We start from the raw sequence: 51,252 nt of genomic DNA on the forward strand, positions 1-51,252 counted from the left end.
GGCCTCGCGGCCGGGATGGCCCTGGGCTTCGCCGGTTACTTCGGCGGCTTCTGGGCATTTCTGCTGGTTCTGGTCCTGGGGACGGCGGGGCTGATCGTCGGCCTCGTCGTGCAGGGCGACCTCGACGTCCGCGGACGGAGGCAGCGGTGAGGACCCGGCCCGGTTCCCCGCCTCCCGGCGAAGGGCCCGGCCCAGTCCCGGCGTGCCGCCCTCGATGCCCTCTGCGAAGGCCCACTCCGAACCGCCCATCGGTCCACCGGCTTCCCTGACATGCCCACCGAGACCCGACTACAGGTCGCCCGCCACAAACCACACCGCGCGGAGTAAGGAGGAGGCCGACCATTCCCGTGTCCACCCCCTTGCGGTCTTTCGCAGTTCACAGGGGAACCGACACTGCTCCTCAAGGGCGAGGTCATGATCATCCTGGGCATCGTTCTGCTCGTCGTCGGCTTCGTCACCGGGATATCCATCCTGTGGGTCCTCGGCGCGATGGGACACGCCGTCGCCGGTCGACGTCACTCCTGGTGATCGGGGTCAGGTCCGGCGGGCGGCCATGCAGGCCGCAGTCGGCCGGCGCACGTCGTAGACCCAGCCGAGGTGTTCGAGGAGGCGGATGAACGCGACGGAGAAGTCGATCCGACCGCGGTCGACGCCGTGCCGGGCGCAGGTGGGGTCGGCGTGGTAGAGGTTGTGTCAGCTCTCGCCGAACGAGAGCAGGGCCAGCGACCACAGGTTGGTGGCCCGGTCGTGGCGACGGGATGGGAGCAATGGCCCGGGTGGATCGGGCGGCGGTCGCACGCTGCTCTGGTCGGTCAGGCTGCGTCGGGAGTTCGTGTGCACAGTTTCTTCGTGAGGAGCCATCCGAGCGTCCACCGTGGCCACGGCGATGACGGGCAGTGAGCGGCAGGGCAGTGGAGGGGGCACGGGCCGGTCGGAGGGGTTCGGGGAGGAGCTTCTGGGGGCTCTGCTGGACCAGGGACACGAGTTGCCGCCGCATCTGCTCGGTCCGCTCGTTGCGCAGCAGGTGGACAGGCTCGGTAGCCGCGAGACCTCGGTTTTCTTGCAGGACTACGGTCAGGTGTGGCTCGTGCCCCTGCCGGGCGACGGGCTGACGGCCGGGGATCCGCAGCCGATCGACGGCTCCGATGCCGGTCGTGCCTTCCAGGTGGCGCGTCGTCTCGAGGTGCCTCAGGCCGATGGTGTACGGGTCTACTCGCCTCTGCTGGACGGCGGCGACCAGGTGGGCGTCCTGGCCGTCACTCTGGACGGGATCGACGACGATGACCGGCGGCTGCTGCGAAGGATCGCCGCTCTGGTGGCCGACATGCTGGTGACCAAGCACGGGTACACCGATCTGTTCTTCCAGGTCCGGCGCAGAGAACCGGTGAGTGTGGCGGCGGAAATCCAATGGTCACTGCTGCCACCGCTGGCCATGTCCACGCCTCGGGTCATGTTGGCCGGAATGCTGGAGCCCGCCTATGACGTGGCCGGCGACAGCTTCGACTACGCCCTCAACGGTGACGTGCTGCATGTGGCCATGGTCGACGCGATGGGGCACGGCCTGGACGCCGCCACGATGGCCACGGTGGCCATCGGCGCCTACCGGCATGCCCGGCGGATCAGCGTCGGCCTGTCGGAGATCTATGCGTTCATGGACCGGGCCATCGCCGGGCAGTTCGGCCCCGACCACTTCGTGACCGCTCAGATGATGCGGCTCGACACAATGACGGGCCGTGTCCAGTGGGTCAACGCGGGACATCCCGCCCCCCTACTGATCCGCGGACACCGTGTTGTCCGGCGGCTCCGCGGCCCGACGACGCTCCCTGTCGGCTTCGGCGGTCACGAGCCCCGGATCAATGAACTGACCCTCGCCCCCGGAGACCGGATCATGTGCTTCACCGACGGGTTGATCGAGGAGCACGATGCCGGTGGTGAGGAATTTGGTGAGGAACAGCTCATCGGCTGGGTGGACCGCATCGAACGTACGGCGTATGAAATCCGGGCCGTGGCCCGTTCCCTCTCCCACACACTCAAACGGGCACGGGGCGGGAGCACGATGGACGACGCGACGCTCCTGCTCATCGAGTGGCGCGGCGCCGACTGATCGGACTCACGGCCGGCACCTGTCGCGCGCGCACTCCATGCATCGGCTGATGATGGGAGTACGGCCGAACACGCGGAGTTGATGATGACGGGGTGGCGTGTCAGAGACTACTCCCAGGACGATCTCGAAGCGGTGATCCGCGTCGATGCGGAGAGCAGCACGGCCGAAGAGCCGCCTCTCTTCCCGCTCTCGGACGCCGTGGCGGCCCTTCAAGCCCTCCACCCTGCGGTGGTGGCCACAGCGGACGAGGTGGTGGTCGGCGCCGCGGTGAGCAGAGTGGAGGGCGACCGGGCATGGATCCTGCGCATCTGCATGGCACCTGCCTGGCGGCACCGGGGGCTGGGCAGCGACCTGATCACCGCCCTGGAGCACCGGCTCTTCGCCGGTGGCGTCCGCGCGGTGCACGCGGTCCTGCCCGAGGGCGAGACCGGTGCCGCCGCTCTGCACAACTGCGGCTTCGGCGCCCGCTCGGGCATGGTCGTCTTCGAGAAGCGCGGGCCGGTGACTCCTCAGGAGGTCAGCATGCTCTCCTCGCTCGGGGCGGAGCTGCCGCCCGGGGGACTGTGGCAGAAGGTCGCGGGCATGCACAGGGAGAAGCAGCTCATCGAGCGCCGCCTGGTCCTGCCACTGGCCCATCCCGAACTGGCCGCCCAGCACGGTGTGGAACTGCCGCGAGCGGTGATGCTGTTCGGTCCGCCCGGGACCGGCAAGAGTACGTTCGCGCACGCGATCGCCGGCCGCCTGGGCTGGCCCTTTCTCGAACTGTTCCCCGCACGTCTGGCTGCCGAGTACGGTCTGGCGAGCGGGCTGAGCCGGCGCTTCGACGAGATCGCCCAGCTCGACCACGTCCTGGTCTTCATCGACGAGGTCGAGGAGGTCGCCGGTGAACGCAGTGGTGCGGACGCGACCGCGGTCGGCGTCGTCAACGAGCTGCTCAAGGCGATCGTCCGGTTCCGAACCCAGGACGGGCGGCTGCTCGTCTGCGCCACGAACAACGTGACCACCCTCGACCCGGCCTTCCTGCGGCACGGTCGCTTCGACTACGTGCTGCCCATCGGCCCTCCCGACCACAGCGCCAGGACCGCACTGTGGAGGAGCTACCTGGCCCGAGCGGGCGCCCAGGCCGACAGCGCGGCACTCTCGTCCGCCAGCGAGGGGTTCACCCCCGCCGACATCGCCCACGTGGCACGTACTGTCTCCCAGGCCCAGTTCGAGCGCACCTTCGACACCGGAGCCCGGACCCTGCCCACCACGGACGACTACCTGGCCACGATCCGCGACACCCAGCCCACGGTCAGCAGCGCCACGGCTCAGGAGTTCGCCGAGCAGACCGAGAAGTTCGCCCGTATCTAGCGTCCCGACTTCCGGAGATCCGGTCTGCGACGGAGGTGTCAGTTCGGCGGAGACGGCGTGTCGATGAGGATCTGTTCGGCCCCGGTGACGTTGTCGGCCCGGACGGCCCTGGCCATCGCGGCGCGTGCCGCGTCAGGCATCGTGTCCGGCGGTACTACCAGCAGGGAGAAATGGTCCCGGTCGCCTCGGGTGATGAGGACGGTGTCGTCACCGACCGGGAAGGAGTCGATGTGCACGACTCGGCCGTCGATCACCAGCCGTGTCGGCAGTTCGTCCCAGGCGCTGGCGTCCAGACCGACGCGGGTGACGGGTCCGAGATGCTCGGTCAACGCGGTGATCAGCGAAGGCAGCTCGGCACCGATGTCCCGGGACCGCGGCCACCAGGCACCGTCCAGGATTCCCTCACGCGCGTGTGTCGTCTCCAGTCTCAGCAGAGCCGTCCCGGGGCTCACCGGCTGGTGGACGGCGTCCGGCAGCAACCTGGGAGTGTCGGAGGTGTCGGAGTCGGTCATGGTGTCCGCCCGTCCTTCGTATGCCGGTCGCACGCCCTGCGGCCGCACGGTCTCTACGGACGCGGCTCAGTCACGCTCTTTCTCTTCTGTCTCCATCTGCCGGATCCCCTGGTGCGTCAACGTGATCCTTGCGGGCGTGTCACCCCTCCCCCAGTCGACGACGACCCAGCCTTTGCCCGCCAGGTACGTACAGGCAGCGGCCAGATCCTGCTCAGGGATGCCGAGATCGGTGCGGAGCTTCGCCCCGTCGACGCCCAGGAGACGATTGCCCTCGGCGGCTTGGTACAGAGCCCGCATGATCTTCTCGCGGTACGTCTTCCGCTCACGCAGTATCCCCATGACATGCCGTCCTCTACGGCCCCCGGTCGGGCCGAAGTCGATGTCATCCGCGGTCGCTGTCGCGGTGGGGCGTGCCAGGGCGGTCGCGTCCACCGTCGGCCGGCGGTGCCTCCGGGTCCGGCGGCCGATCCCCGGCAGAGCATCGCTGTAGTGGAAGGCAGCGATCCGTCCGTCGTGCTGAGCGTTGAGCCGGTGGATCAGAGCGACTCCGATGGCGATCAGAACGAGCAGTGCGGCCACGGCGATGACAGTCATGGTCCTCTCACCTCCGTTGACCGGCGGGCGAACGCCCTGTCGAGCCGATGGGCCGGGGCAGGGACGACGGCGGACCTGCCCCGCCGTCGGTCTCCCACGCTTCTTCCCTGCTTCGGGTATCGATCCTGTCTGCTGCTTCCTCCCGGCCCGGGGCATCGATGCCGTCACCGGCCATCAGCCGTGCGGCGGCATCCACACCGGTTTCCGGCGGAACCACCAGCACGTCCCGGCGGCCACTGGTGGAAAAAAGGGTCATCCGGTGCGGGTCCTGCTCCTCGGTGGACCAGCCCACACGCACGGTGCGCCCGGCGCCGGACACCCAACTCGGGATGACGGGCCAGTGGTCCGGGTTCACCGTGACACCTGTGATGCGGCCCCAGAGGTCGCCCAGTGCGGCTGTCAAGTCCGGCAGCTCACGGGTGAGGGCACGGGAGCGAGGCCACCACATGCCGTCCAGCCCGCCCGGCGCAGGCGTCAGGCACAGGCGAGCGGGCAGCGACGGTGCGCGCCTGCTCGATGCCGTACGGTCGATGATCACGGTCATGGCGCGAACCTGCCCCCGGGCTCGTGGGGCGGCCCGGCGTTGTCAATCACCAGAAACGGCACCCACAGCGGAGCCGGTGCGCGAAGAACTCCCGGTGTCTTCACACTACTCCGCTTGCTGGCCCGAAAAGCCGTGGATGACCAGGTACTTTCCTGCCTCGGGACCTGGCCCCCGGCGCCCAGTGGCGAGCCGGGACAAAGCCAGTCCTTGCGCTCAGGCACGCCCTTGAGAGCGGTTAACCGGGGGTAACGGAGGTGCGCTCCGGCCCCGAGCGGTCCGGCATCAGCCACGTCTGCCCCCGGACGGGACAGCAGTCCGCACACAGTCCGCAGGACATCCGTTCAAGACCGTCGCACCCCATCGCCAGCAATCGGCAAAAGGCCAGGTCAGCGACCCACAGGGAAGATCCCTGCAGGCCCCCGACCCGGCCCGTTACTAGGAGACCAAGAAGGCCTGACCCACCGGTCAAACTGTGCCGACCCGCGATGTCTCCTTCCATCGTCAGGTCCCCGCCCGCACCCGGCCCGCAGACCGCCACCACCCCGGCGCCCCTGACGGCCGGGTGCGGTCGTCCTCGGCGCCGGTGGACAGAGGCCGGGACCGTCCCCCGGCACGGCAGGCGCCGGTTCATCGGTAGCCTGCTTCACCATGACGCGCGTGTGGATCCTGCCGACGTTGCTTGTGCTCAGCGGCTCAGTCGTCGCGACAGGGCTGACTCTCAGGGGAAGCCCCGGCAGGGCCGTGGCACTCCTCCTGCTGTTCGTGCTGCTCGCAGGCGTGAACTCGCCGCTGATCTTCCCGAGGTCGATCGGTGCGCTCGAGGCGCAACGCCGCAGCGAGGCCGACGGTCGGCCGGTCGTCTTCTGGCGGCCGGGCTGCGTCTACTGTCTGCGCCTGCGCATCCGGTTGGGCCGGGGCGCCCGTCGGCTGCACTGGGTCGACATCTGGCGCGACCCCGTCGGCGCGGCGACCGTGAGGGCTGCCAACGACGGCAACGAGACCGTGCCCACGGTCGTCGTGGCGGGCCGGCCTCACGTCAACCCCGATCCTGAATGGGTACGGGAACAGCTCGCGCGTTCCGCGTGATCGAGAGTCGTGCCCGCCCGACCGAGGTCAGCCTGGGCCCGCTTCCGGTGCGGAGGCCGTGCTTCCGGTGTGCTCGGGCCGGGGGGAATCGGCGGGTTCGCGGCCGGGGTTCCTGTCGCAGTCCGGGTTGCCGCATGCTCCCGGAACCCAGGTCGGGACCCAGGCGCCCAGCGTCTTGTGCCGCCGGACGACCATCTCCACCGGCTGTCCGCAGGAGGGACAGACCGGTTCGTCGCTGCCCATAACCCCCAGGGTAGGCCCGACTCCGGTTCAACGCTTCCTGCTGTACGTGCGCACCAGCACCCCGTTCTTGAACGTACGCACCGACTCGAGGGCGAACTCCGCCACCGAGAAGCCCGCGCCGAACATCGGCGTGCCGGTGCCCTGCACGATCGGGTACGTCTTGATGACCAGCTCGTCGATCTCGTCGAGCAGCTCACCGGCGAGCACGGAACCGCCGCACAGGTAGATGCCGAGCCCGCCGTCCTCGGCCTTCAGCCCCCGGACCCGGCCCACCAGATCGTCGGCGATGATCTCGACGTTCGGGTCGGGCGACTCCTTCAGCGTGCGCGAGGCGACGTACTCGCGCAGGTGGGCGTACGGGCTGGTGATGCCCTCCTTCAGGGCGAGGTCGTAGCTTGCGCGACCCTGGACGATCGTGTCGAACCGCTGGTTCGGCAGGTCGTCGATGCCGAGCGGGCGGCGGCCGTGGGTGGGGAGGGTCTCCGGGCATTCCGCCTTGACGAACGCGAAGAACTCCTCGTCGACGAAGCGCGTCATCGCCGACGCGTCGCCCTCCGGGTCCCCGATGAAGCCGTCGATGGAACAGGCGATGAAGTAGGTGAGCTTTCGCAACGCGGTCTCTTTCCGTAGGCTGCCTTGCCCATGAACCACTCCAGTTGTAGTACTCCACTTGGAGTGGTTGCAAGGGGTTAACCGACGCGGGTCGGGCGTCGAGGCAAGTGAGGAAAGGGGCTCCACATGGTCGCCAACCCTGAACGCCGCACGGCCCTGGTCGATGCCGGGGTCGAGGTGCTCGCCCGCGAGGGGGCCCGGGGGCTGACGTTCCGCGCGGTGGACGCGCAGGCCGGGGTGCCGGCGGGCACCGCCTCCAACTACTTCGGCGGACGGGACGACCTGCTGCGCCAGATCGACTCCCGGCTGCGCATACGGCTCGCGCCCGACCCCGCGGTCGTCGCCGAGCTGCTGACCCGGCCGCGGGACCGCTCGCTCATCGCCGCGTTCATGCACGACCTGATGGCGCGTGCCACCGGTGACCGCACGGGCTGGCTGGCCCTGCTGGAGATGCGGCTGGAGGCCACCCGGCGCCCCGAGCTGCTCGCCTCCTCCACCGCCTCGGTCCGTGGCGACCTCGTGGAGGGCATGGAGTTCCAGCGGGCCGCCCGGCTCCCGGGCGGCGACGAGACGGTGGCGGTGCTGTACCTGGCCATGCTCGGGCTGATCCTGGAGCACCTGACGCTGCCGGGCGTCCTGGACGGCGTACTGCCCGGGGTGAGCGTGCCGGACGGGCTCGTGGACCGGATCGTGGCGACGATCGTGCCGGAGACGGCGGAGGAACAAGTTGAGGAACGGACTCAGGAATAACGCGCGCCGGACGGTTCTGCGGGCTCCCGGCCGGGGAGTGTCGCGGAAGGGGCGGGCGGGGCCTCTCCCGTCCCGCGTTCGGCTCCCGCGGGCCACACGATCTCCACGGGGACCCCCCGGGCTCGGGCGTACGTCACCAGATGGGCGGTGGCGTCACGGCCGTTGGACGGGGAGCCGTCCCAGACCGCCAGGAGCAGGCCGCTGGTGGCGATCATCCGCTCGTCCGCGCCGACGCAGGAATCCCGGTGGTTCGGGTCGTACGACAGGAGCCGCGCCTGATCGGCGAGGTTCAGCAGTTCACCGGTGGCCATCCGGTCGCGCCGGGGCGGCATGGTGGGGACGCCGTTGTGCGTGGGGACGACCACGACCAGGCGGCGGCCCGACGCACTCGCCGCCCGGCCGAACGCCAGCGGTGCTCCCGCTCCGCAGCGCACCATGACCGGCCCCGGCTCGGCGTGCCGTTCCAGTTGCTCCAACCGCTCCTGGAACGCGGACTCCACCAGCGCGAGTGTGTTCGGGGTCAGATCGGCATGCCCGACCGCCGCGATCTCCCTGTCCGCCGCCCCACCGCCCGGCACCTGGTCGCCTGTCGCCCCGTTGTCGCGCGCCGTTGTGCTCATCTCGCCCCTGACAGTCCTCGCCGACCGGTCCTCGCGAGGGCCAGTGAAGCGGGGACACACGCCGGCAGCCAGGGCCGAACGTCCCGGATGTGACAGAAAACCGGCCCGAGCGGGCGTGGGCGGACTCAGCCGGGCCCGCTCGGGCGCGGGCGGGGCGCCGACCGGTCACAGGGTGCGGGGTTCGCGCCACATCGGCCACATGTGGGGGCCGTCCGGGAGCGGCAGAGGCTCGCCGGCCGGGGCGAACCCGAGACGTTCGTACAGCAGGCGGCTGCGGACACTGCTCGCCTCCAGATAGGCGGGCAGCCCCTCGCGGTCGCAGCGGTCGAGGACCGAACCGATGAGCGCGGTGCCGAGCCCTTCACCTTGACGGCCGGGCGCCACGCCGATCATCCACAGGTACTCGTGGGCCCGTCCGGTGGGGTGGACGCCCGCCGTCAGCCGGCCGATCATCTCCACCCGCTCGTTCTCCGGGTCGACGGCCTGGCGCACCTGCGCCGGACCCTCGTCGTCCGCCGGGTCCCCGGCGCCATCGTCGTCCGCCGGCATCGACATCCACAGCGCGCACGCCGCGCCGTCCTCCGTGACGTCGATGCGTCCCTCGGCGAGCACGAGATCGGTGAAGGCTCTCATCAGCCTGTGGTGTGTCGTACGGCGGTACTCCGTGCCCGGGAAGACCCAGCCACTGACCGGGTCGTCCTGGAACGCCTCGTCCAGGAGCCGGACCAGCAGCTCCCGGTCCCCGTCCCCAGCCGTCCGGATCGCCACACCCATGTCCGCCCCTCCCTCTCAACCCTCTTCTGCTGTACGGGGGTTGACCCTATCGGGACGACGATTCCCGACGGGAGGGCGACTACGGCCGCCCGCCGGAAGCCCTCTGCCCTGCCGCGACAGGGGCAGGGCAGAGGGCATCGCAAGGCCCCGCACACCGTGGGGAAGCGCGGGGCACCGCGACCGGGCCGCCCCGCCTAGGTGGTGCGCCGTGTCACGAACTCGGCGAGGGCCAGCAGTCCGCCCGCCGCCTCCGGGTCCGGCACCGCGCGGGCGAGTTCCTGCATCGCCCGGGCCATGCGGTCGGCAGCCTGGGCCTGCGCCCAGTCACGGCCGCCCGCCCGTTCCACGGTCAGGGCGATGCGCTCCAGGTCCTCCTCCGCATGCGGGGCCGCATACAGCGCGGCGAGTTCGGACGCCGCCGGGGTGCCGGAGGTGAGCGCGGCGACCACCGGCAGGGACTTCTTGCGGGCGGCCAGATCCGCGCCGGCGGGCTTTCCGGTGCGGTGCGGATCTCCCCATATGCCGATCACGTCGTCGATCAGCTGGAAGGCCAGCCCCGCCTCACGACCGAACGCGTCCAGTGCCGCCACGTCCGCCGCCCCGGCGTCCGCGTACAGCGCGCCGAGCGCGCAGGCGCAGCCGAGCAGCGCGCCCGTTTTCGCCTCGGCCATGGACAGCGTCTCGTCGAGGGTGACCTCGTCGGGAGCGCGCCCTTCCATGGCCGTGTCCACCTGCTGCCCCGCGCACAGTTCCACGACGCAGTCCGCGAGCCGGGCCACCGCGGCCGGGGCCGACGGGTGCGCGTCCTGTGCGAGCAGCCGCAGGGCGAGGGCGTGGAGGGCGTCCCCTGCGAGGATCGCGTCGGCATCGCCGAACACGGTCCATGCGGTGGGCCGGTGGCGCCGGGTGGTGTCCCGGTCCATCACGTCGTCGTGCAGCAACGTGAAGTTGTGCACCAGTTCCACCGCGGCGGCTGCCCGGACAGCCGTCGCCCGTGCCGCGGGGCCGCCGAGGGCGGAGGCCGCGGCGAGGACCAGTGCGGGGCGGATCGCCTTGCCGGAACCGCCGGTGGCAGGGGTCCCGTCCGCGTGCTCCCAGCCGAAGTGGTAGCGGGCGATCCGGCGCAGCGGGCCGGGCAGCGAGCCGATGACGGCCCGCAGCACCGGGTCGACCTCGGCCCGCGCCCGCTCCAGCAGAACCGTCGCCTCGTGATTCTCGGCGGGGCGGTGCTCGTCCTCCGTCTCCGTGGTGGCCTCGGTCATGGACTGCGTCATGAACTCACCTCTGGACCCGTCTCGGAGGATGAGCGGAGGTGGCGCTTCCGCTGACGTCGCGCGCGTACCCCCAGGGTGTACCCGCCCGGGTGGGCGGGTACGCGGCGTGCGAGCCGAGAGATCCCGGAAGGTCACCGCCAGCGGCCGATCGCGACGTTCTCCAGGACGCCGAGTGCGTCCGGCACCAGGACCGCGGCCGAGTAGTAGGTCGTGACCAGGTACTTGATGATGGCCTGTTCGTTGACGCCCATGAACCGCACGGAGAGGCTCGGCTCGATCTCGTCGGGGATGCCGGAGGCTCGCAGGCCGATGACGCCCTGGTCCTCCTCACCGGTGCGCAGGGCGATGATGGAGGTCGTACGCTCCTCGGTGACCGGGATCTTGTTGCACGGGAAGATGGGCACGCCCCGCCAGGTGGGGATGCGGTTGCCGGCCATGTCGACGGTCTCCGGGACCAGTCCCCGCTTGTTGAGTTCGCGGCCGATGGCGGAGATCGCGCGCGGATGGGCGAGGAGCAGCTTGGTGCCGCGCCGCCTGCTGAGCAGTTCGTCCAGGTCGTCGGGGGCGGGTACGCCGTCGTGCGGCTGGATCCGCTGGTCGTACTCGCAGTTGTGCAGCAGGCCGAAGCCGCGGTTGTTGACGAGTTCGTGCTCCTGGCGCTCCTTCAATGCCTCGACGGTCAGCCTGATCTGCTGCTCCGTCTGGTTCATGGGCTGGTTGTAGAGGTCGGCCACGCGTGAGTGGATGCGCAGCACGGTCTGGGCGACGCTCAGTTCGTACTCACGGGGCCTGGCCTCGTAGTCGACGAAGGTGTGCGGAATGTCGGGTTCGCCACTGTGGTCGGCCGCGAGGTCGATCTCCTGCTCGCCGTACTTGTTGGTGTGCCGGCTGGGGACCGAGCGCTGCTGCTGGAGGTGTTCACTCAGTGTCTCGGCCCGCTCGGCGACCTGCTGGACGGCGTCACGCGGCAAAACGAGCACAGTGCAGGCGGTCAGGGTGCGGGCGGTGTATTCCCAGATGGCGTCCTCGTCCAGCAGCGCCTGGTCGCCGAAGTAGGTGCCGTCGGCGAGGACTCCGAGGGATTCTTCGTCGCCGTAGGGGCCGGTGCCGACCTTCTCGACCCTGCCGTGCGCCAGCAGGAACACCTCGTCGGCCGGGCTGCCGAACGAGGCGATCACCTGTCCGGCCTCGATCTCCCGCTGCCGGCAGCGGGCGGCCAGCTCCGAGAGCACCTCCTCGTCCTCGTACGACCGCAGGGCCGGCAGTTCGCCCAGCTCGGCCGGGATGACCTCGACGCGGTCACCGGTCTTCACGAACGTCACGCGCCCGTCGCCGACGGCGTATGTCAGCCGCCGGTTCACCCGGTACGTACCGCCCTGCACGTCCACCCAGGGCAGCATGCGCAGCAGCCAGCGCGAGCTGATCTCCTGCATCTGCGGTACGGACTTGGTGGTGGTGGCCAGATTCCGCGCCGCGGCCGTGCCGAGGCTCTGCTGCTGCCGGGTCTGCTCGGTGCGGACCTCTTCGCCTACCGACATAAAGAATTGCCCTCCCAGTTGTGACCGGCACCCATCCGTGCCGGGTGCCGGTCTCCGCGACAAAGCCTTCCTCACGGAACGCGCCCGCGGTATTACCCGAATGAGCGGGAATGGATGTTCAACTGTGTGGGCATTCATGGGGATTTCGTTCAGCGGCGTCCCCGCGGCCGAACATTGTCCGGATCGGCTCGTACAGGGACCGAACGATTGGTTGCGTTCGCTCCGTCCAGGTACAAGCACCGGTACGAGACGGCTGCGATCGGCAGCCGTCGCGCTGCGAGAAGGAGGCGCGGCCCATGGCCCCACCCATGTCCGCGAGCGCGTTCCTGAGCGCTCTGAAGGCGGAGGGCCTCACGGTCGTCGAGGTCGGCGACTGGCGCGATCACAACCGCAACCACAAGGGCCCCTGGGGGCCGGTGCACGGCGTGATGATCCACCACACGGTCACCCAGGGCAGCGCCCGGACCGTGGACCTGTGCCGCAAGGGCTACTCGGGCCTGCCGGGACCTCTGTGCCACGGTGTCATCACCAAGGACGGCAGGGTTCACCTCGTCGGCTACGGCCGCGCCAACCACGCCGGCCTGGGCGACGACGACGTCCTGCGCGCGGTGATCGCGGAGAAGGGGCTGCCCGCGGACAACGAGCAGAACACCGACGGCAACCGGCACTTCTACGGCTTCGAGTGCGAGAACCTGGGCGACGGGAAGGATCCCTGGCCCCCGGCGCAGTTGGAGGCCATCGAGAGAGCCGCCGCCGCGGTCTGCCGCCGCCACGGCTGGAACGAGCGGTCGGTGATCGGGCACCTGGAGTGGCAGCCCGGAAAGGTGGACCCGCGCGGGTTCACGATGGCGTCGATGCGGAAACGGATCCGCGACCGGCTCAAGTGACGCGCGCGGGCACACGCGCGTGCGGAAGGAGAAGGACCGGGACCGGGCCGGCGACAATCCGTCGGAAGCCGTCGCCCGGCCGCCCGGGGGTGCGGCACACCCGTTTCCAGCGTGGTGGGTCTCCCCAGGGCGTCCCAGGTAAAGGCCCCGCCATGCAGTACGTCGCCCCCGTAGCCATCGGTGTTCTCTACGCACTGCTGATGCCCTTCGTCCGCGAGCCGCACCGGCGGCGCCCGAACGCCGTCATGCCCGCCGGTGCGGACGCCACCCGCCTCAGCGGGGGCGGCCTGGACGGCTGGGAGTTCACCTTCACCGCGCCGATCGCCCCCATCGCCTTCCGCGGCCTGGATTCGTGGACGTTCGCCGGCATCGGCCGGCTGCCGCACACCGGGTGGGACGTCGTCCACCACCTCGAGGGCAATCCCATCATCCCGTTCGCGCACACCCCGTCGCCGGGCTGCGCGATCTGCGACCCGGTGATCGCCCTGTGGTGTCTTGGGGGAGGCCCGTCCCTGATCGGCCTCGTCCGCCGTCGACGGCGCGGGCACCGCCCCGACACCGTGGAATCCCCGCCCGCCGAACCCGCCTGGCACCCCGGTACCGGGACGCCGGTCCCGAGCGGCAGTTCGGACTGACGGCATACATCGGCTGAGTGTTCGCCCGAAGCCCGGTCGGCAACGGCGGAATCCAGCCATGCTCACTCCCCCGACCCGACCCGCCCGGCGCCCCGGTGCCCCCTCAGGGCGACAATGCCCCCGTGACCAGCACGGACACCCCCGATCCCGACACCGGCCCGACGCCAGGCACCCGCCCCGGCCCCGATCCCACGACCTCCGCCGCCCTGGCCTCCACCACCGCGGCCTCCACCGTCCTGACCTCCGCGCCCTTCGTCACCCCCGCCGGTCACGGAGGTCTCGCGGGTCTGCGCCCCCGGCTGCCCTCGCCGGTGCAGGACGTCATGGACGAACGGTTCGAGCGGCGCGGTGTCCGGCTGGTACTGAAGCGGGACGATCTGATCCACCCGGAGCTGATCGGAAACAAGTGGCGCAAACTCGCGCCGAATCTGTCGGCGGCGGCCGGACGGACGGTGCTCACCTTCGGCGGCGCCTACTCCAACCACCTGCGGGCCACCGCCGCCGCCGGACGGCTGCTGGGGCTGCCCACGGTCGGCGTGGTGCGCGGCCAGGAACTCGCCGGCCGCCCCCTCAACGCCTCGCTGGCCCGGTGCGTGGCCGACGGTATGCGGCTGCACTTCGTCGACCGGATGACCTACCGCGGCAAGACCGCGCCGGCGACCCTCGCGGCCGTGCTGCGCGAGGCGGGCGCCGAGGGCGCTTACGTCGTCCCCGAGGGCGGCAGCAACGCCCTCGCCGTGCGCGGCTGCCAGGTGCTCGGGGAGGAGCTGGCCGGGCGGGCGGACGTGGTCGCGGTGGCGTGCGGCACCGGCGGGACGCTCGCCGGGCTGGTCTCCGGGCTCGGCCCGGGCGGGCGCGCGCTGGGCGTTCCGGTGCTCAAGGGCGGCTTCCTGGCCGCCGAGATACGGGGACTGCAGGCCGAGGCGTTCGGCGGTCCACGCGGCGACTGGAACCTGGACGACCGCTTCCACTTCGGCGGCTACGCCCGGACCACCCCGGAAATCGACGCGTTCGCCGCGGACTTCGAGCACCGTCACGGCGTGCCCGTCGAACGTGTCTATGTCGCCAAGTTGCTTTACGCCCTTGCCGCTCTGGTGGAGGAAAACGCGTTCCCGCGCGGGAGCACGGTCGCGGCCGTCGTCACCGGGCGTCCTTTCCCGTGAGCGGGCGGGCTGTGGGCAAGGGCTTCCGGACGCCTCCCGACGCACCCCCGAGAGGACTCCGGTACCGGAAGGTTCGACCGTCTGACGTCTGGGTACGTCAATCCGGCGCGCGCTCTTCCCATTCGGGCCCGCAGACCCCTAGCCACGGAAAGTATCCATAGTTTTACTATGAGTGACAGCGTGGGGTCGGGGTCCCGGGGACAGGACCATCCGGAGCGCGGTAGCGTCACCGCTGAACCACATATCGCGTCATCCGGGGGCGACCCCGATCCTGAACGCTTGTACCACCTTGGAGGTGAGGGTGTCCCAGATCGCAGGCGAGCCCGCGACCCAGGACTTCGTGGAAGTCCGGCTGCCGGCCGCGGGTGCCTACCTGTCGGTGCTGCGTACGGCCACCGCCGGCCTCGCGGCCCGTTTGGACTTCACCCTCGACGAGATCGAGGACCTGCGCATCGCGGTCGACGAGGCCTGCGCGATCCTGCTTCAGCAGGCCGTGCCGGGCTCGGTGCTCAGTTGTGTCTTCCGCCTCGTCGACGACTCGCTCGAGGTCACCGTCTCGGCGCCCACCACGGACGGCCACGCCCCTTCGCGTGACACCTTCGCGTGGACCGTGCTGTCCGCTCTCGCGGGCAAGGTCTCCTCCGCCGTGGACGAGGACAAAACCGTTTCGATCAGCCTCTACAAACAGCGCGGCGCGGGACCCGGGCCGGCGTGAGGAACGAGGACGGGCCGGTGCGGGACGAAGAACGCGGCACACGCGAGCTGCCGGCCGAGCGGATTCCGGTCGGCGTCGACGGCATCGACGCCATCCCGGAACAGGCCCGGCCGCATCCGGAGGACGACTCCGCGGTGGCCGGCGCTCCGGACGGTGGTCGGCACGACGCCGCCGCGCGGAGCATGCCTGAGGCCGGTCGGCCCGGTGTCTCCCCCGGCCACGGGGGAGGCCGGGTGCGTGCGGAGCCGTCGGCGGGGGACGAGGCGAGCGCTCGGGGAAGGGCGACGGGCGGGACGATGAACGAGCACGAGCGACACGCCGGGAGCGAGGTGCCGCAGACGCAGGGCACGCCGGGCACGCGGGGCGCCCGGCGCACACCGGAAACCCCGGGCACGCACGGCGCACAGCGCGACCCGCAGGACCGCAGCGGGGCGCGTGCCTTGTTCCTCGAGCTGCGCACGCTGCAGGACGGCACTCCGGAGTACGCGGAGCTGCGCAACCGGCTGGTCCGCATGCATCTGCCGCTCGTCGAGCATCTCGCGCGCCGTTTCCGCAACCGCGGGGAACCGCTGGACGACCTGACGCAGGTCGCCACCATCGGCCTGATCAAGTCGGTCGACCGCTTCGACCCGGACCGTGGCGTGGAGTTCTCGACGTACGCGACCCCGACGGTCGTCGGCGAGATCAAGCGGCACTTCCGCGACAAGGGCTGGGCGGTGCGCGTCCCTCGCAGGCTGCAGGAGCTGCGGCTGGCGCTGACGACGGCGACGGCCGAGCTCTCGCAGCAGCACGGCCGCTCCCCCACGGTCCACGAACTCGCCGAGAAGCTGGCGATCTCGGAGGAGGAGGTCCTGGAGGGTCTGGAGTCCGCCAACGCGTACTCCACGCTGTCCCTGGACGTTCCCGACACCGACGACGAGTCCCCGGCGGTCGCGGACACCCTGGGCGCGGAGGACGAGGCGCTGGAGGGCGTGGAGTACCGCGAGTCGCTGAAGCCGCTGCTCGAGGACCTGCCTCCGCGCGAGAAGCGGATTCTGCTGCTGCGTTTCTTCGGCAACATGACCCAGTCGCAGATCGCCCAGGAGGTGGGCATCTCTCAGATGCACGTCTCCCGGCTGTTGGCCCGCACGCTGGCCCAGTTGCGGGAGAAGTTGCTCGTGGAGGAGTGAGTCCCGAAAGGCGGCCCGGACCGTGAACCGCGCCCCGGGCCGTGGGGCGCTACTTCTCGGCGTTCCCGGGCCCCCGGATGCCGAGGGCCCGGGTCGTCTCGGGGTTCAGCAGCAGTACCAGGGCCGTGACGGCCACCACCGCGAGCACGATCCCCGCCGGGATGGCCACGCTGTCGGACTGCAGCAGGTTGTAGGCCACCGGCAGGGCCAGGAGCTGGGTGATGACGGCCGGGCCGCGGCTCCAGCCGCGGCGGCCGAGCAGCCCGCGTGCCGCGAGCAGCGGCAGCAGGGCGAGGATCGCGAGCGTCACTCCGCCGGTGACGGCCTGCTGCCGGTCGTCCGGCTGTCCCGTGAGCCCGAGGACCAGCATCCAGACCCCGCCGACCAGCAGAGCCAGCCCTTCCAGGGCGGCGAGCCCCGCGGCGTACGTCAGGCGGCGCGGGCGGGGGCCGGCGGGGGCCGGGGCGGTGGTGGGGGTCTGCTCGCTGCTCACCCTTGAAGGGTAGCCCTCGCCCCGCTCGCCCCCGTGCCGAGGTTCACGCCCCCTCCTCCACCCGTGCCACCCCTGGCTCCGTCCCCCCTTTCCCCCCGGCCCTGTCCCGATTCGTCCCGGACCCGCCCCTGATCACGCCCCTGGGTCCACCCTCGCCCCCGCTCCCGACCTCACCTCGGCCTGGGCCCGGTACCACCCAGTAGGTACCCTGCAACGCATGCGTGCACTTCTCGTGGTCAATCCGGCGGCAACCACTACGAGTGCGCGCACGCGTGATGTACTGATCCACGCCCTCGCCAGCGAGATGAAGCTGGAGGCGGTCACCACCGAGTACCGCGGCCACGCGCGCGACCTGGGCCGGCAGGCGGCGGAGAGCGACGACATCGACCTGCTGGTGGCCCTCGGCGGCGACGGCACGGTCAACGAGGTCGTCAACGGCCTGCTGCACGCCGGCCCCGACCCAGAGCACCTGCCCGGCCTCGCCGTGGTCCCCGGCGGCTCCACCAACGTCTTCGCCCGCGCCTTGGACCTGCCCAACCACCCCGTGGAGGCCACCGGTGCCCTGCTGGACGCCCTGCGCAAGGGCCGCGAACGCACCGTCGGCCTGGGCCTGACATCGGGCACACCGGGAACGGACGACGAGGGCGTGCCACCCCGCTGGTTCACCTTCAACGCGGGGCTGGGCTTCGACGCCGGCGTGGTCGGCCGGGTGGAGCAGCACCGGGAGCGCGGCAAGAAGTCCACTCACGCGCTGTACATGCGTCAGGTCGTGCGTCAGCTGATCGGTGAACCGCACCGCCGGCACGGTGTGATAACGCTCGAGCAGCCGGGCGAGGACCCGGTCAGGGATCTGGCGCTCTCCATAGTCTCGAACGCCTCCCCGTGGACGTTTCTCGGCAATCGCCCGATCTACGCGTCACCTAAGGCCTCGTTCGATACCGGCCTCGACATCTTCGGTCTGAAGCGGCTGTCCGCCTCCGCCCTTGCCCGGTATGGCACCCAGTTGCTCACTTCGTCCCCCGAGCGCGGGCCTCGGGGCAGGCATGTGACCGCGGGGCACGATCTGACCCAGTTCACCTTGCATTCGAAGGTGCCACTGCCCCTCCAGATGGACGGCGACCACCTCGGACTGCGAACCAGCGTGACGTTCACAGGCGTTCGCCGTGCACTGCGTGTGATTGTGTGAGCGGAAAACGCTAAAGTCCTTTCACTCGAACGTTTAGACCAGGGTCCACCCCATGGAAGTACGGCTGTGACCTAGTCGACACCGATGAATCAAAAAAAACTTTCCGGAAGGGGTTGTATCCGCCGCCGAGGTTTGCGAGTCTCTACATGGCGATCGGGACGGCCCGCAACACCGGCCTCCACAGATCACCGGAATCCCTCTTCAAACTCAAGGACCACGCCAGGGAACCTGGCGTTCGGCCCTTCACTTGTTGGGGGATTCGTGAAAGCGTTCACATTCACAAGCTACATGTAGTTCATACCAAGGAGAGGTAGCAGCCATGGACTGGCGTCACAACGCCGTTTGCCGCGAGGAAGACCCCGAGCTCTTCTTCCCCATCGGCAACACCGGTCCTGCGCTGCTGCAGATCGAGGAAGCCAAGGCCGTCTGCCGTCGCTGCCCGGTGATCGAGAGCTGCCTTCAGTGGGCACTCGAGTCCGGTCAGGACTCCGGCGTCTGGGGTGGTCTCAGCGAGGACGAGCGCCGCGCAATGAAGCGCCGCGCCGCCCGCAACCGGGCCCGTCAGGCCTCCGCCTGACAACCCACCCCTGCTGACAGCCTGAGCTTGGCGGCGCGTACAGCGCGTACGCATCTCCCGCCCCCGAGCCGCAGCACGCAGTTCCCCGGTGCTCCCCCGAGTTCTCGGCTCATCTTGAGCCGGAGGGGAACCCATCAGTCAAGCAAGAGCCCCGGACGGGTACCCGTCCGGGGCTCTTCGCTGCTCGCCGACCGCACGGGCCCACGTCACCAGCCCACGCCCGCAGCCCAACGCCACCGGTCCAGGCCATTGGCGCACGTCACTCGTCGTCACTCACCGTCACTTGTCCACGGCCACCGGCACGTCCAGGATCACCCGCGTCCCCCCGTCCGGGGCCGGGACCATGTCGAAAGTGCCGCCCAACTCGCCCTCGACCAGGGTCCGTACGATGTGCAGTCCCAGGTTGCCGCCGGTGTGCGGGTCGAAGTCCTCGGGCAGGCCGACGCCGTCGTCCTGGACGGTGACCAGCAGGCGGGCCTCCTTGGTGGTGCCGCCGCGGACCGCGGCCACCTCGACCGTGCCGGTGTCGCCCTCGCGGAAACCGTGCTCCAGGGCGTTCTGCAGAACCTCCGTCAGCACCATCGACAGCGGGGTGGCGACCTCCGCGTCGAGTATGCCGAAGCGGCCGGTGCGCCGGCCGGTGACCTTGCCCGGCGAGATCTCGGCGACCATCGCCAGGACACGGTCGGCGATCTCGTCGAACTCCACCCGCTCGTCCAGGTTCTGGGAGAGCGTCTCGTGCACGATCGCGATGGAACCGACCCGGCGCACCGCCTCCTCCAGCGCCGCGCGTCCGCGCTCGGAGCCGATCCGCCGGGCCTGGAGGCGCAACAGCGCCGCCACCGTCTGGAGGTTGTTCTTCACCCGGTGGTGTATCTCCCGGATGGTCGCGTCCTTGGTAATCAACTCCCTTTCACGACGGCGAAGTTCGGTGACGTCCCGGAGCAGGACCAGCGAACCGATGCGGGTCCCCTTCGGCTTGAGCGGGATCGCCCGGAACTGGATCACCCCGCCGGGCGCCTCGATCTCGAACTCGCGCGGCGCCCAGCCGCTGGCGACCTTCGCCAGTGCCTCGTCCACCGGTCCGCGGGAAGGCGCCAGTTCGGCGGTGGTCCGACCGAGGTGGTGGCCGACCAGGTCGGACGCCAGACCCATCCGGTGGTAGGCGGACAGTGCGTTCGGGGAGGCGTACTGGACGACCCCCTCGGCGTCGAGCCGGATCAGCCCGTCCCCCACACGGGGCAACGCGTCCATGTCGAGCTGCTGGTTCGCGATCGGGAAGGTGCCGGCCGCGATCATCTGGGCGAGGTCGGAGGCACTCTGGAGGTAGGTGAGCTCCAGCCGGCTGGGAGTGCGCACGGTGAGCAGGTTGGTGTTGCGCGCGATGACCCCGAGCACGCGGCCCTCCCGCCGTACGGGGATGGACTCGACGCGGACCGGGACCTCCTCGCGCCACTCCGGGTCGCCCTCGCGCACGATCCGCCCCTCGTCCAGGGCCGCGTCCAGCATGGGGCGGCGGCCGCGCGGGACGAGATGGCCGACCATGTCGTCCTGGTACGAGGTCGGGCCGGTGTTGGGCCGCATCTGGGCGACGGAGACATAGCGGGTGCCGTCGCGGGTGGGGACCCACAGGACCAGGTCGGCGAAGGAGAGGTCGGAGAGCAGTTGCCACTCCGAGACCAGCAGATGGAGCCACTCGAGATCGGAGGCGTCGAGAGCGGTGTGCTGGCGTACGAGTTCGTTCATGGAGGGCACGTCAGCGAGCGTACTCGGGACGTCGCGCCCTCTCCCGGGAGCACCCGCGGGCCGCGGCGCCTGAGAGGGACCCTCAGCCCTCCCGGCACCGCAGCCCGGAGCGACATCGGCCGCGGGGTGTGCGGCCCCGTTCGGCCGAGGGACGAGGATCCGGGGCAGTCAGGGCAGAGAGCTCCGGGTCCTCGGTCCGCCTTCCTGTGCGGGGAAGGCAGGCTTGCGTGCGCTGCACTGTTACGCATTGTGGACTAGACCACTACCCGTGTCCATGTGTCGGAGACTGTTCGTTGTTGTCTTTTCTCGTGCTCACGCGATCGCATACTCACGCCGCCATCGGGACAACGGTCGAGCGGGACAACGGTCAAGCGGACCTACGGGCGTCCGGCATTCACCCTATCCCGCAGGCGTGCGCCAGGGAACGGAATTCCATGGTCATTTCGGTCGGCGGGCCGCGACCGTCCCGCGCTGGGATGCTGGGGAAAGGCCGGGGCGGACTCCCGTGGGAAATGCCGCCGCCCTCCGCCCGGGAACGGGGCCCGCTCTGTTAGATTTAAGATTGGTCTAAACCACACGGCTGCCCCGCTCCGCTCCAGGATCGGTCCCAGCCGAGTCCCCTCCCAGAACGGCAGGCTCAGCGTGGAAGTTGTCATCGTTCCGGATGCCAAGGCCGGCGGCGCACTCATCGCCGGGGCCATGGCAGATCTCCTGCGGCGCACCTCCGACGCCCTGCTCGGCGTGGCCACCGGCTCGACGCCCCTGCCCGTCTACGAGGCACTGGCGGCCCAGGTGCGCTCCGGCGCCGTGGACACCTCCCGGGCGAGGATCGCCCAGCTCGACGAGTATGTGGGGCTCCCCGCCGATCACCCCGAATCCTACCGGTCGGTGCTCCGGCGCGAGGTCCTGGAGCCGCTCGGCATCGGCACGGACGCCTTCATGGGCCCCGACGGCACGGCCGAGGACGTACAGGCCGCGTGCGAGACGTACGACAGGGCGCTGGCCGAGGCCGGCGGCGTCGACCTGCAACTGCTCGGCATCGGGACGGACGGGCACATCGGGTTCAACGAGCCGTGCTCCTCGCTCGCCTCGCGCACCCGGATCAAGACGCTGACCGAGCAGACCCGGGTGGACAACGCGCGCTTCTTCGACGACGACATCGACCAGGTCCCGTACCACGTCATCACCCAGGGCATCGGTACCATCCTGGAAGCCCGCCACCTGATCCTGCTCGCCACCGGCGAGGGCAAGGCGGACGCGGTCGCCGCGACCGTCGAGGGCCCGGTGGCCGCGGTATGCCCGGCGTCCGCGCTGCAGCTGCACCCGCACGCCACGGTCGTCGTCGACGAGGCCGCCGCGACCAAGCTCAAGTTCGCGGACTACTTCCGGCGCACCTACGCCAACAAGCCGGACTGGCAGGGGATCTGACCGGAAGCCCTCGGGCTCCCCCGCCCCGCGCCACAGCCCGTGGCCGCCGCACCCCCCGGGCGGCCACGGTGGACTAGACCAGCCCCCGGCTCGGCGGTATACAGAGGGGATCACGGAGCGTACGGGGAACCTCCCCGGCCGCGACCGTGCCACGATGTGGGCCGGAGCCGACGGGGTATCGGCCGTGCGGCACTCGGAGCCGGGAAGGCAGAGCATGAGCACCGACGTCAGCGGTACGGAGAACGAGGGTGGGGCTACGGTCCGTACGGCGCGCGTGCCCAAGTACTACCGCTTGAAGAAGCACCTGCTCGACATGACGGAGACGGCTCCTCCCGGTACGCCGGTCCCGCCCGAGCGCACCCTGGCGGCGGAGTTCGACACCTCGCGCACCACCGTGCGCCAGGCGCTCCAGGAGCTGGTGGTCGAGGGGCGTCTGGAGCGCATCCAGGGCAAGGGCACCTTCGTCGCCAAGCCCAAGGTCTCGCAGGCGCTGCAACTCACCTCGTACACCGAGGACATGCGTGCGCAGGGTCTGGAGCCCACCTCGCAACTGCTGGACGTCGGCTACATCACCGCCGACGACGGGCTCGCCGCACTGCTCGACATCACCCCCGGCGGGCGGGTGCTGCGCATCGAGCGGCTGCGCATGGCGAACGGCGAGCCGATGGCCATCGAGACCACCCACCTCAGCGCGAAGCGCTTCCCGGCGCTGCGCCGCAGCCTGGTCAAGTACACCTCCCTCTACACCGCACTCGCCGAGGTGTACGACGTCCATCTGGCGGAGGCCGAGGAGACCATCGAGACCTCCCTGGCCACCCCGCGCGAGGCCGGCCTGCTCGGCACCGATGTGGGGCTGCCGATGCTGATGCTCTCCCGGCACTCGCTGGACCGGGACGGGCAGCCGGTGGAATGGGTGCGCTCGGTGTACCGGGGCGACCGGTACAAGTTCGTGGCCCGGTTGAAGCGCCCGCAGGACTGATTCCGAAGCGGGATCCCACGACCGGAGCTCACAGCCGGACCCCGCAGCCCGGACCCCGCAGCCCGGAGCGGCCGAAGAGGCGGTGCCGAGCCGTGGGCGGAACAGCACAAGCCGGACGGTTGACGGAAAATTCACCGCCGTTGAGTCAGCCTTCCGTGGAGTTTAAGTACGCAATCCCCACGAGGGGTTCCGCCCCGCTCCGACGCTGACCTAGATTTCCTGCGCATTGCGCAGTGCAGGAGATCAGCGAGGGGACGGAGTCGTTCGATGTCGCAAGCCCCAGATTCCAGCAGAGGTCCGGTGGTGACGCCCGCGCGCGTCGTCATCGGCGTCTGTCTTCTAGCACCGTTCGTGGCCCTGTTACGGGTCGACTCGTACGCGAGGACCGACCCCGCCTTCATCGGCATCCCGTTCTTCTACTGGTACCAGATGCTGTGGGTGCTGATCTCCACCGCCCTGACGGTGATCGCGTACAAGCTGTGGCAGCGTGACCAGCGTGCCCGCGCGGCGGCGAAGGGCGGTGCCGAGCGATGAACGACGGCGTGAACGGCGTGGCACTCGCCGTCTTCATCTTCTTCTTCGTCCTCGTCACGGCGATGGGTTTCCTGGCCGCCCGCTGGCGCAAGGCGACGAACGAGCACAGCCTCGACGAATGGGGCCTGGGCGGACGGTCGTTCGGTACCTGGGTCACCTGGTTCCTGCTCGGCGGCGACCTGTACACGGCGTACACCTTCGTGGCCGTACCGGCGGCGATCTACGCGGCGGGCGCGGCGGGCTTCTTCGCCGTGCCGTACACCATCCTCGTCTACCCGCTGATCTTCACCTTCCTGCCGCGGCTGTGGTCGGTGTCGCACAAGCACGGCTATGTGACGACCTCCGACTTCGTGCGCGGCCGGTTCGGCTCGAAGGGGCTGTCGCTGGCGGTGGCGGTCACCGGCATCCTGGCCACGATGCCGTACATCGCACTCCAACTGGTCGGCATCCAGGCCGTGCTGGACGTGATGGGCGTCGGTGGCGGCGAGAACACCAACTGGTTCGTCAAGGACCTGCCGCTGCTGATCGCCTTCGGTGTGCTGGCGGCGTACACGTACTCGTCGGGTCTGCGGGCCCCCGCGCTGATCGCGTTCGTGAAGGACACGCTGATCTACCTCGTGATCGCGGTGGCGATCATCTACATCCCGATCAAGCTGGGCGGCTTCGACGACATCTTCGCCAGGGCGAGCGAGGCGTACAGCGGGACCAACCCGGCCACGGGCGCGCCGCGCGGTTCGCTGGTGCCGGGCGAGGCGGGACAATGGACTTACGCCACGCTGGCGTTGGGCTCGGCGCTCGCGCTGTTCATGTATCCGCACTCGATCACCGCGACGCTGTCCTCGCGCAGCCGTGAGGTGATCCGCCGCAACACCACGATGCTGCCGCTGTACTCGCTGATGCTGGGCCTGCTGGCGCTGCTCGGCTTCATGGCGATCGCGGCCGGGGTCGAGGTCAGCAACGGGCAGCTGGCGATCCCGCAGTTGTTCGAGAACATGTTCCCGGCCTGGTTCGCCGGCGTGGCCTTCGCCGCCATCGGCATCGGGGCGCTGGTGCCGGCGGCGATCATGTCGATCGCCGCCGCGAACCTGTTCACCCGCAACATCTACAAGGACTTCATCAAACCGGACGCGACACCCGCGCAGGAGACCAAGGTCTCCAAGGTGGTCTCGCTGCTCGTGAAGGTGGGTGCGCTGGTCTTCGTCCTCACCATGGACAAGACGGTCGCCATCAACTTCCAGCTGTTGGGCGGCATCTGGATCCTGCAGACCTTCCCCGCCCTGGTGGGCGGCCTGTTCACCCGCTGGTTCCACCGCTGGGCGCTGCTCGCGGGCTGGGCGGTCGGCATGGTCTACGGCACGGTCGCGGCGTACGGGGTGGCCTCGCCGACGCAGAAGCACTTCGGCGGCTCGTCCAAGGTGATCCCGGGTATCGGCGAGATCGGCTACATCGGCCTCACCGCCTTCGTGGTCAATGTCCTGGTCACGATCGCCCTGACCTTCGTCCTGAGGGCCGTCAAGGCGCCCGAGGGCATCGACGAGACCCGGCCGCAGGACTACACGGCGGACGCGGGCGATCCGGGCGTCAGCACCGAGCTGCCCCTGGACACGGCTGACACGGCCGCCGACGGCAAGCGCTGACGCGGTACGCGGGTACGACAACGGGCCGCGGATGTCTCCGGCGGCCCGTTGTCGTACCCGTGGGGCGCACTCGCCCCACAGACATCGTCACCCGGCCGGTGGAGCCGTACGAGTTCGAGGAACTCGGTGAACTCACCGCGCAGGCCTGTCTGCGCGACGGGCTGCTCGACTTCGGGGAGAGCGACGCGTACCTCGGTGAGCTCAGGGACGTCGCCGGGCGGGCCGCGGCCGCCGAGGCACCGGTCGCCGTGGAGGGGACCGGAGCGTGTCCCGGGACGTCGGAGGCGGGCGGCGCGGGAAGGGTGCTGGACGGGGTGACGTTCGTACCGCGCGGCGGGCCGATGGCCGATATGGCCGGGCCCGGCGAGGCGGAGATCCGGATGCTCGCGGTTGCCCGCACAGCCCGGCGCCGGGGTGTCGGGGTGTCGGGGAGGCCCTCGTCCGCGCCTGTGCCGACCGGGCACGGGCCACGGAGGGGTGCGTACGGATCGTGCTGTCGACCCGGCGGACGATGCGTACGGCCCACCGCATCTACGAGCGTCTCGGTTTCGTCCGCTCCCCCGGGCGGGACTGGAACCCCGTTCCGCACCTGGACGACATCACGCTGCCCGCCTATGAGCTGACGCTCCGACACCCCTGCGGGCCCTGCACCGCAGCGCCCGCCGGGACACAAGATATGGGACTGCCGACAGCGCCCGGCACAAGATGTATGCTCATGCTCGCTGTCGCCGCAGGGGAATCCGGTGCGAATCCGGAACTGTCCCGCAACGGTGTACTTGTGCGTGTTCGCGTTTCCCGCGTGCCCGCACGGGCTTCAGTCCGAGGACCTGCCGACAGTGCGCCCGGCCGTCCGGTCCGGGTGCCCGACGTCCGGGCCTCGCGGAATGGGCCGGTGGACGCGTGGCACGTTCGCGTGCCCGTGTGCTGCCCCCGCCCTCGCCGAGGCCCCGTGCCGAGCGAGGGAGAGCCCCACGTGACCATCGCGCCAGCCGATCCTGCTTCAGCGGTCGAGGTGAGCGACGGCCCCGGTGCCGCGCTGCTGCGGACCCTGACCGAGCTGACCGCCGATCTCCCCGACGCCGACCCCGGCCGGGTCGCCGCCGCCGCGCTGCGCGGCCGGTCCGCCCATGCGGACGAGGCCGAGCTGCGCGAGCTGGCCACCGAGGCGGCGGCCGGGCTCATCTCCGAGGATCCCGTCTACTCCCGGCTCGCCGCCCGCCTGCTGACCCTCGGCATCCGCGCCGAGGCCGCCTCGCAGGGTGTCACGTCGTTCACCTCGTCGATCGCCGCCGGGCACCGCGAGGGCCTCATCGCGGACCGGACCGCCGAGTTCGTCCTGCTGCACCCGGACCGTCTTGACGCGCTGATCGACCCCCGCGCGGACGACCGCTTCGGCTACTTCGGGCTGCGCACCCTGTACAGCCGCTATCTGCTGCGGCATCCGGTCACCCGCAAGGTCGTCGAGGCACCGCAGCACTTCCTGCTGCGGGTCGCCGCCGGTCTCGCCGAGAACGGCACCCCCCGCGCGGTGGACGAAGTCGCCGCGCTGTACGGCCTGATGAGCCGCCTGGAGTACCTTCCCTCCTCCCCCACCCTGTTCAACTCCGGTACCCGGCACCCCCAGATGTCCTCCTGTTACCTGCTCGACTCCCCCAAGGACGAGCTGGACTCCCTCTACGACCGCTACCACCAGGTGGCCCGCCTCTCCAAGCACGCCGGCGGCATCGGCCTGGCCTACTCCCGCATCCGCTCGCGGGGTTCGCTGATCCGCGGCACCAACGGGTACTCCAACGGCATCGTCCCGTTCCTGAAGACCCTGGACGCCTCCGTCGCCGCCGTGAACCAGGGCGGCCGGCGCAAGGGCGCGGCGGCGGTCTACCTGGAGACCTGGCACTCCGACGTCGAGGAGTTCCTGGAGCTGCGCGACAACACCGGTGAGGACGCCCGCCGTACGCACAACCTGAACCTCGCGCACTGGGTGCCGGACGAGTTCATGCGCCGGGTCGACGCCGACACCGCCTGGTCGCTGTTCTCCCCGTCCGACGTTCCGGACCTGGTCGACCTGTGGGGCGAGGAGTTCGACGCGGCCTACCGGGCCGCCGAGGCCGCGGGCCTGGCGCGGAAGACGATCCCCGCCCGGGAGCTGTACGGGCGCATGATGCGGACCCTCGCCCAGACCGGCAACGGCTGGATGACGTTCAAGGACGCCGCCAACCGCACCGCCAACCAGACCGCCGAGCCCGGCCACGTCGTCCACTCGTCCAACCTGTGCACGGAGATCCTCGAGGTCACCAGCGACGGGGAGACAGCGGTCTGCAACCTGGGCTCGGTCAACCTCGGCGCGCTCGTCGACCCGGCGGCCGGTGACCTGGACTGGGAGCGGCTGGACGAGACCGTGCGCACAGCCGTCACCTTCCTCGACCGGGTCGTGGACATCAACTTCTACCCGACCGGGCAGGCGGGCCGTTCCAACGCGCGCTGGCGCCCGGTGGGGCTGGGAGTGATGGGCCTCCAGGACGTCTTCTTCGCCCTGCGTCTGCCCTTCGACTCCCCGAAGGCCCGGCGGCTCTCCACCCGGATCGCCGAGCGCATCATGCTCGCCGCGTACGAGACCTCCGCCGATCTCGCCGCGCGCCCCCGGACGCCCGCGACGGGCTCCGGGACAGCAGGAACCCCTGTCGGCCCCCTGCCGGCCTGGGAGCACACGCGTACCGCCCGGGGCGTGCTGCACCCCGACCACTACGACACCGAACTCGCCTGGCCCGAGCGCTGGTCGGCGCTGCGCGAACGTATCGCCTCCGTCGGCATGCGCAACTCGCTGCTGCTGGCGATCGCGCCGACCGCCACCATCGCCTCCATCGCCGGCGTGTACGAGTGCATCGAGCCGCAGGTGTCCAACCTGTTCAAGCGCGAGACGCTGTCCGGCGAGTTCCTCCAGGTCAACTCGTATCTGGTGAACGACCTGAAGCGGCTGGGCGTGTGGGACGCGCGGACCCGCGAGGCGCTGCGCGAGGCCGGCGGCTCGGTGCGGGACTTCACCTGGATCCCCGAGGAGGTGCGCGGCTTGTACCGGACGGCGTGGGAGATCCCGCAGCGTGCCCTGATCGACATGGCCGCCGACCGCACCCCGTTCCTGGACCAGTCGCAGTCGCTGAACCTGTTCATGGAGACGCCGACCATCGGCAAGCTCTCCTCGATGTACGCCTACGCCTGGAAGCGGGGTCTGAAGACCACGTACTACCTGCGCTCCCGACCGGCGACCCGCATCGCCCGCGCGGCCCAGGCGCAGACCACTGCCACCGCCGCCGGCCCCGCTCCCGCCCCTGCCCAGCAGCCGGCCGCCGGCCCCGAAGCCGTCGCCTGCTCCCTTGAGAACCCCGAGTCCTGCGAGGCCTGCCAGTAATGACCACCGCCCCCCGAACCCAGAACCTGCTCGAGCCGGGCTTCGAACTCACCCTGCGCCCCATGCGTTACCCCGACTTCTACGAGCGCTACCGGGACGCGATCAAGAACACCTGGACCGTGGAGGAGGTCGACCTCCACTCGGACGTCGCCGACCTCGCGAAACTGAGCCCCTCCGAACAGCATCTGATCGGCCGTCTGGTGGCGTTCTTCGCCACCGGCGACTCGATCGTGGCCAACAACCTGGTGCTCACCCTCTACAAGCACATCAACTCCCCGGAGGCGCGGCTGTATCTGTCGCGACAGCTCTTCGAGGAGGCGGTGCACGTCCAGTTCTATCTGACCCTGCTGGACACCTATCTGCCCGATCCGGAGGACCGGACGGCCGCGTTCGCGGCGGTGGAGAACATTCCGTCCATCCGGGAGAAGGCCGAGTTCTGCTTCAAGTGGATGGACTCGGTGGAGAAACTCGACCGGCTGGAGACGCGGGCCGACCGCCGCCGCTTCCTCCTCAACCTGATCTGCTTCGCCGCGTGCATCGAGGGCCTGTTCTTCTACGGGGCGTTCGCCTATGTGTACTGGTTCCGCAGCCGGGGCCTGCTGCACGGTCTCGCGACCGGCACCAACTGGGTGTTCCGGGACGAGACGATGCACATGTCCTTCGCCTTCGACGTGGTCGACACCGTCCGTGAGGAGGAGCCGGACCTGTTCGACGACGAGCTCCAGCAGCAGGTGACGGACATGCTGCGCGAGGCGGTCGAGGCGGAGCTGCAGTTCGGGCGCGACCTGTGCGGCGACGGGCTGCCGGGCATGAACACCGAGTCGATGCGGCAGTACCTGGAGTGCGTGGCCGACCAGCGGCTCACCCGTCTGGGCTTCGCTCCGGTGTACGGCTCGGACAACCCGTTCTCCTTCATGGAGCTCCAGGGGGTCCAGGAGCTGACGAACTTCTTCGAGCGGCGTCCGTCCGCGTACCAGGTCGCCGTGGAGGGCACGGTCGACCTGGACGAGGAGTTCTAGCAGAACAGCCCTCGGGGGAACCTCCACGGGGCGTCTGCCCGGGCGCCACCCCGCCTCACGCCGCGCGTGCGGTGTGGTGCGAGGTGGCACTCCGCGCGGGGCCGTGCGCGGGACTCCGCGCCGGCCGGGACGCCCCGGCCAAGGTGTGGCGCCGCTCGACGGCGCGGTCGGTCCCGGCCTGCTTCAGCTGTCGGTCGATCCTCCGCTCGTGCACGATGCCGATGACGGCGGGGAGGACCATCAGGACGAGCAGTCCGAGGACGGTCAGCATTCCGATCAGCGCTTCCACGTGTGTCGTCTCCATGGACACCACTGTCTCGCCGGACGCTCCTTACCGAACAGTGGCAGGACTGCCGTGCACCCTCGATTTACTGCCGTCGGCGGGGCACACTGGAGTCATGCTCCGCAATGTGGCCGCCGTCCTGCTCGACAGCGTGAACCCCTTCGAACTCGGCGTCGTCTGCGAGGTCTTCGGCGTCGACCGCAGCGACGACGGTCTGCCCGTCTACGACTTCGCGGTCGCCTCCGCCGAAGGCCCCTCGCTGCGCAGCAACACGGGCTTCTCGATCCAGGTCGAGCACGGCCTGGACCGGCTGGAGACGGCGGACCTCATCGCCGTACCCGCCGGGTCTCGCTATGAGTCGCGGGACTTCCCGCCCGGGCTGCTGGACGCGCTGCGCCGGGGCGTGGACCGGGGGGCCAGGGTGCTCAGCGTCTGCTCCGGCGTGTTCGTACTCGCCGCCGCCGGTCTCCTCGACGGCCGGCGCGCCGCCGCCCACTGGCGGCACGCGGACGCGCTGACCAGGAAATACCCCCACCTGACCGTCGAACCGGACGTGCTCTACGTCGACGAGGACCCGGTGATCACCTCCGCGGGCACCGCCGCCGGGATCGACGCCTGTCTGCACCTCGTGCGCAAGGAGCAGGGCCCCGAGGTCGCCAACCGGATCGCCCGGCGCATGGTGGTGCCCCCGCACCGCGACGGGGGCCAGGCCCAGTACATCGAGCGCCCGCTGCCGCTGCCCGGCGGCGACACCGTGTCCGAGATGCTGGTGTGGATGGAGCGGCATCTCGACGAGGAGGTCACCGTCGAGCAGCTGGCGGCGCGCGCCCATATGTCCCCGCGCACCTTCGCCCGCCGCTTCCAGCAGGAGACCGGCACCACGCCGTACCGCTGGATCCTGCGCCAGCGCGTCCTGCTCGCCCAGCGCCTGCTGGAGGGGACCGACGAGACGGTGGACGCGGTCGCCGGCCGTACGGGGTTCGGCAACGCGGCCGCGCTGCGCCACCACTTCGTACGCACCGTGGGGACGACCCCGAACGCCTACCGGCGGACGTTCCGCGGCCCGGAGGCCGCCTGAACGCCCGCCGGCGGCGGTGCCGCTCCCGCCCGCGGACGTGGTGCTCCCGCCGGCGGACGTGGTGCGCCCGCCGGCGGACGTGGTGCGCCCGCCGGCGGGGACGGTTCAGCGCGCGATCGGCCTGAGCATCAGCCGGTGCGGGCGCAGCGTGATGCCCACGTGTGTGGCGTCGTCGGAGCCGGGCACGCACTCGAAGCGGTACTTCGTCGCCAACGCGGCCGTGATCAGGCTGAGCTGGGCCATCGAGAAGTGGTCGCTCGGGCATTTGCGGTTGCCCACGCTGAACGGACTCATGGCGAACTTCGGAACGTCCTTCGCGCGCTCCGGAAGCCAGCGGTCGGGATCGAACTCCAGGTTCCGCGCGTACGACTTCGGATCGCGCTGGATCGCGTACGGACTGTAGATGATGTCCGCTCCGGCCGGAATGCGATAGCCACCGAGTTCCGTGTCGGTGACCGCCCGGCGCGTCAATATCCAGACGGCGGGCCGCAAACGCATGACCTCGACGACGACATTGTTGGTGTGTGTGAGCTTGTGGATGTCGTCGAATGCCACCGGGCGGCCCCCGGTAACGGCGAGAACTTCGTCACGCACCCGGTCGCCGTGTTCCGGGTGCGTGGCAAGTGCCTGGAGCAACCACATGATCGTGGAGGCGATCGTCTCGCTGCCGGGAGTGAGTATCGCGACCACTTGGTCGTGGATCTCCTGCTCCCCGATCGGGTCGCCATTGTCGTCCTTCGCCTCCAGCAATGCCGTCAGCAAATCGTCCGGCTTTTGACCGGAAGCGCGACGCTCGGCGACGATCTCGTCGACCACGCGATGCAAATCGGCCAGGGCCCGGTTGAATTCGCGATTGGCCGGAAGCGGCAGCTTGTACAGCGGGCCGAGCGGCACCACCATCCGCCGGTACATACCGCGGAAGACGGTGGCGAGCGCGACACACAGCCGCTCCGCCCGCTCGTCCATGTACTGCCCGCGCAGGAGGCAGCGCGCGGCGACGCGCACGGCGATCCGGAACGACTCGGAGGTGCAGTCGACCGGCTCCCCCGATGCCCAGCGTCCGGTCAGCGCGTGGGCCTCCTCCTCGATGATCGGGCCGTAGGCGGGGATGGCGTCGAGCTTGAAGGCGGGCTGGATGGTGCGCCGCTGGCGCCGGTGCAGCGGGCCGTTGGCGGTGGCCACGCCCTCCTTGCCGAGCAGACCCTCCAGGGACTCCCACAGAGGGCCGGAGATGATGTAGTCGGGGCTCAGCGCCAGTGCCCCGGTGAGGGCGGGCGTGGTGACGGCGTACACCGTCTTGGGACCCAGCTTCAGCCGCACGATGTCGCCGTGGTCGCGCAGCTGGGACATGAAGGCCAGCGGATCGCGGACCAGTTTCAGGCCGTGGCCGAGGCCGGGGAAGCCTCCGCCGGCCACCGGCGCCACACGCAGCCCGGTCGCGTCGGTCCTCGCCTGGGCTGCTCCGTCGGACGCTTCGGTCGTTCCGGATGCGTCGGGTGCGTCGGGAGTCACCGACTCGACGGTCATTTCTCACCTGCCGCTTCGTTGTTGACATACGGGGGCGTGGACCGGTCGTCCCAGCTGTCGACCATGTACCGGCCGGACTCGTGGTGGAACCAGTAGACAGAACTGAACCAGTTCCGCATGTTGACGAGGCAGGCCCGCACGGCCGCGCCCCGTTCCTTTCCTCCCACTGTGCCGTCGTCAAGACCGTCGGCGAATCGTAAGGCTTCCTGTTCCGTGTCGAGAAATTCAGCTATGCATTTCTCGATGCGGCGCCTCACCTCGACGACCGCCTCTTCGAGGGTCAGCCCTTCATGGACGATGAGACTGATTCCGAGATTGTGTACCTCATTGCCCGCCAATTCCTTCGGGAGTGAGCAGAGGTCGTTGTACCAGGCCGCGAATTCCTGACTCAGCAGGGCCGCCTTCCGATAGGACGGGTTCTTCCGTACGGCGTCCGGCAGCTCACAGCCCGCACTCGGCTCCAGGAGATCGGTCCAGATCCAGTGTGCGAAGGTGAGCCGGCGTAGTTCCAGATACTCCTCGACGGTGGGGACGATTCCCTCCGTACGATTGCGGAATTCCCGGTCGTACGCCTCGATCACCGTGTGGAAGTGCCGGGCGAACCGGGCGTTCCACGTGTCCGGAAGGAACGAGTACAGCCGCCGCACACCGTCCGCGAGCCCGGCCACCAGTGCGTCCTCGTGACGCAGGTGGTCCGTGGGACTGTCGAGGGCCGCGTGCAGCTGGTCCTTCAGCCGCCGCCAGGCGTCGGGGCGGCCGTGCACGATGTCGCGGTCGTGCCGGTCGTCCCAGACGAAGAACCACGCGCTGTAGTCCGCTATCGCCTGGAGGACTTCGTCGGCGGCGCCTGTGTAGTAGCCCGCCATGAGGTCCGTGTAGCACAGTCCGTCGGCATATTCCTCCACCTTGTCCGCCGGCATGAGCCGCTTTTCGAGCAGCCACGCACGGGTTTCCTCCTGGAGCTTCGGCCAATACGGATGGAGTTGCCGGGGAAACGCCGCCTCGATCACCGGAAGAGACAGCGCCGGTGGAACTGTGATGGTGGTCGGTTTCGATGTGGTGCCGTGTGACAAAGCATGCACGAACAATCCCCTCTCAGCCGCCGGTCGGCGCGCACCCCTTCCCCCGTGCCGGACGCGCGCCCTTACCTATCCCCACTCCTCCATTCAGCACCACAACCGCCCCTCCTGGGAACGCATTTGCCTCTTCACTACCCTGCGGTGCCGAGAATCTCCCCTTGTGTGTCTGATTTCGCGCTGACGGCCCGTCGAAGGGTCGAACGCCTGACGAAAAGACGAACGGCGCCTGTTCCGGAGGGGGTGCCGGAACAGGCGCCGTGCGCGAGGGAGTTCTGCGAACCAGGGGGGTCAAGGACCCTGGCAGTCATGAAGGTGGCAGGAGGTCAGTCGTTGGCGACCACGGGATAGCGCGGCTCGTTCTCGTCCATCTGCCGCAGCGCGTCCTTGCGTTCCCGCTTGGAGAGCCGGTCGATGTACAGGTAGCCGTAGAGATGATCCGTCTCGTGCTGCAAACACCGTGCGAAGTAGCCGGTGCCACGCACCTTGACCGGGTTGCCCAGCTCGTCCTGACCCGTCACCTCGGCGTAGTCGGGCCGGGCCAGCGGCGCGTACGCGGTGGGGACCGACAGGCAGCCCTCGTTGGAGTCGTCCAGCCGGCGCTTCTCGGCCGGCAGTTCGACCAGCTTGGGGTTGCAGACCACGCCGACGTGGCGCGCGCCGTCGTCGTCCGGGCAGTCGTAGACGAAGACCTTCAGGTCGACGCCGATCTGGTTGGCGGCCAGGCCCACGCCCTCGGCGGTGCGCTGGCTGGCGAACATGTCCGCGACCAGCTGCTGGAATTCCGGGCCGAAGTCGGTGACGTCCCGGCACTCCTTGTGCAGCACCGGGTTGCCGACCACGGTGATCGGCCGCGAGGTGCCGCGCTCGACCCAGGCGGCCTCGCGCTCCGCGCAGCCCTCCGTGTCGATGACGTACCCCTCCTCGTCGACGGGGAGCACGCCCGCGTGCTGCTGATCGGTGTCCTGCTGAGCCATGACCGACGTACGCCTTCCTGGAAAACATGGGGTGTGATGTTGATACAGGGTACGGCGAACGGCCCGCCCGCCGACCGGCCCGCGCTCGCAGCCTGCCTCATGGCCGGTCCGGTGGCCGGTCCGGTGAACGGCCAAAGGACAGTCCGGTGCCCCGTCCGGTCAACGGGCTCCGAACGGCCTAGCAGACCTCTTCGAGGTCCCGCCAGTCCCGCGAGTCCGGGCTGTCCGCGACCCATCCGTCCAGCAGACCGCGGACCAGTGAGGGCGGCGCGGCGAGCCCGCACTCGCGCTCCGGCACCCACAACTGCCCGTCGGTACGATGGCCGAGCGGTCCGGGATGTCCCGGCTCACTGTGGTCGTGCGGGTCGAGGTGCTCGCCCTCGCCCTCGTCGGACGGCATCCGGGACTCCGAGCACATCCGGCACAGCAGCCGCACCGACGACGACCAGTCCTCGGCGGCGAACCCGGCGTCCGCGGCCAGTTGCTCCAGGGCGTCCCGGTCGGCCTCGCTCGCGGCCTCCAGCAGGACCACCCAGGTCGGCACCGGTGAGGGCGCCCACAACTCGATCTCGTCGAACACCGGGTAGGTGTGCCCGGCCGCCGTGCTCCGCTCACCGTGCGGCACCCCGTCGTGCAGGACGACCTCGCCCCAGCGGCGGCCGGAGGACGGCAGCGGAATGGACAGCACCTCGATCCGGGCGGGATCGAGCCGCCGTCCCCAGACGACCTCGGCCTCCCCCTCCGGGGACAGCCGTACCGCCGCGCTGCCCAGGTCCATGCCGAGCGGCTCGCCGGATTCGGTGGGGCTCCCGGGCACCTTCAGCCCGTAGGCCTGCCAGGCGCGGCGGGCCAGCGGCCAGTCCTGCAGGGCGGTGGCGGCGATGCCGACGTTCCACCAGTCCGGCGCCCCGGCGTCCCGGTCGAGCAGCGCCACGGCCCTGAGGCCCGCCGCCCGCGCCTGCTCCCAGTCGTGCCGGAACTTGTGCAGCAACGCGAGGTTGAACCAGGACTCCGACAGCCAGGGCTCCAGATCGGCGGCCCGGGTGAGCAACGCGCCCGCGTCCTCGTAGCGGCCGTCGCCGATGAGTGTGAACGCGCGGTCGGTGGCCTGCCGCCAGGAGGCGGAGGGCCTGTTCCGTCCCTTGCCGAAGATCCTCACGATTCCCGCCTGCCAGTTCCGTGCGGTGGGCGGCCTAGCCCCCGGACACCGTCTCCTTCGCATCCAACCACGTACGGCTGGAAGGGCGCTCATTACCCATGGGTTACCCCGGACCTGCCCGGGTCAGACCGTCCCGTTCCCGGCTCCCGCCGCGGCCGGGCGCTGTCCTCACGCCGGCTCTCGCGCCCCTTCTCCCGGCGCTCCCCCAAGTCCTCCTCATCCCCCTGCTCCCCACGTCGTCCTCATCCTCACACCCCGGCCCCCGTGATGCCCGGCGACCTCCCACTGCCTCACGACCGGCCGTCTCCGTCGTCGTACCCGTCTCCGTGCTCCCTTGCCCCGGCTGCTCTGGACAGCACCCGGGCCAGGGATTCGACGACCTGGGGCGCGTACTCGCCGGCGGTGCCGAGACGCAGTTCCTCCAGTGCCGTCAGGGGCCCGCCGGGGCCTCCTGCCCGGGACTTCTCGTCGTACGCGTTCACCACCCGGACGATCCGCGCGGCCAGCGGCTGCTCCCGGTGGGGTTCGGCCTGCCGCTCCACGATCCCGGCCACCTTCGGGTCCACCCCGGTCTGGCGGACCACGGCGCCGCCGAGCAGGGCGATCCGACGCTGTTCCGGGGCCGGCAGGGCGGCGGTGGCGCCCGCCGGCACCGGGTCGACAAGGCTGAGCTGGCCGATGTCGTGCATCAGGGCCGCGTACTCCAGCACCGTCAGGTCCGGCTCGGTCAGCCCAAGGTCCCGGCCCACCGACTGGCTGAGGTCGGCGACCCTGCGGGCGTGCCCGGCCGGGGTGCAGCCGGCGATCTCGGTGGCCCGCGCGAGGGAGGCGATGGTCTGCCGGTAGGTGGCCCGGACGGCCGCATACCGCCGGTAGGACAGCTGCGCGAGCAGCAGGGGCACGGAGAGCAGGGGCAGCGCCCACAGCCCCACGACCGCGACGCCGAGCGCCATCACCGCGCCCGTCGCGACGACGGCGGCCCCGATGCCGGGCAGCGCCCGCAGTTCGTCGCGCAGCACCGGTGGGAAGGGCCAGCCGGTGCGGGAGTGGGCCAGCGCGGCGGCGAGCACGGCGTCGCACAGCGCGGACAGCGACAGCAGGGCGAGCAGCAGCAGCGCGTGGGCGGGCCCGCCCCAGTCGTCGAACGTCCCCCGGCCGTACAGCGGCTGGAAGCACACGGCGACGAACCCGACGGTGAGGGTCCGGCGGGCCAGCCGGTCGCGGGTGGGCCCGCGCCCGCGCCCGATGTGCGGCACGCTGCCGAGCAGCGAGGCGGCGAGGACCACGGCGACGACCTGGGCCGCGCCGTGGTGGCTGGGCCGCCCGCCGGTCTCGCCGAGCAGCGCGTACGCCAGTGCCCCGGCGGCGGCGAGCGGCGCGGCCTGTCGGATCCGCGTTCCGTCGCGGGGCTGCGTTCCGGCGCCCGGCGGCGCTCCGTCGCCGGGCTGCCGTCCGTCGCGGGGCCGCGGTCCGTGGTGCCGGGTGAGTTCGCCGACGGCGACGAGGACGCCGAAGGCGAGGGCGGCACCGCGTTCCGCGATCCCGTGCCACAGGGTGGCGCCGAGACAGCCGGCGGCGAGCGCGGCGGCGCAGGCGTGCAGGAGGGTGTGCGTCCGGAGGGTCATCGGCGTACCCCGGGCGGATCGGCGACGGGCTCGTCGACCGGATCGGCAGCCGGCTCGTCTACGGGCTCGTCGGCCGGCGGCGCGGTCGGGCCAGGAGGCTGCCGGACGTCCTCGGCCGTCACCGCGGGATGCCAGCCGGTCCGGCCGATCACCCGCACCAGCGCTTCCACCATCCGCGGGTCGAAGTGGTCGCCCGCACACCGCTGGAGCTCCTCCAGCGCCACGGGCACCGGCCGGGCCCTGCTGTAGGACCGGTTGGAGGTCATCGCGTCGAAGGCGTCGGCGACCGCCACCACCCGCGCGGACTCCGGGATCTGACCGCCCGCCAGCCCGTAGGGGTAGCCGCTGCCGTCCAACCGCTCGTGATGGTGCAGCACCGCCGCGCGGGCCTCGCCCAGGAAGGAGATCCCGCGCACCATCTCGTGTCCGTACTCGGGGTGCAGTTCGATCACCCGCCGCTCCTCGGGGGTCAGCGGCCCGTCCTTGGTGAGCAGCCGGGTGGGCACCCCGAGCTTGCCGACGTCGTGCAGGATGCCCGCGAAGCGCAGCACCTCGGTCCGCTCGTCGTCCATGCCCAGCTCACGCGCGATCATCGTGGATGCCTGGCCGACCCGCTCGCTGTGCCCGCGCGTGTACCCGTCCTTGATGTCGACGGCCTGCACAAGCGCGCGGATCGTCGCCTGGTGGGCGGCCCGCTCCCGGTGGTACTGGGCGAACGCCCACCACGAGACGCACATCGGCAGCAGCACGAGGAGCGCGGCCACGGGCCCGTAGGGGCTGCGCCACAGCAGGGCCATCATCAGTCCGGCGAGCCCGTGCACGGTGACCGGTGCGAGCGACCTCAGGAACAGCCGCCACCAGGTCGTGCGCCGGGTGTTCCGCCGGGTCGTCCGCCGGGGCCCCGGACGGGACGTCCGGTTCCCGCGCCGAAACGGCACGCCGCCCGTCAGCTCCAGGATGCCGCGGTCCAGCAGCGTGAGCACCAGGCAGAACACCAGCACCGAGGCGCCGGCTGCGCCCAGCGCCGCTGGAACGTCACCGTCCGCGACCGCTTCCCGGCCGCCGGCCGCAAGGTGCGCCCGGCTCGCGGCCCAGACGACGAGGGTCAACTGTCCGGCCCGCCAGATCCGCCGCGTAAGGAACGGCCGCTGTTCCACGGGGATGAGCAGCGCGCCGGGCAGCGCGACCAGCGCGGCGGCGGACGGCGGTAGCAGAAAGGCCGCGGCGAGCAGTACGGGGTGGAAGGTGCCGCCCGGGTTCGGGGCACCGAGGTGCCGGGACCGGGCCAGGCGTTCGCAGCCGGCGTACAGCACGGCGAGCGATGCGACAGCCCCCCAGGGGGTATCTGGACCGGGTGCGGCCGGTAGTAGCTGTGGCAGCGGCGCCGGCGGCAGGGGCACCGCCGGCAGCAGACAGAGCAGGCCCGCCACGACGACACCGGTCACGTACACGCGGGCCCGTGCCGGTAACGCCTCCATGAGCCCCTCCCCCGACCGTGTCGACCGTGCTCGGCCTGCCGCCTGTCAGGGTCCGGAGCCTAGAGGGACGAACGGGGCCTCCGCGGGCCCATGACCCGCGGATTAGCACGTACGAGTGACGGCGCTCCCCTTTCGAGGGGTGCCTTCCTGGGCAGTTGTTCGCAGAATGTTCGAACAGCTGGGGTCAGAGGCTCAGGACTCCTGCGGCGCCGGAGCGGCCTGGGGCTGTGCGGCCGTCTCGGAGGCAGTGACGTCCTGGTCGGGAACGGCCTGACCCGAGCGGACCACGTCGATCCGGCCCATGACCTTCGCACGCAGGTCACCCGGTACGTCGTCCTGCCCGCAGCACCGCTTGACCAGCTTCTTCACCGCCTGCTCGAGCCCGTACTTCTCGAGGCAGGGTGAGCATTCCTCGAAGTGGTGCTCGAACTTCACGCAGTCGGAATCCGGCATCTCGCGGTCGAGGAACTCGTAGAGATGATCGAGGATCTCGCTGCAATCCGTCTCATGCGGCTCTCCGCAGCTCATGACCTCGAGCCTTTCGCTTCGTTCGACTCTCCGGCGCCCGCCGGAACCAGTCCGCGCTCGCGCGCGTAGTCCTCGAGCATGCCGCGCAGCTGACGACGGCCACGGTGCAGCCGGGACATCACGGTACCGATGGGTGTGCCCATGATGTCGGCGATCTCCTTGTAGGCAAAGCCCTCGACATCCGCGAGATACACGGCGATGCGGAACTCCTCGGGGATCGCCTGGAGCGCTTCCTTGACGTCCGAGTCGGGGAGGTGGTCCAGCGCCTGCGACTCCGCGGAACGCAGACCGGTCGACATGTGCGACGCGGCACGCGCGATCTGCCAGTCCTCGATCTCCTCGGCCCCGCTGCGCTGCGGTTCCCGCTGCTTCTTGCGGTACGAGTTGATGAAGGTGTTGGTGAGGATCCGGTAAAGCCACGCCTTGAGGTTGGTGCCCTCGCGGAACTGGTGGAAGGACGCGTACGCCTTGGCGTACGTCTCCTGGACCAGGTCCTCCGCGTCCGCCGGGTTGCGCGTCATGCGCAGGGCGGCCGAGTACATCTGGTCGAGGAACTCGAGCGCGTCCCGCTCAAAGCGCGCGCTGCGCTCGGCGGCCGATTCCGCCCGCTTGTCGCCCTGGCCCTCGGGCTGCTCCGCCTGGCCGTGATCGGTCCCTGCGCCGGTACCGGGAACCGGACCCACCTCCTCCGTTTTCGCGAGACCGGGAACGGTCTCACTCGAATCGGAGGATAGACGACGATCCGGTCCGTCCGCCGCCCGAAGAGGGACGGCCCTGGCCACCTGCAGCACCGTCCAGTCCAGGTCGGCGCGGCCCTTGCGGCTCGGGCAGAAGGTCGAACCCATGCGGCGGACTTCCTTTCCTACGACTACGACGGCTGTGCCGGAGACCGGCGGACACGTCGGGGTCAACAGCGGGGGGCGTCCGGACATTCCCGAAGCTTTACCCGGGCGGGCCGGGCGGCCGCCGCCAGGGGAGAGAGGCGACCCCCTACGGCATCAGGGAGCCGACCCACCGCACGACAGCGTCCGTGACGACCGTCAGGGCCTCCTCCTGCGTGATGTCCGCCCGCTTGGGAACGGCGAGGCCGTGATCGCCGTGCGCCACCTCCACCAGTTCGTACGCCCACCCGTCTCCCACCACCGCCCTCGCACCGACGCTCCCCCGGAGCTGAACACCTGGGGGGATCCCCATCGCGCGGCCCCTCCTGTACTCGGGGAACTCGCCGGGCCTGCCGAAGGGGTCGTTGCCGCCCTGTACGACGAGGGTGGGCACCCCGGCCCCGAGCAGCTCGTCGGCGCGGGACTTCTCGGGCCTGCCCGGCGGGTGCAGGGGGAAGCCGAGGGCCAGCACGGCATGGGCGCCCAGTTCACCGGCGGTCCGGCAGGCGACACGGGCTCCGGCGCTGCGCCCGCCGGAGATCACCGGAAGGCCCGGCTTCGTCAGCGCGGGCCAGAGGCCGCGCCAGCCGATGTCCAGGGTCTTCGGCGCGGGGGCCACCTTCTTGCCGGCCACCCGCCAGGGTTGCTCCACCAGCGCCACGGTCACGCCGTGCGCGGGCAGCACGGCAGCCAGGGCCTTCAGGTCCCGCGCCTCGATGCCTCCACCGGCGCCGTGACTCAGCGCGAGGACGAGGCGCGCGGGGTGCCGGGCGGGGTGCCAGGTGATGCGGGCGAGGCCGGCGTCCGTCTCCACGGTCTCCACGGTCTCGGCCGACCGTTTTGCCGTGTCGGCGGCAGCGGGAGTGTTCTTCACATGCGTCACGTCAGAAGAGTGTGCTCTCTTCCGGCGCTTCCAGTTCCTTCAGCAGATCCGGGCCGTTGTTGCGGACGTTGCTGACCGCCGTGGAGACCGGGAAGGCACGCATCAGGCCGGGGGGCGGCGGTGCGAGCAGCCCGCGCAGGTCCTCGGTGTCCGTGCGGGCGGGGTCGAGCCAGGCGTCCCAGCGGTCCGGTGTGAGCATCAGCGGCATCCGCGGGTGGATGTCGGCCAGGGCCTTCGGGCCGTCCGCCGGCGCCATCGCGAGCGGTGTGGTCTCCGCCTCGGTGGTGATGACGGAACACGTCACCCACCAGGCGCGCGGATGGTCGTCCGGCAGGGTCCGGTCCCGCCAGAACTCGTAGAGACCCGCCATCGCGAACACCGAGCCGTCGGCCGGTGTCACGAAGTACGGCTGTTTGCGGGGGCGCTTCCGCTTGCCCTCGACCTCCAGGTCCCGCTCCTGCGTGCCGGTGACCCACTCGTAGTAGCCGTCGGCGGGCAGGATGCAGCGCCGGGTGGCGAAGGCGCGACGGTAGGACGGCTTCTCGTGGACGGTCTCCGCGCGGGCGTTGATCATCCGGGCCCCGCCCTCGGGTGTCCTGGCCCAGGACGGCACCAGGCCCCACTTCAGCTTCCGCAGCTGCCGAACCGGCCGCGGGTCGTCCGCGTCCTTCAAGGCACGGTCGAGTACGGCGAAGACCTCTTTGGTGGGCGCCACGTTGTAATCGGGCTCCAGGGCCTCCTCCGGCTCCCTCTCGCAAGCTCTCGACTCCGCTCGAGCAGGGGGGACCCCCCTCTCGATCCCGAAGACCTCTGCGAGATCCTCGGGGCTGCGACTCGCTGCATACCGTCCGCACATACGTGCAACACTGCCAGGCCACCCGTCTCCCGGCCACCGCCCCTTCACCGAGGCGCTTCGCGCCGCCCCCTCGGTTCGCGACCACGAGGAGCCCCCGCCGAACATGGACAGCACCGCATCCGCCTCGCTCGCCTCCCTCTGGGACGAGGTCACGGGCACCCAGCCCGACCCGGACCTGTGGGTGGTGATCGCCACACTGGCCGCCGCGCTCGTCGTCGTCGCGCCGCACGGGCTGTGGAGGCTCTCACGCAACGCCGTCACCATCGCCCACGAGGGCGGCCACGGGCTCGTGGCGCTGCTCACCGGCCGCACCCTCACGGGGATACGCCTCCACTCGGACACCAGTGGCCTGACCGTCAGCCGGGGCAAGCCGACCGGTATCGGCATGATCCTCACCGCCGCGGCCGGCTACACCGCTCCCCCGCTGCTGGGCCTCGGCGGCGCGGCGCTGCTGGGCACCGGGCACATCACGCTGTTGCTGTGGCTGGCCACGGTGCTGCTCGTGACGATGCTGGTGATGATCCGCAACGCGTACGGGGCGCTGACGGTGCTGCTCACCGGCGGCACGTTCGTCCTCGTGTCCTGGCTGGCCGGCCCGCAGGTCCAAGCGGCGTTCGCGTACGCCGTGGTGTGGTTCCTGCTGCTCGGCGGGGTGCGTCCGGCGTTCGAGCTCCAGGCCAAGCGGGCGCGCGGGGGCGCGGGCGACTCGGACGCGGACCAGCTGTCCCGGCTGACGCACGTACCGGCGGGGCTGTGGTTCTTCCTGTTCCACGCGGTGTCGCTGTGCTCGCTGATCGGCGGAGGGAGCTGGCTGCTGGGGCTGTGACGCCGCAGGGGTGACCCGGGGACGGTGGCTGTCGACGTGCCGGCAGGGGCACACACGCGCGGGCCCCCGGCCCGTACTCCGCCGAGGGCACCCGGTGGAGTGGCTCGGCCAGGGGACAACGGCCCGGCGGCCGACCGGTCCGGCGGTCCCTGGCACGCCCGGCGGCCCAGGCCACCACTAAAGTGGTGCGCATGACCGCTGATCCCGCGCACACCGTCCTCTGGCCCGCCCCGCACGCGAGCGGAGCCGTCGACGCGACGGTCCATGTGCCGGGGTCGAAGTCGGTCACCAACCGTGCCCTCGTGCTCGCCGCCCTCGCCTCCGAGCCCGGCTGGCTGCGCCGCCCGCTCCGCTCGCGCGACACGCTGCTGATGGCCGGCGCGCTGCGGGCCATGGGTATCGAGATCGAGGAGGGCGTGGGCCCCGACGGCACCGGTGAGGCCTGGCGGGTGCTGCCCACCGGTCTGCGCGGCCCGGCCACCGTCGATGTCGGAAACGCCGGTACGGTGATGCGGTTCCTTCCCCCGGTCGCCGCCCTGGCCGACGGTCCCGTCCGTTTCGACGGCGACCCGCGGTCGTACGAGCGCCCGCTGAACGGCGTCATCGACGCGCTGCGTCACCTCGGTGCCCGGATCGACGACGACGACCGGGGCGCACTGCCGCTGACCGTGCACGGCGGCGGTGCCCTGGAGGGCGGCACCGTGTCGGTGGACGCGTCCTCGTCGTCGCAGTTCGTCAGCGCGCTGCTGCTGTCCGCGCCGCGTTTCAACCAGGGCGTCGAGGTCCGGCACACCGGCGCGACGCTCCCTTCCCTGCCGCACATCCGGATGACCGTCGACATGCTCCGCGCGGTGGGCGCCCAGGTGGACAGCCCGGAGTCGGGCGGCGAGCCCAACGTCTGGCGGATCACTCCGGGGGCCCTGCTCGGACGGGACCTCACCATCGAGCCGGACCTGTCCAACGCCCAGCCCTTCCTGGCGGCGGCGCTGGTGACCGGCGGCCGGGTCGTCGTCCCGGACTGGCCGGCCCGTACCACCCAGCCCGGCGACCGGCTGCGGGAGATCTTCACCGAGATGGGCGGTTCCTGCGAGCTGACCGAGCAGGGTCTGGTGTTCACCGGCTCCGGATCGGTCCACGGCATCGACGTGGACCTCGGCGAGGTCGGTGAGCTGACGCCGGGCATCGCGGCCGTCGCGGCGCTCGCGGACTCGCCGTCCACGCTGCGCGGTGTGGCTCACCTCCGGCTGCACGAGACGGACCGCCTGGCCGCGCTCACCAAGGAGATCAACGAGCTCGGCGGCGACGTCACCGAGACCGCCGACGGTCTGCACATCCGCCCGCGCCGGCTGCACGGCGGCCTCTTCCACACCTACGAGGACCACCGCATGGCCACCGCGGGCGCGATCATCGGCCTCGGGGTGGAGGGCGTGCGGATCGAGAACGTGGCGACCACGGCGAAGACGCTCCCGGACTTCCCCGAGCTGTGGGCCGGGATGCTCGGGGTCTAGGACCAAGACGATGCGCCGCTACGGCAAGCACACCGACGAGGACGACATCCGCTCCCGCCCGAACCGCAAGGGCAACCGGCCGCGCACCCACATCCGGCCCAAGCACGAGGACGCCGCCGAGGGCATGGTCCTCACCGTCGACCGGGGCAGGCTGACCTGCCTCGTCGAGGACCGGACCGTGCTCGCCATGAAGGCCCGCGAGCTGGGCCGCAAGGCGGCGGTGGTCGGCGACCGGGTCGCGATCGTCGGCGACCTGTCCGGCCAGAAGGACACCCTCGCGCGGATCGTCCGCATCGAGAAGCGGACGTCGGTCCTGCGCCGTACCGCGGACGACGACGACCCCTACGAGCGGGTCGTCGTCGCCAACGCCGACCAGTTGGCCGTCGTCACCGCCCTCGCCGACCCCGAGCCCCGGCCGCGCCTGATCGACCGCTGTCTGGTCGCGGCCTACGACGGCGGGCTGACCCCGCTGCTCGTCCTGACGAAGTCGGACCTCGCGCCGCCCGACAAGCTGCTGGAGTCGTACGGCGACCTGGGCATCCCGTACATCGTCACCAGCTGTGAGGAACTGGAGAACGGCACGGCGGCCGACCGTGTTCGCCAGCAGCTGGCGGGCCGGATCACGGCGTTCGTGGGGCACTCCGGGGTGGGCAAGACGACCCTGGTGAACGCGCTGGTGCCCCAGGGGCGGCGGCGGTCGACCGGGCATGTCAACGCGGTGACGGGGCGGGGGCGTCATACGACGACGTCCGCGCTGGCGCTGCCGCTGTCGGGCGCCGAGGGGTGGGTGGTCGACACCCCCGGAGTGCGGTCGTTCGGCCTCGCCCATGTCGATCCGTCGCGGGTCATCCGTGCCTTCCCCGACCTCGAGCCGGGTACGGAGGGCTGCCCCCGCGCGTGCAGTCACGACGAACCGGACTGCGCGCTGGACGCCTGGGCCGCCGAGGGACACGCGGACCCGGCGCGGCTGTACTCGCTGCGGCGGCTGCTGGCGACCCGGGAGCGCACGGAAGGCGACTGACCCGGAGCAGCCGGGAGCAGCCGGCCCTCCTCGGGCCACGGCGCGGGATCGTCGGCCCTCGCGTGTTTGTCATGGCCCGCGGGCGGCAAGTGCATAATCGCACCGAGCCGGATCCGAAGCCGTCGAACCCGGCGAAGCGGTCGCCGTACGTAAAAGCGGGCACGGTGCGTGGGGACAACGGGAGGACGACACATGGCGTGGCTGCTGGTCGTGGTGGCCGGGTTGCTCGAGACCGGTTTCGCCGTGTGCCTGAAGCTGTCCCACGGCTTCACGCGGCTCTGGCCGACGGTCGCCTTCTGCGTGTTCGCGCTGGGCAGCTTCGGCCTGCTCACTCTGGCCCTGAGGAAGCTGGACGTCGGGCCCGCGTACGCCGTGTGGACGGGGATCGGGGCCGCGGGCACGGCGATCTACGGGATGGTGTTCCTGGGTGACCTGGTGTCGACACTGAAGATCGTGTCGATCACCTTGGTGATCGTCGGTGTGATCGGGCTGCAACTGTCGGGATCGACGCAGTGAGCGCTGCCCGCCGGTGAGCGCGGGGGGGGGCGGGAGAGCGCTACGGCACCGGCTGACGGTGCAGGGCACCGCGGACCAGGTCGGCGACACCGCCCTCGGCCGGCGGCGCGGCGATGCAGGACAGGGCGAGGCGTACCACCAGTTCACAGGCATGGGCCAGCTCCGCGGTGTCGGCCGCCCCGGACACGCTGGGGCCGGTCAGGACGGCCACCGCGCGGTCGCGGACGAGCGCGACGAGGTCACCGGGCGAGGGCAGCGGGCCGTCGGCGCGGCGCTGGGCGGGGACGGCGGAGCCGGACCGGACCGGTGACAGGGCCGGGGAGGGCAGGCGTTCGCTCCAGCAGCCTGTGAGCATGGCCCGGACAAGGGTGTTCTGGCGGGCCGCGGCGGCGGTCCACTCGGCCGCCGCCGTGAGCCGGTCGCGGGGGTCGTTGTGGACCGTGAGGGCGCGGTCGACGCCGGCGAGGTAGTCGTCGGTTTCCCTGCGGATCAGGGCCCTGGCGAGTCCCTCCTTGTTGCCGAACTCGTTGTAGAGCGTCTGCCGGGACACTCCGGCCGCCGCGGCCACGTCCACCATCCGTACCGCGGACCACGGGCGGCGCGCGAGTGCCGTGCAAGCGGCGTCCAGCAGGGATTCCCGCGCTGTAGGCATCATCGCCTCCCTCGGGGCGGGCGAGCGGCTCCGCGCTTCAGATTTGACGCGCCGTCGGGCACTGTCAAGGGTTCGCGTGGGGTGCGGAGTCCCGGTGCCCGCGGGGTGTGCGGGCTTTCAGCCCGCGCGCGGGCCAAAAGCCCCCTGTGGCCCTGGCCCCACCTCGACAGATACGGTTCGTTGCATGCCCGACTACCTTGACGACCTGCGTCTCGCCCACGTCCTCGCGGACGCCGCCGACGCCGCGACGATGGACCGGTTCAAGGCCCTCGACCTCAAGGTGGAGACCAAACCCGACATGACGCCGGTGACCGAGGCGGACAAGGGCGCGGAGGACGTCGTCCGCGGCCACCTCCAGCGCGCCCGCCCGAGGGACGCGGTGCTCGGCGAGGAGTACGGGGTGGCGGGCACGGGGCCGCGGCGCTGGGTGATCGACCCGATCGACGGCACCAAGAACTACGTGCGCGGCGTTCCTGTCTGGGCCACGCTGATCTCCCTGATGGAGGCCGGCGAGGGGGGCTTCCAGCCCGTCGTCGGTCTCGTCTCGGCTCCCGCGCTCGGCCGCCGCTGGTGGGCGGCGAAGGGCCACGGCGCCTACAGCGGCCGCAGCCTGTCCTCGGCCTCCCGGCTCCAGGTCTCCCGGGTCTCCAAGCTCGCCGACGCCTCGTTCGCGTACTCCTCGCTCAGCGGCTGGGAGGAGCAGGGGCGTCTGGACGGCTTCCTGGATCTCACCCGCGAGGTGTGGCGTACGCGCGCGTACGGCGACTTCTGGCCGTACATGATGGTCGCCGAGGGGTCGGTCGACATGTGCGCCGAGCCGGAGCTGTCGCTCTGGGACATGGCCGCCACCGCGATCGTCGTCACCGAGGCCGGCGGCAGTTTCACCGGACTCGACGGCCGCCCCGGACCGCACAGCGGCAACGCGGCCGCCTCGAACGGCCTGCTGCACGACGAACTGCTGGGCTACCTCAACCAGCGTTACTAGCGCGGCCGGCGTTCACGGTGTCACCGGCGTTCACGGCGTCACCGACGACAGCGCTGCCGGCGTCCCGGGGCGTACGGGGTCCGTGCGCCCGGGCGTACGGGGTCCGTGCGCGAGGCTCGCGCGCCCTCGATCCGCCACACGCGCCCTCTTGTTGGCCCGGGCTTTGCCTGCGACTCTGAGAATGAACCCACTTGTGAACTTGTGAAACCGTGAACCAGTGGACCGCTCCGGCATCCGACGGCACGGTTTCCGGTAGGAGGTGGCTCCATCCCATGCTCGTCCGCGACGCCATGACCACGGTGGTCCTCACCATCGGCCCCGCCCACACCCTCCGTCAGGCCGCCGCCCTGATGTCCACCCGCCGCGTCGGAGCGGCCGTGGTCCTCGACCCCGACGGCACCGGCATCGGCATTCTCACCGAGCGGGACGTCCTCAACTCCCTCGGCCTGGGACAGGACCCGGACTCCGAGCACGCCCACGCCCACACCACCACCGACGTCGTCTTCGCCGCCCCGTCCTGGACGCTCGAGGACGCCGCCCACGCCATGACCCACGGCGGCTTCCGCCATCTGATCGTCCTGGAGCGGGGCGAGCCCGTCGGCATCGTCTCGGTGCGTGACATCATCCGCTGCTGGGCTCCCGTACGACGACAGGCCGCCCAGCACACACCAGCGTGACAGCCGCACCAGGGCCTGCTGGTGCACTTCGTCACGTCGGCGGTGACCGTGAAGGTTCCGCAGGCGCCGGCGCCGCGGGCGTACACCACGCGCTCCGGAATGCGCTCACGGCTGAAGTGGGCCGGCTTCTCCAGAAGCAGCTGGTCCTGAACGAGCACCGGGCCGCCGACGCCGGCGCTCTCACTGTCCTGATGGCCGGATACCGGAGCCCCGGCCTCCCTGGTGAGCGGTCCCTGCGCCACGTGCGCCTCCTGCGTCGCTCCACCCAACTGCGCCTCTTGGCTAAAGCCAGCCCCGATCCCATAATGGACAGTGTCTAAGTCAAGCAAGACTCCAAAGTCACACTCATTCAGAACCTGTTCCTCCTAGCTGTTAGGCTGGTGTCCATGAGCGACCTTTTGGAACGACTGCGCGGACGTGGCTGGCGGATGACCGCACAGCGTCGTGTGGTGGCCGAGGTCCTCGACGGCGATCACGTCCATCTGACGGCCGACGAGGTGCATGCCCGAGCCGTCACCAAGCTGCCCGAGATCTCCCGGGCGACCGTCTACAACACGCTGGGCGAGCTGGTCACGATCGGCGAGGTGTTGGAAGTCTCCACGGACAAGCGGGCCAAGCGCTATGACCCGAACGCCCACCGGCCGCATCACCACCTGGTGTGCGGGCAGTGCGGCGCCATCCGTGACGTGCATCCCGTCGGCAACCCGCTGGCCGACCTCCCCGACACGGAGCGCTTCGGCTTCACGGTCTCGGGCGTCGAGATGACGTACCGCGGCGTCTGCCCGAACTGCGCGAAGGCGTAACGACGGCAGATCCGGCGGCATCCGCACCCCTTCGCACGCGCGCGACGAAGCCCCGGCACCATTGGTGCCGGGGCTTCGTCGCGCGCTGTCCGGATGTGTGGACCCGTCGGTACGTGCATGCACCGAGGGCCGGAACCCTTTCGGATTCCGGCCCTCGGTCTTCAGTAGCGGGGACAGGATTTGAACCTGCGACCTCTGGGTTATGAGCCCAGCGAGCTACCGAGCTGCTCCACCCCGCGGCGATGAATGCAACGTTACGTCAAGGATGCGGACGGAAGCAAATCCCTTTCGGAGCGGCCGTACGCCGCGGAGGTGCGGCGTCGCGGCCGCCCCGCGCCCGCGGCCGGGCGCGGTCACGCGGAGAGTTCCTCGCGGAGGGCGTCGCGCAGGCGGATCGCTCGCTCCGTCACCGCCGCCGGGCCCAGGGCGGCCGCGCGGTCGGCCCAGCACTGGCCCTCGGCGAGTTCGCCCCGGCGCGCGTAGACCAGGGCGAGCCGCAGGGCGGCACGCCCGTGCCCGGCGTCGGCCGCGCGGGCCCACCACACAGCCGCCTCGGGCTCACTGCCCTCCCGGGCCAGCAGCAGGCCCAGGTTGAACGCGCCGTTGCGGGAGCCGGCCTCGGCCGCCTCGCGGTACCAGCGGGCCGCCTCGACCACGTCGCCGCGGGCCGCGGCGAGCATGCCGACCCGCACCTGTGCGCGCCGGTGGCCCTGCAGGGCGGCGCGCTCGTACCACTCCTCGCACTCGCTGCGCCGGTTCAACGGCTCGCCCAGCTCGTGCGCCGGCTCCGGCGGGCGACGGGCGTCCAGCACGGCCGCCAGGCGGTAGGCGGCCTCGGCGCTGCCGCCGCCCGCCGCGCACCGCAGGAACCGCTCCGCCTCGCCCCCGTCCCCGTCGCGCAGCCGGGCCATGCCGACCTGGAGCGCGGCCTCCGTGTGCCCGGCGCCCGCCGCCCGCTCGTACCAGCGCAGCGCGGCCGCCTCCTCCTTTCGGCCCGCGTGCAGGATGCCGAGGTTGAAGGCGGCGTCCACGCTGCCCGCCTCCGCGGCCTTGGAGAACCAGGGCTCCGCGCCCTTCTCGTCGCCGGACGTCAACAGCAGGATCGCCAGCGCGTTGGCCGCCTCGCGGTGACCGGCGTAGGCGGCGCGGCGGTACCACTGCTCGGCCGGTACGGTCCGGCCCTGTTCGGCGCAGAGCAGCCCGAGGTTGTACGCACCATTGACGTCGCCCGCGTCCATCGCGGCCCGGTACCAGCGTTCGGCGGTCTGGGTCTCGCCACGCTCGGCGTGCAGGGCGCCCAGCGCGTTGGCGGCGTTGCCGTCGCCGTCCTGGGCGGCGCGCAGCCACCACACGGCGGCGTTCTCGGTGTCGCCGGCGTCGCGCAGCAGGAACCCGAGCGCGCAGGCGGCCCGCGCCTCCCCGTCCTTGGCGGACATCAGGTACCAGCGGCCGGCCTCCTTGAGCTCACCGCGCTTCTCCAGGATCGCGCCGAGGTGCAGCGCGGCCCTGCGGTGCCCCCGCGCGGCGGCCTGCCGGTACCACTGCTCGGCCTCCTCCAGGAACGGGAGGCCGGTGCCGCCGGTCTCCCGTGCGGCCTTCCGGTCCAGCGCCCTCGCCAGCCGGTAGGCCGCTTCCCGGTGCCCCCGTTCGGCGGCCGCCCGCATCCAGCGCTCGGCACCGGCCGCGTCCCCGCGGTGTTCCAGCAGGTCGGCGAGTGCGTAGGCGCCCAGGGCGTGGTCCTGCTCGGCGGACTGGCGCAGCCAGTACTCGGCGGCGGGTTCGTCGCCGCGCTCGCGGTGGTGTCGGCCGAGCGCGTGCGCCGCCGGGGCCGAACCGGCGACAGCGGCGATGCGCCACCATCCCGCGGCCTCCTCCGGGTAGCCGCGCTGGAACAGGAGGACGCCCAGGTTGTTGGCGGCGGCACGGTCGCCCGCGGCGGTGGCGGCACGCAGATGGGGTTCGGCTCCGGCGAGGTCACCACGGCGCAGCAGCATGGCACCGAGGACGCTCATCGCCTCGACGTCGCCGGCCTCGGCAGCGAGCCGCCGGCGCAGCTCCTCGGCCGCCTCGTCGGCGGCTTCCGCGGTCTCGTCGCGAGGTTCCTCCCGAGGGGAGGGCTGCTCAATACGCCCTGTCTCGAACAGAGTTGTCCTGTCCCCCATAACATCCATCGTCGCACCACCTGCAACCTGGGTACACCTGGTATGCCGCAGTCAGTGAGGTCACTTCAGCGTTTTGTCGACATGCCCACAGAGAGACAAGTGAAACACAGATCCGCCAACTCCCGTCGTCGGCGCGGCCGTCGCATGTCCCGGCACATGCGTTCGCACATCACAAA

49 protein-coding genes, 1 tRNA gene, 3 pseudogenes and 1 riboswitch are annotated in these 51,252 nt (G+C 70.9%); of the genes and pseudogenes, 26 read left to right on the plus strand and 27 right to left on the minus strand.

Annotation, left to right across the window (positions count from 1 at the left end):
• Positions 1 to 534: 534 nt before the first annotated feature.
• A pseudogene (locus ACFP2V_RS22120) lies at positions 535 to 759 on the minus strand (acyl-CoA desaturase); the annotation flags it as partial.
• Positions 760 to 886: 127 nt separating this feature from the next.
• Between ACFP2V_RS22120 and ACFP2V_RS22125 the strand changes: the two are divergent.
• Together ACFP2V_RS22125 and ACFP2V_RS22130 are read left to right on the plus strand one after the other, a co-directional pair.
• Positions 887 to 2,104 (plus strand): PP2C family protein-serine/threonine phosphatase, encoded by a 1,218-nt coding sequence (locus tag ACFP2V_RS22125; RefSeq protein WP_381215150.1) that lies wholly within the window; start codon positions 887 to 889, stop codon positions 2,102 to 2,104.
• Between the two features lie 84 nt (positions 2,105 to 2,188).
• Positions 2,189 to 3,457 carry an ATP-binding protein gene (locus ACFP2V_RS22130; RefSeq protein WP_381215154.1) on the plus strand — a complete coding sequence of 423 codons (1,269 nt, stop codon included), beginning with the start codon at positions 2,189 to 2,191 and terminating at the stop codon, positions 3,455 to 3,457.
• A gap of 38 nt (positions 3,458 to 3,495) precedes the next feature.
• On the opposite strand, the gene ACFP2V_RS22135 is transcribed toward ACFP2V_RS22130, so the two are convergent.
• The 3 genes from ACFP2V_RS22135 to ACFP2V_RS22145 form a co-directional block, all read right to left on the minus strand.
• Positions 3,496 to 3,969 (minus strand): DUF5994 family protein, encoded by a 474-nt coding sequence (locus ACFP2V_RS22135; protein ID WP_381215157.1) that lies wholly within the window; start codon positions 3,967 to 3,969, stop codon positions 3,496 to 3,498.
• Between the two features lie 66 nt (positions 3,970 to 4,035).
• Positions 4,036 to 4,308, minus strand: coding sequence for a hypothetical protein (locus tag ACFP2V_RS22140; protein ID WP_381215522.1), 273 nt, complete (start codon positions 4,306 to 4,308; stop codon positions 4,036 to 4,038).
• A gap of 262 nt (positions 4,309 to 4,570) precedes the next feature.
• Complete coding sequence (locus ACFP2V_RS22145) at positions 4,571 to 5,107, minus strand: DUF5994 family protein (RefSeq protein ID WP_381215160.1); 537 nt, start codon at positions 5,105 to 5,107, stop codon at positions 4,571 to 4,573.
• Between the two features lie 648 nt (positions 5,108 to 5,755).
• On the opposite strand from ACFP2V_RS22145, the gene ACFP2V_RS22150 reads away from it, so the two are divergent.
• Positions 5,756 to 6,193, plus strand: coding sequence for a glutaredoxin domain-containing protein (locus ACFP2V_RS22150; RefSeq protein WP_381215163.1), 438 nt, complete (start codon positions 5,756 to 5,758; stop codon positions 6,191 to 6,193).
• 27 nt (positions 6,194 to 6,220) lie between these two features.
• Here the strand turns inward: ACFP2V_RS22150 and ACFP2V_RS22155 are convergent, their stop codons facing one another.
• Together ACFP2V_RS22155 and ACFP2V_RS22160 are read right to left on the minus strand one after the other, a co-directional pair.
• Positions 6,221 to 6,436: a hypothetical protein gene (locus ACFP2V_RS22155; RefSeq protein ID WP_381215166.1), complete on the minus strand. Its 216-nt coding sequence runs from the start codon at positions 6,434 to 6,436 to the stop codon at positions 6,221 to 6,223.
• Positions 6,437 to 6,463: 27 nt separating this feature from the next.
• Positions 6,464 to 7,048 (minus strand): dihydrofolate reductase family protein, encoded by a 585-nt coding sequence (locus ACFP2V_RS22160; RefSeq protein ID WP_381215170.1) that lies wholly within the window; start codon positions 7,046 to 7,048, stop codon positions 6,464 to 6,466.
• 126 nt (positions 7,049 to 7,174) lie between these two features.
• Between ACFP2V_RS22160 and ACFP2V_RS22165 the strand changes: the two genes are divergently transcribed.
• Positions 7,175 to 7,798, plus strand: a complete 624-nt coding sequence (locus tag ACFP2V_RS22165; RefSeq protein ID WP_381215173.1) for a TetR/AcrR family transcriptional regulator — start codon at positions 7,175 to 7,177, stop codon at positions 7,796 to 7,798.
• Here the strand turns inward: ACFP2V_RS22165 and ACFP2V_RS22170 are convergent.
• From ACFP2V_RS22170 to ACFP2V_RS22185, 4 genes are all read right to left on the minus strand, one after another.
• Positions 7,789 to 8,418, minus strand: a complete 630-nt coding sequence (locus tag ACFP2V_RS22170; RefSeq protein ID WP_381215176.1) for a hypothetical protein — start codon at positions 8,416 to 8,418, stop codon at positions 7,789 to 7,791. The two genes, ACFP2V_RS22165 and ACFP2V_RS22170, sit on opposite strands and share 10 nt — an antisense overlap.
• A gap of 165 nt (positions 8,419 to 8,583) precedes the next feature.
• Entirely contained in the window at positions 8,584 to 9,192 is a 609-nt protein-coding gene (locus ACFP2V_RS22175) for a GNAT family N-acetyltransferase (protein ID WP_381215179.1), read from the minus strand.
• A gap of 194 nt (positions 9,193 to 9,386) precedes the next feature.
• Positions 9,387 to 10,454, minus strand: a complete 1,068-nt coding sequence (locus ACFP2V_RS22180; protein WP_381215525.1) for a family 2 encapsulin nanocompartment cargo protein polyprenyl transferase — start codon at positions 10,452 to 10,454, stop codon at positions 9,387 to 9,389.
• A gap of 143 nt (positions 10,455 to 10,597) precedes the next feature.
• A complete protein-coding gene (locus ACFP2V_RS22185) occupies positions 10,598 to 12,004 on the minus strand; it encodes a family 2B encapsulin nanocompartment shell protein (RefSeq protein ID WP_381215182.1) in 1,407 nt (468 codons plus the stop codon).
• Positions 12,005 to 12,312: 308 nt separating this feature from the next.
• Between ACFP2V_RS22185 and ACFP2V_RS22190 the strand changes: the two genes are divergently transcribed.
• The 5 genes from ACFP2V_RS22190 to ACFP2V_RS22210 all read left to right on the plus strand — a co-directional run bounded on the left by ACFP2V_RS22190 (position 12,313) and on the right by ACFP2V_RS22210 (position 16,573).
• Positions 12,313 to 12,891: an N-acetylmuramoyl-L-alanine amidase gene (locus tag ACFP2V_RS22190; protein ID WP_381215528.1), complete on the plus strand. Its 579-nt coding sequence runs from the start codon at positions 12,313 to 12,315 to the stop codon at positions 12,889 to 12,891.
• Positions 12,892 to 13,043: 152 nt separating this feature from the next.
• Positions 13,044 to 13,526 (plus strand): DUF6010 family protein, encoded by a 483-nt coding sequence (locus ACFP2V_RS22195; protein WP_381215185.1) that lies wholly within the window; start codon positions 13,044 to 13,046, stop codon positions 13,524 to 13,526.
• 323 nt (positions 13,527 to 13,849) lie between these two features.
• Positions 13,850 to 14,689 (plus strand): 1-aminocyclopropane-1-carboxylate deaminase/D-cysteine desulfhydrase, encoded by an 840-nt coding sequence (locus tag ACFP2V_RS22200; RefSeq protein WP_381215531.1) that lies wholly within the window; start codon positions 13,850 to 13,852, stop codon positions 14,687 to 14,689.
• 301 nt (positions 14,690 to 14,990) lie between these two features.
• The gene (locus ACFP2V_RS22205; protein WP_004925829.1) at positions 14,991 to 15,404 is read left to right on the plus strand and encodes an ATP-binding protein; all 414 of its coding nucleotides are present in this window, start codon (positions 14,991 to 14,993) and stop codon (positions 15,402 to 15,404) included.
• 17 nt (positions 15,405 to 15,421) lie between these two features.
• Positions 15,422 to 16,573: an RNA polymerase sigma factor SigF gene (locus tag ACFP2V_RS22210; RefSeq protein ID WP_381215189.1), complete on the plus strand. Its 1,152-nt coding sequence runs from the start codon at positions 15,422 to 15,424 to the stop codon at positions 16,571 to 16,573.
• 49 nt (positions 16,574 to 16,622) lie between these two features.
• Here the strand turns inward: ACFP2V_RS22210 and ACFP2V_RS22215 are convergent, their stop codons facing one another.
• Entirely contained in the window at positions 16,623 to 17,066 is a 444-nt protein-coding gene (locus ACFP2V_RS22215; protein ID WP_381215192.1) for a hypothetical protein, read from the minus strand.
• A gap of 217 nt (positions 17,067 to 17,283) precedes the next feature.
• Here ACFP2V_RS22215 and ACFP2V_RS22220 point away from each other — a divergent pair, with 217 nt between their 5' ends.
• On the plus strand, positions 17,284 to 18,252 hold the full coding sequence (locus ACFP2V_RS22220) for a diacylglycerol/lipid kinase family protein (RefSeq protein ID WP_381215194.1): 969 nt from the start codon (positions 17,284 to 17,286) through the stop codon (positions 18,250 to 18,252).
• Between the two features lie 319 nt (positions 18,253 to 18,571).
• Positions 18,572 to 18,829, plus strand: a complete 258-nt coding sequence (locus ACFP2V_RS22225; RefSeq protein WP_030219886.1) for a WhiB family transcriptional regulator — start codon at positions 18,572 to 18,574, stop codon at positions 18,827 to 18,829.
• Positions 18,830 to 19,108: 279 nt separating this feature from the next.
• Here the strand turns inward: ACFP2V_RS22225 and ACFP2V_RS22230 are convergent, their stop codons facing one another.
• Positions 19,109 to 20,584, minus strand: coding sequence for a sensor histidine kinase (locus tag ACFP2V_RS22230; RefSeq protein WP_381215198.1), 1,476 nt, complete (start codon positions 20,582 to 20,584; stop codon positions 19,109 to 19,111).
• 633 nt (positions 20,585 to 21,217) lie between these two features.
• Here ACFP2V_RS22230 and nagB point away from each other — a divergent pair.
• The 7 genes and pseudogenes from nagB to ACFP2V_RS22265 all read left to right on the plus strand — a co-directional run bounded on the left by nagB (position 21,218) and on the right by ACFP2V_RS22265 (position 29,575).
• The gene (gene nagB, locus ACFP2V_RS22235; RefSeq protein WP_381215201.1) at positions 21,218 to 22,003 is read left to right on the plus strand and encodes a glucosamine-6-phosphate deaminase; all 786 of its coding nucleotides are present in this window, start codon (positions 21,218 to 21,220) and stop codon (positions 22,001 to 22,003) included.
• A gap of 214 nt (positions 22,004 to 22,217) precedes the next feature.
• Positions 22,218 to 22,982 carry a GntR family transcriptional regulator gene (locus ACFP2V_RS22240; RefSeq protein WP_381215204.1) on the plus strand — a complete coding sequence of 255 codons (765 nt, stop codon included), beginning with the start codon at positions 22,218 to 22,220 and terminating at the stop codon, positions 22,980 to 22,982.
• A gap of 267 nt (positions 22,983 to 23,249) precedes the next feature.
• Positions 23,250 to 23,516 carry a DUF3311 domain-containing protein gene (locus tag ACFP2V_RS22245; protein WP_381215207.1) on the plus strand — a complete coding sequence of 89 codons (267 nt, stop codon included), beginning with the start codon at positions 23,250 to 23,252 and terminating at the stop codon, positions 23,514 to 23,516.
• Positions 23,513 to 25,153 (plus strand): monocarboxylate uptake permease MctP, encoded by a 1,641-nt coding sequence (gene mctP / locus ACFP2V_RS22250; RefSeq protein ID WP_381215210.1) that lies wholly within the window; start codon positions 23,513 to 23,515, stop codon positions 25,151 to 25,153. The genes ACFP2V_RS22245 and mctP overlap by 4 nt, the downstream gene beginning before the upstream one ends.
• Before the next feature lie 59 nt (positions 25,154 to 25,212).
• Positions 25,213 to 25,781, plus strand: a pseudogene (locus ACFP2V_RS22255) (GNAT family N-acetyltransferase); the annotation flags it as partial.
• 81 nt (positions 25,782 to 25,862) lie between these two features.
• A riboswitch (cobalamin riboswitch) is annotated at positions 25,863 to 26,002 on the plus strand.
• Positions 26,003 to 26,126: 124 nt separating this feature from the next.
• The gene (locus ACFP2V_RS22260; protein WP_381215534.1) at positions 26,127 to 28,556 is read left to right on the plus strand and encodes a ribonucleoside-diphosphate reductase subunit alpha; all 2,430 of its coding nucleotides are present in this window, start codon (positions 26,127 to 26,129) and stop codon (positions 28,554 to 28,556) included.
• Positions 28,556 to 29,575, plus strand: coding sequence for a ribonucleotide-diphosphate reductase subunit beta (locus ACFP2V_RS22265; protein ID WP_381215213.1), 1,020 nt, complete (start codon positions 28,556 to 28,558; stop codon positions 29,573 to 29,575). The genes ACFP2V_RS22260 and ACFP2V_RS22265 overlap by 1 nt, the downstream gene beginning before the upstream one ends.
• A gap of 55 nt (positions 29,576 to 29,630) precedes the next feature.
• On the opposite strand, the gene ACFP2V_RS22270 is transcribed toward ACFP2V_RS22265, so the two are convergent.
• Positions 29,631 to 29,879, minus strand: coding sequence for a hypothetical protein (locus ACFP2V_RS22270; protein WP_381215216.1), 249 nt, complete (start codon positions 29,877 to 29,879; stop codon positions 29,631 to 29,633).
• Positions 29,880 to 29,973: 94 nt separating this feature from the next.
• On the opposite strand from ACFP2V_RS22270, the gene ACFP2V_RS22275 reads away from it, so the two are divergent.
• Entirely contained in the window at positions 29,974 to 30,936 is a 963-nt protein-coding gene (locus ACFP2V_RS22275) for a GlxA family transcriptional regulator (protein ID WP_381215219.1), read from the plus strand.
• A 105-nt stretch (positions 30,937 to 31,041) separates the two neighbouring features.
• Here the strand turns inward: ACFP2V_RS22275 and ACFP2V_RS22280 are convergent, their stop codons facing one another.
• From ACFP2V_RS22280 to ACFP2V_RS22325, 10 genes are all read right to left on the minus strand, one after another.
• On the minus strand, positions 31,042 to 32,463 hold the full coding sequence (locus tag ACFP2V_RS22280) for a bifunctional albaflavenone monooxygenase/terpene synthase (RefSeq protein ID WP_381215222.1): 1,422 nt from the start codon (positions 32,461 to 32,463) through the stop codon (positions 31,042 to 31,044).
• The gene (gene cyc1 / locus ACFP2V_RS22285) at positions 32,460 to 33,545 is read right to left on the minus strand and encodes an epi-isozizaene synthase (RefSeq protein WP_381215225.1); all 1,086 of its coding nucleotides are present in this window, start codon (positions 33,543 to 33,545) and stop codon (positions 32,460 to 32,462) included. The genes ACFP2V_RS22280 and cyc1 overlap by 4 nt, the downstream gene beginning before the upstream one ends.
• A gap of 320 nt (positions 33,546 to 33,865) precedes the next feature.
• Positions 33,866 to 34,516: a peptide deformylase gene (gene def, locus ACFP2V_RS22290; RefSeq protein WP_381215228.1), complete on the minus strand. Its 651-nt coding sequence runs from the start codon at positions 34,514 to 34,516 to the stop codon at positions 33,866 to 33,868.
• A gap of 178 nt (positions 34,517 to 34,694) precedes the next feature.
• Positions 34,695 to 35,675: a tetratricopeptide repeat protein gene (locus tag ACFP2V_RS22295; protein ID WP_381215231.1), complete on the minus strand. Its 981-nt coding sequence runs from the start codon at positions 35,673 to 35,675 to the stop codon at positions 34,695 to 34,697.
• A 290-nt stretch (positions 35,676 to 35,965) separates the two neighbouring features.
• Positions 35,966 to 37,300 carry an HD-GYP domain-containing protein gene (locus ACFP2V_RS22300; RefSeq protein ID WP_381215235.1) on the minus strand — a complete coding sequence of 445 codons (1,335 nt, stop codon included), beginning with the start codon at positions 37,298 to 37,300 and terminating at the stop codon, positions 35,966 to 35,968.
• On the minus strand, positions 37,297 to 38,778 hold the full coding sequence (locus ACFP2V_RS22305) for an HD domain-containing phosphohydrolase (protein WP_381215238.1): 1,482 nt from the start codon (positions 38,776 to 38,778) through the stop codon (positions 37,297 to 37,299). Before ACFP2V_RS22305 ends, ACFP2V_RS22300 begins: the two co-directional genes overlap by 4 nt.
• Before the next feature lie 192 nt (positions 38,779 to 38,970).
• Positions 38,971 to 39,306, minus strand: coding sequence for a mycothiol system anti-sigma-R factor (rsrA, locus tag ACFP2V_RS22310; RefSeq protein WP_381215241.1), 336 nt, complete (start codon positions 39,304 to 39,306; stop codon positions 38,971 to 38,973).
• Positions 39,303 to 39,989: a sigma-70 family RNA polymerase sigma factor gene (locus tag ACFP2V_RS22315; protein ID WP_381215537.1), complete on the minus strand. Its 687-nt coding sequence runs from the start codon at positions 39,987 to 39,989 to the stop codon at positions 39,303 to 39,305. Before ACFP2V_RS22315 ends, rsrA begins: the two co-directional genes overlap by 4 nt.
• A 307-nt stretch (positions 39,990 to 40,296) precedes the next feature.
• Positions 40,297 to 41,061 carry an alpha/beta hydrolase family protein gene (locus ACFP2V_RS22320; RefSeq protein ID WP_381215540.1) on the minus strand — a complete coding sequence of 255 codons (765 nt, stop codon included), beginning with the start codon at positions 41,059 to 41,061 and terminating at the stop codon, positions 40,297 to 40,299.
• Between the two features lie 10 nt (positions 41,062 to 41,071).
• Positions 41,072 to 41,926 carry an SOS response-associated peptidase gene (locus tag ACFP2V_RS22325; protein WP_381215244.1) on the minus strand — a complete coding sequence of 285 codons (855 nt, stop codon included), beginning with the start codon at positions 41,924 to 41,926 and terminating at the stop codon, positions 41,072 to 41,074.
• 103 nt (positions 41,927 to 42,029) lie between these two features.
• Here ACFP2V_RS22325 and ACFP2V_RS22330 point away from each other — a divergent pair, with 103 nt between their 5' ends.
• From ACFP2V_RS22330 to ACFP2V_RS22345, 4 genes are all read left to right on the plus strand, one after another.
• Positions 42,030 to 42,752, plus strand: a complete 723-nt coding sequence (locus tag ACFP2V_RS22330) for a M50 family metallopeptidase (protein ID WP_381215247.1) — start codon at positions 42,030 to 42,032, stop codon at positions 42,750 to 42,752.
• A gap of 191 nt (positions 42,753 to 42,943) precedes the next feature.
• Positions 42,944 to 44,260 carry a 3-phosphoshikimate 1-carboxyvinyltransferase gene (aroA, locus tag ACFP2V_RS22335; protein WP_381215250.1) on the plus strand — a complete coding sequence of 439 codons (1,317 nt, stop codon included), beginning with the start codon at positions 42,944 to 42,946 and terminating at the stop codon, positions 44,258 to 44,260.
• 10 nt (positions 44,261 to 44,270) lie between these two features.
• Positions 44,271 to 45,281 (plus strand): ribosome small subunit-dependent GTPase A, encoded by a 1,011-nt coding sequence (gene rsgA / locus ACFP2V_RS22340; protein ID WP_381215253.1) that lies wholly within the window; start codon positions 44,271 to 44,273, stop codon positions 45,279 to 45,281.
• A gap of 192 nt (positions 45,282 to 45,473) precedes the next feature.
• Positions 45,474 to 45,797, plus strand: coding sequence for a DMT family transporter (locus tag ACFP2V_RS22345; RefSeq protein WP_381215256.1), 324 nt, complete (start codon positions 45,474 to 45,476; stop codon positions 45,795 to 45,797).
• A gap of 40 nt (positions 45,798 to 45,837) precedes the next feature.
• Here the strand turns inward: ACFP2V_RS22345 and ACFP2V_RS22350 are convergent, their stop codons facing one another.
• The gene (locus ACFP2V_RS22350; RefSeq protein WP_381215258.1) at positions 45,838 to 46,452 is read right to left on the minus strand and encodes a TetR/AcrR family transcriptional regulator; all 615 of its coding nucleotides are present in this window, start codon (positions 46,450 to 46,452) and stop codon (positions 45,838 to 45,840) included.
• A 181-nt stretch (positions 46,453 to 46,633) separates the two neighbouring features.
• On the opposite strand from ACFP2V_RS22350, the gene hisN reads away from it, so the two are divergent.
• Positions 46,634 to 47,434 carry a histidinol-phosphatase gene (gene hisN / locus ACFP2V_RS22355; RefSeq protein ID WP_381215261.1) on the plus strand — a complete coding sequence of 267 codons (801 nt, stop codon included), beginning with the start codon at positions 46,634 to 46,636 and terminating at the stop codon, positions 47,432 to 47,434.
• A gap of 272 nt (positions 47,435 to 47,706) precedes the next feature.
• The gene (locus tag ACFP2V_RS22360; RefSeq protein ID WP_381215264.1) at positions 47,707 to 48,111 is read left to right on the plus strand and encodes a CBS domain-containing protein; all 405 of its coding nucleotides are present in this window, start codon (positions 47,707 to 47,709) and stop codon (positions 48,109 to 48,111) included.
• 20 nt (positions 48,112 to 48,131) lie between these two features.
• Here ACFP2V_RS22360 and ACFP2V_RS22365 read toward each other — a convergent pair.
• A pseudogene (locus tag ACFP2V_RS22365) lies at positions 48,132 to 48,380 on the minus strand (catalase); the annotation flags it as partial.
• A gap of 117 nt (positions 48,381 to 48,497) precedes the next feature.
• On the opposite strand from ACFP2V_RS22365, the gene ACFP2V_RS22370 reads away from it, so the two are divergent.
• The gene (locus tag ACFP2V_RS22370) at positions 48,498 to 48,914 is read left to right on the plus strand and encodes a Fur family transcriptional regulator (RefSeq protein ID WP_381215267.1); all 417 of its coding nucleotides are present in this window, start codon (positions 48,498 to 48,500) and stop codon (positions 48,912 to 48,914) included.
• Between the two features lie 165 nt (positions 48,915 to 49,079).
• On the opposite strand, the gene ACFP2V_RS22375 is transcribed toward ACFP2V_RS22370, so the two are convergent.
• Together ACFP2V_RS22375 and ACFP2V_RS22380 are read right to left on the minus strand one after the other, a co-directional pair.
• A tRNA-Met gene (locus ACFP2V_RS22375) sits at positions 49,080 to 49,153 on the minus strand.
• A gap of 114 nt (positions 49,154 to 49,267) precedes the next feature.
• Positions 49,268 to 51,085, minus strand: coding sequence for a tetratricopeptide repeat protein (locus ACFP2V_RS22380; protein ID WP_381215270.1), 1,818 nt, complete (start codon positions 51,083 to 51,085; stop codon positions 49,268 to 49,270).
• Between the last annotated feature and the right edge of the window lie 167 nt (positions 51,086 to 51,252).

The sequence above is a fragment of the Streptomyces incanus genome, assembly GCF_042656345.1.
In the GTDB taxonomy this organism is placed as follows: domain Bacteria; phylum Actinomycetota; class Actinomycetes; order Streptomycetales; family Streptomycetaceae; genus Streptomyces; species Streptomyces incanus.

Coding starts and splice junctions, on each gene's coding strand:
- ACFP2V_RS22125 (WP_381215150.1), top strand. CDS start 887: ATGACGGGCAGTGAGCGGCAGGGCAGTGGAGGGGGCACGGGCCGGTCG.
- ACFP2V_RS22130 (WP_381215154.1), top strand. CDS start 2,189: ATGACGGGGTGGCGTGTCAGAGACTACTCCCAGGACGATCTCGAAGCG.
- ACFP2V_RS22135 (WP_381215157.1), bottom strand. CDS start 3,969: ATGACCGACTCCGACACCTCCGACACTCCCAGGTTGCTGCCGGACGCC.
- ACFP2V_RS22140 (WP_381215522.1), bottom strand. CDS start 4,308: ATGGGGATACTGCGTGAGCGGAAGACGTACCGCGAGAAGATCATGCGG.
- ACFP2V_RS22145 (WP_381215160.1), bottom strand. CDS start 5,107: ATGACCGTGATCATCGACCGTACGGCATCGAGCAGGCGCGCACCGTCG.
- ACFP2V_RS22150 (WP_381215163.1), top strand. CDS start 5,756: ATGACGCGCGTGTGGATCCTGCCGACGTTGCTTGTGCTCAGCGGCTCA.
- ACFP2V_RS22155 (WP_381215166.1), bottom strand. CDS start 6,436: ATGGGCAGCGACGAACCGGTCTGTCCCTCCTGCGGACAGCCGGTGGAG.
- ACFP2V_RS22165 (WP_381215173.1), top strand. CDS start 7,175: ATGGTCGCCAACCCTGAACGCCGCACGGCCCTGGTCGATGCCGGGGTC.
- ACFP2V_RS22170 (WP_381215176.1), bottom strand. CDS start 8,418: ATGAGCACAACGGCGCGCGACAACGGGGCGACAGGCGACCAGGTGCCG.
- ACFP2V_RS22175 (WP_381215179.1), bottom strand. CDS start 9,192: ATGGGTGTGGCGATCCGGACGGCTGGGGACGGGGACCGGGAGCTGCTG.
- ACFP2V_RS22180 (WP_381215525.1), bottom strand. CDS start 10,454: ATGACCGAGGCCACCACGGAGACGGAGGACGAGCACCGCCCCGCCGAG.
- ACFP2V_RS22185 (WP_381215182.1), bottom strand. CDS start 12,004: ATGTCGGTAGGCGAAGAGGTCCGCACCGAGCAGACCCGGCAGCAGCAG.
- ACFP2V_RS22190 (WP_381215528.1), top strand. CDS start 12,313: ATGTCCGCGAGCGCGTTCCTGAGCGCTCTGAAGGCGGAGGGCCTCACG.
- ACFP2V_RS22195 (WP_381215185.1), top strand. CDS start 13,044: ATGCAGTACGTCGCCCCCGTAGCCATCGGTGTTCTCTACGCACTGCTG.
- ACFP2V_RS22200 (WP_381215531.1), top strand. CDS start 13,850: ATGGACGAACGGTTCGAGCGGCGCGGTGTCCGGCTGGTACTGAAGCGG.
- ACFP2V_RS22220 (WP_381215194.1), top strand. CDS start 17,284: ATGCGTGCACTTCTCGTGGTCAATCCGGCGGCAACCACTACGAGTGCG.
- ACFP2V_RS22225 (WP_030219886.1), top strand. CDS start 18,572: ATGGACTGGCGTCACAACGCCGTTTGCCGCGAGGAAGACCCCGAGCTC.
- ACFP2V_RS22240 (WP_381215204.1), top strand. CDS start 22,218: ATGAGCACCGACGTCAGCGGTACGGAGAACGAGGGTGGGGCTACGGTC.
- ACFP2V_RS22245 (WP_381215207.1), top strand. CDS start 23,250: ATGTCGCAAGCCCCAGATTCCAGCAGAGGTCCGGTGGTGACGCCCGCG.
- mctP (WP_381215210.1), top strand. CDS start 23,513: ATGAACGACGGCGTGAACGGCGTGGCACTCGCCGTCTTCATCTTCTTC.
- ACFP2V_RS22265 (WP_381215213.1), top strand. CDS start 28,556: ATGACCACCGCCCCCCGAACCCAGAACCTGCTCGAGCCGGGCTTCGAA.
- ACFP2V_RS22270 (WP_381215216.1), bottom strand. CDS start 29,879: ATGGAGACGACACACGTGGAAGCGCTGATCGGAATGCTGACCGTCCTC.
- ACFP2V_RS22275 (WP_381215219.1), top strand. CDS start 29,974: ATGCTCCGCAATGTGGCCGCCGTCCTGCTCGACAGCGTGAACCCCTTC.
- ACFP2V_RS22280 (WP_381215222.1), bottom strand. CDS start 32,463: ATGACCGTCGAGTCGGTGACTCCCGACGCACCCGACGCATCCGGAACG.
- def (WP_381215228.1), bottom strand. CDS start 34,516: ATGGCTCAGCAGGACACCGATCAGCAGCACGCGGGCGTGCTCCCCGTC.
- ACFP2V_RS22300 (WP_381215235.1), bottom strand. CDS start 37,300: ATGACCCTCCGGACGCACACCCTCCTGCACGCCTGCGCCGCCGCGCTC.
- ACFP2V_RS22305 (WP_381215238.1), bottom strand. CDS start 38,778: ATGGAGGCGTTACCGGCACGGGCCCGCGTGTACGTGACCGGTGTCGTC.
- rsrA (WP_381215241.1), bottom strand. CDS start 39,306: ATGAGCTGCGGAGAGCCGCATGAGACGGATTGCAGCGAGATCCTCGAT.
- ACFP2V_RS22325 (WP_381215244.1), bottom strand. CDS start 41,926: ATGTGCGGACGGTATGCAGCGAGTCGCAGCCCCGAGGATCTCGCAGAG.
- ACFP2V_RS22330 (WP_381215247.1), top strand. CDS start 42,030: ATGGACAGCACCGCATCCGCCTCGCTCGCCTCCCTCTGGGACGAGGTC.
- aroA (WP_381215250.1), top strand. CDS start 42,944: ATGACCGCTGATCCCGCGCACACCGTCCTCTGGCCCGCCCCGCACGCG.
- rsgA (WP_381215253.1), top strand. CDS start 44,271: ATGCGCCGCTACGGCAAGCACACCGACGAGGACGACATCCGCTCCCGC.
- ACFP2V_RS22345 (WP_381215256.1), top strand. CDS start 45,474: ATGGCGTGGCTGCTGGTCGTGGTGGCCGGGTTGCTCGAGACCGGTTTC.
- ACFP2V_RS22350 (WP_381215258.1), bottom strand. CDS start 46,452: ATGATGCCTACAGCGCGGGAATCCCTGCTGGACGCCGCTTGCACGGCA.
- hisN (WP_381215261.1), top strand. CDS start 46,634: ATGCCCGACTACCTTGACGACCTGCGTCTCGCCCACGTCCTCGCGGAC.
- ACFP2V_RS22360 (WP_381215264.1), top strand. CDS start 47,707: ATGCTCGTCCGCGACGCCATGACCACGGTGGTCCTCACCATCGGCCCC.
- ACFP2V_RS22370 (WP_381215267.1), top strand. CDS start 48,498: ATGAGCGACCTTTTGGAACGACTGCGCGGACGTGGCTGGCGGATGACC.
- ACFP2V_RS22380 (WP_381215270.1), bottom strand. CDS start 51,085: ATGGATGTTATGGGGGACAGGACAACTCTGTTCGAGACAGGGCGTATT.